This is a genomic window from Actinoplanes sp. NPDC051475 (assembly GCF_040689425.1).
Lineage (GTDB): Bacteria > Actinomycetota > Actinomycetes > Mycobacteriales > Micromonosporaceae > Actinoplanes.
Genome location: NZ_JBFAZZ010000015.1, coordinates 166,737 through 224,407 on the forward strand (window position 1 = coordinate 166,737; position 57,671 = coordinate 224,407).

49 protein-coding genes and 1 pseudogene (2 of these 50 cut by a window edge) are annotated in these 57,671 nt (G+C 69.3%); 21 read left to right on the forward strand and 29 right to left on the reverse strand.

Annotated features, from left to right (window positions below; genetic code table 11):
- The 4 genes in view from AB0368_RS28675 to AB0368_RS28690 are tightly spaced (at most 47 nt apart) and all read left to right on the forward strand, a layout consistent with a single transcriptional unit that may run on beyond the window.
- Window positions 1-1,654, forward strand: the final stretch of a protein-coding gene (locus tag AB0368_RS28675) for a LamG-like jellyroll fold domain-containing protein (protein WP_366157096.1). Its footprint begins 4,250 nt before the window's first position; the window shows 1,654 of its 5,904 coding nt (coding positions 4,251-5,904); the start codon falls outside the window, past its left edge; the stop codon is at window positions 1,652-1,654.
- A complete protein-coding gene (gene efeB, locus AB0368_RS28680; RefSeq protein WP_366157097.1) occupies window positions 1,651-2,874 on the forward strand; it encodes an iron uptake transporter deferrochelatase/peroxidase subunit in 1,224 nt (407 codons plus the stop codon). Before AB0368_RS28675 ends, efeB begins: the two co-directional genes overlap by 4 nt.
- 47 nt (window positions 2,875-2,921) lie before the next feature.
- Complete coding sequence (locus AB0368_RS28685) at window positions 2,922-8,000, forward strand: RHS repeat-associated core domain-containing protein (RefSeq protein WP_366157098.1); 5,079 nt, start codon at window positions 2,922-2,924, stop codon at window positions 7,998-8,000.
- 16 nt (window positions 8,001-8,016) lie between these two features.
- Window positions 8,017-8,298, forward strand: coding sequence for a hypothetical protein (locus AB0368_RS28690; RefSeq protein WP_366157099.1), 282 nt, complete (start codon window positions 8,017-8,019; stop codon window positions 8,296-8,298).
- A gap of 253 nt (window positions 8,299-8,551) precedes the next feature.
- Here the strand turns inward: AB0368_RS28690 and AB0368_RS28695 are convergent, their stop codons facing one another.
- The 10 genes from AB0368_RS28695 to AB0368_RS28740 form a co-directional block, all read right to left on the reverse strand.
- Entirely contained in the window at window positions 8,552-8,752 is a 201-nt protein-coding gene (locus AB0368_RS28695) for a DUF397 domain-containing protein (protein WP_366157100.1), read from the reverse strand.
- Window positions 8,743-9,543 carry a helix-turn-helix transcriptional regulator gene (locus tag AB0368_RS28700; protein ID WP_366157101.1) on the reverse strand — a complete coding sequence of 267 codons (801 nt, stop codon included), beginning with the start codon at window positions 9,541-9,543 and terminating at the stop codon, window positions 8,743-8,745. The genes AB0368_RS28695 and AB0368_RS28700 overlap by 10 nt, the downstream gene beginning before the upstream one ends.
- Before the next feature lie 555 nt (window positions 9,544-10,098).
- On the reverse strand, window positions 10,099-11,502 hold the full coding sequence (locus AB0368_RS28705) for an O-antigen polymerase (protein WP_366157102.1): 1,404 nt from the start codon (window positions 11,500-11,502) through the stop codon (window positions 10,099-10,101).
- Between the two features lie 216 nt (window positions 11,503-11,718).
- Window positions 11,719-12,792, reverse strand: coding sequence for a UDP-N-acetylglucosamine 2-epimerase (non-hydrolyzing) (gene wecB / locus AB0368_RS28710; protein ID WP_366157103.1), 1,074 nt, complete (start codon window positions 12,790-12,792; stop codon window positions 11,719-11,721).
- A 58-nt stretch (window positions 12,793-12,850) separates the two neighbouring features.
- The gene (locus AB0368_RS28715; RefSeq protein ID WP_366157104.1) at window positions 12,851-14,017 is read right to left on the reverse strand and encodes a glycosyltransferase; all 1,167 of its coding nucleotides are present in this window, start codon (window positions 14,015-14,017) and stop codon (window positions 12,851-12,853) included.
- Between the two features lie 49 nt (window positions 14,018-14,066).
- Entirely contained in the window at window positions 14,067-15,260 is a 1,194-nt protein-coding gene (locus AB0368_RS28720; protein WP_366157105.1) for a hypothetical protein, read from the reverse strand.
- A gap of 185 nt (window positions 15,261-15,445) precedes the next feature.
- On the reverse strand, window positions 15,446-16,585 hold the full coding sequence (gene wecB, locus AB0368_RS28725; protein WP_366157106.1) for a UDP-N-acetylglucosamine 2-epimerase (non-hydrolyzing): 1,140 nt from the start codon (window positions 16,583-16,585) through the stop codon (window positions 15,446-15,448).
- Window positions 16,582-17,829: a glycosyltransferase family 4 protein gene (locus AB0368_RS28730; protein WP_366157107.1), complete on the reverse strand. Its 1,248-nt coding sequence runs from the start codon at window positions 17,827-17,829 to the stop codon at window positions 16,582-16,584. The genes wecB (AB0368_RS28725) and AB0368_RS28730 overlap by 4 nt, the downstream gene beginning before the upstream one ends.
- Window positions 17,826-18,911 carry an NAD-dependent epimerase/dehydratase family protein gene (locus tag AB0368_RS28735; RefSeq protein WP_366157108.1) on the reverse strand — a complete coding sequence of 362 codons (1,086 nt, stop codon included), beginning with the start codon at window positions 18,909-18,911 and terminating at the stop codon, window positions 17,826-17,828. Before AB0368_RS28735 ends, AB0368_RS28730 begins: the two co-directional genes overlap by 4 nt.
- Window positions 18,908-19,954: a polysaccharide biosynthesis protein gene (locus tag AB0368_RS28740; protein ID WP_366157109.1), complete on the reverse strand. Its 1,047-nt coding sequence runs from the start codon at window positions 19,952-19,954 to the stop codon at window positions 18,908-18,910. Before AB0368_RS28740 ends, AB0368_RS28735 begins: the two co-directional genes overlap by 4 nt.
- A gap of 290 nt (window positions 19,955-20,244) precedes the next feature.
- Here AB0368_RS28740 and AB0368_RS28745 point away from each other — a divergent pair, with 290 nt between their 5' ends.
- The 3 genes from AB0368_RS28745 (at window position 20,245) to AB0368_RS28755 (ending at window position 25,758) form a co-directional block, all read left to right on the forward strand.
- A complete protein-coding gene (locus AB0368_RS28745; RefSeq protein ID WP_366157110.1) occupies window positions 20,245-22,155 on the forward strand; it encodes a DUF4012 domain-containing protein in 1,911 nt (636 codons plus the stop codon).
- A 450-nt stretch (window positions 22,156-22,605) separates the two neighbouring features.
- On the forward strand, window positions 22,606-24,378 hold the full coding sequence (locus AB0368_RS28750; RefSeq protein WP_366157111.1) for a nucleoside-diphosphate sugar epimerase/dehydratase: 1,773 nt from the start codon (window positions 22,606-22,608) through the stop codon (window positions 24,376-24,378).
- A 90-nt stretch (window positions 24,379-24,468) separates the two neighbouring features.
- A complete protein-coding gene (locus AB0368_RS28755; protein WP_366157112.1) occupies window positions 24,469-25,758 on the forward strand; it encodes a nucleotide sugar dehydrogenase in 1,290 nt (429 codons plus the stop codon).
- A gap of 19 nt (window positions 25,759-25,777) precedes the next feature.
- Here the strand turns inward: AB0368_RS28755 and AB0368_RS28760 are convergent, their stop codons facing one another.
- Complete coding sequence (locus AB0368_RS28760; protein ID WP_366157113.1) at window positions 25,778-26,320, reverse strand: VanZ family protein; 543 nt, start codon at window positions 26,318-26,320, stop codon at window positions 25,778-25,780.
- A 71-nt stretch (window positions 26,321-26,391) separates the two neighbouring features.
- The gene (locus tag AB0368_RS28765; RefSeq protein WP_366157114.1) at window positions 26,392-26,766 is read right to left on the reverse strand and encodes a hypothetical protein; all 375 of its coding nucleotides are present in this window, start codon (window positions 26,764-26,766) and stop codon (window positions 26,392-26,394) included.
- Window positions 26,767-27,088: 322 nt separating this feature from the next.
- Between AB0368_RS28765 and AB0368_RS28770 the strand changes: the two genes are divergently transcribed.
- From AB0368_RS28770 to AB0368_RS28800, 7 genes are all read left to right on the forward strand, one after another.
- The gene (locus tag AB0368_RS28770) at window positions 27,089-27,391 is read left to right on the forward strand and encodes a hypothetical protein (protein WP_366157115.1); all 303 of its coding nucleotides are present in this window, start codon (window positions 27,089-27,091) and stop codon (window positions 27,389-27,391) included.
- Entirely contained in the window at window positions 27,388-27,816 is a 429-nt protein-coding gene (locus AB0368_RS28775; RefSeq protein WP_366157116.1) for a MerR family transcriptional regulator, read from the forward strand. Before AB0368_RS28770 ends, AB0368_RS28775 begins: the two co-directional genes overlap by 4 nt.
- A gap of 109 nt (window positions 27,817-27,925) precedes the next feature.
- Complete coding sequence (locus AB0368_RS28780) at window positions 27,926-28,426, forward strand: hypothetical protein (protein WP_366157117.1); 501 nt, start codon at window positions 27,926-27,928, stop codon at window positions 28,424-28,426.
- 183 nt (window positions 28,427-28,609) lie between these two features.
- Window positions 28,610-29,035, forward strand: coding sequence for a response regulator (locus AB0368_RS28785; RefSeq protein WP_366157118.1), 426 nt, complete (start codon window positions 28,610-28,612; stop codon window positions 29,033-29,035).
- A 16-nt stretch (window positions 29,036-29,051) separates the two neighbouring features.
- Complete coding sequence (locus AB0368_RS28790; protein WP_366157119.1) at window positions 29,052-31,055, forward strand: ATP-binding protein; 2,004 nt, start codon at window positions 29,052-29,054, stop codon at window positions 31,053-31,055.
- A gap of 51 nt (window positions 31,056-31,106) precedes the next feature.
- Complete coding sequence (locus tag AB0368_RS28795) at window positions 31,107-31,616, forward strand: FBP domain-containing protein (protein WP_366157120.1); 510 nt, start codon at window positions 31,107-31,109, stop codon at window positions 31,614-31,616.
- A gap of 141 nt (window positions 31,617-31,757) precedes the next feature.
- On the forward strand, window positions 31,758-34,280 hold the full coding sequence (locus tag AB0368_RS28800) for an ATP-binding protein (RefSeq protein ID WP_366157121.1): 2,523 nt from the start codon (window positions 31,758-31,760) through the stop codon (window positions 34,278-34,280).
- Between the two features lie 13 nt (window positions 34,281-34,293).
- On the opposite strand, the gene AB0368_RS28805 is transcribed toward AB0368_RS28800, so the two are convergent.
- The 7 genes from AB0368_RS28805 to AB0368_RS28835 all read right to left on the reverse strand — a co-directional run bounded on the left by AB0368_RS28805 (window position 34,294) and on the right by AB0368_RS28835 (window position 42,365).
- On the reverse strand, window positions 34,294-35,037 hold the full coding sequence (locus tag AB0368_RS28805) for an EAL domain-containing protein (RefSeq protein ID WP_366157122.1): 744 nt from the start codon (window positions 35,035-35,037) through the stop codon (window positions 34,294-34,296).
- Window positions 35,038-35,093: 56 nt separating this feature from the next.
- Window positions 35,094-36,350, reverse strand: coding sequence for an HDOD domain-containing protein (locus AB0368_RS28810; protein WP_366157123.1), 1,257 nt, complete (start codon window positions 36,348-36,350; stop codon window positions 35,094-35,096).
- A 65-nt stretch (window positions 36,351-36,415) separates the two neighbouring features.
- Window positions 36,416-38,035, reverse strand: a complete 1,620-nt coding sequence (locus AB0368_RS28815; protein ID WP_366157124.1) for a DUF6345 domain-containing protein — start codon at window positions 38,033-38,035, stop codon at window positions 36,416-36,418.
- A gap of 108 nt (window positions 38,036-38,143) precedes the next feature.
- The gene (locus AB0368_RS28820) at window positions 38,144-38,560 is read right to left on the reverse strand and encodes a G5 domain-containing protein (RefSeq protein ID WP_366157125.1); all 417 of its coding nucleotides are present in this window, start codon (window positions 38,558-38,560) and stop codon (window positions 38,144-38,146) included.
- Between the two features lie 52 nt (window positions 38,561-38,612).
- A complete protein-coding gene (locus AB0368_RS28825) occupies window positions 38,613-38,834 on the reverse strand; it encodes a hypothetical protein (protein ID WP_366157126.1) in 222 nt (73 codons plus the stop codon).
- Window positions 38,835-38,949: 115 nt separating this feature from the next.
- Window positions 38,950-41,193, reverse strand: a complete 2,244-nt coding sequence (locus AB0368_RS28830; protein WP_366157127.1) for a diguanylate cyclase — start codon at window positions 41,191-41,193, stop codon at window positions 38,950-38,952.
- Window positions 41,193-42,365, reverse strand: coding sequence for an FIST N-terminal domain-containing protein (locus AB0368_RS28835; protein ID WP_366157128.1), 1,173 nt, complete (start codon window positions 42,363-42,365; stop codon window positions 41,193-41,195). Before AB0368_RS28835 ends, AB0368_RS28830 begins: the two co-directional genes overlap by 1 nt.
- Window positions 42,366-42,504: 139 nt before the next feature.
- Between AB0368_RS28835 and AB0368_RS28840 the strand changes: the two genes are divergently transcribed.
- Together AB0368_RS28840 and AB0368_RS28845 are read left to right on the forward strand one after the other, a co-directional pair.
- Window positions 42,505-42,936, forward strand: coding sequence for a glycosyltransferase (locus AB0368_RS28840; RefSeq protein WP_366157129.1), 432 nt, complete (start codon window positions 42,505-42,507; stop codon window positions 42,934-42,936).
- Between the two features lie 18 nt (window positions 42,937-42,954).
- Entirely contained in the window at window positions 42,955-43,077 is a 123-nt protein-coding gene (locus AB0368_RS28845) for a hypothetical protein (RefSeq protein WP_366157130.1), read from the forward strand.
- On the opposite strand, the gene AB0368_RS28850 is transcribed toward AB0368_RS28845, so the two are convergent.
- Window positions 43,074-43,811 carry a methyltransferase domain-containing protein gene (locus tag AB0368_RS28850; RefSeq protein WP_366157131.1) on the reverse strand — a complete coding sequence of 246 codons (738 nt, stop codon included), beginning with the start codon at window positions 43,809-43,811 and terminating at the stop codon, window positions 43,074-43,076. The two genes, AB0368_RS28845 and AB0368_RS28850, sit on opposite strands and share 4 nt — an antisense overlap.
- A 41-nt stretch (window positions 43,812-43,852) precedes the next feature.
- On the opposite strand from AB0368_RS28850, the gene AB0368_RS28855 reads away from it, so the two are divergent.
- Entirely contained in the window at window positions 43,853-44,407 is a 555-nt protein-coding gene (locus tag AB0368_RS28855; protein WP_366157132.1) for an isochorismatase family protein, read from the forward strand.
- A gap of 173 nt (window positions 44,408-44,580) precedes the next feature.
- Window positions 44,581-44,913, forward strand: coding sequence for a hypothetical protein (locus tag AB0368_RS28860; RefSeq protein WP_366157133.1), 333 nt, complete (start codon window positions 44,581-44,583; stop codon window positions 44,911-44,913).
- A gap of 71 nt (window positions 44,914-44,984) precedes the next feature.
- On the opposite strand, the gene AB0368_RS28865 is transcribed toward AB0368_RS28860, so the two are convergent.
- The 4 genes and pseudogenes from AB0368_RS28865 to AB0368_RS28880 form a co-directional block, all read right to left on the reverse strand.
- Complete coding sequence (locus AB0368_RS28865) at window positions 44,985-45,473, reverse strand: hypothetical protein (RefSeq protein WP_366157134.1); 489 nt, start codon at window positions 45,471-45,473, stop codon at window positions 44,985-44,987.
- Between the two features lie 95 nt (window positions 45,474-45,568).
- Entirely contained in the window at window positions 45,569-45,661 is a 93-nt protein-coding gene (locus AB0368_RS28870; RefSeq protein ID WP_366157156.1) for a hypothetical protein, read from the reverse strand.
- 19 nt (window positions 45,662-45,680) lie between these two features.
- Window positions 45,681-46,847 (reverse strand): annotated as a pseudogene (locus tag AB0368_RS28875) (thaumatin family protein); the annotation flags it as partial.
- 4 nt (window positions 46,848-46,851) lie between these two features.
- Window positions 46,852-47,928, reverse strand: coding sequence for a beta-eliminating lyase-related protein (locus AB0368_RS28880; RefSeq protein WP_366157135.1), 1,077 nt, complete (start codon window positions 47,926-47,928; stop codon window positions 46,852-46,854).
- Window positions 47,929-48,009: 81 nt separating this feature from the next.
- Here AB0368_RS28880 and AB0368_RS28885 point away from each other — a divergent pair, with 81 nt between their 5' ends.
- A complete protein-coding gene (locus AB0368_RS28885) occupies window positions 48,010-48,504 on the forward strand; it encodes a GNAT family N-acetyltransferase (protein ID WP_366157136.1) in 495 nt (164 codons plus the stop codon).
- A 169-nt stretch (window positions 48,505-48,673) separates the two neighbouring features.
- Window positions 48,674-49,498 carry an ATP-binding protein gene (locus tag AB0368_RS28890; RefSeq protein WP_366157137.1) on the forward strand — a complete coding sequence of 275 codons (825 nt, stop codon included), beginning with the start codon at window positions 48,674-48,676 and terminating at the stop codon, window positions 49,496-49,498.
- On the opposite strand, the gene AB0368_RS28895 is transcribed toward AB0368_RS28890, so the two are convergent.
- From AB0368_RS28895 to AB0368_RS28910, 4 genes are all read right to left on the reverse strand, one after another.
- Window positions 49,474-50,268, reverse strand: a complete 795-nt coding sequence (locus AB0368_RS28895) for a DinB family protein (RefSeq protein ID WP_366157138.1) — start codon at window positions 50,266-50,268, stop codon at window positions 49,474-49,476. The genes AB0368_RS28890 and AB0368_RS28895 overlap by 25 nt on opposite strands.
- Before the next feature lie 19 nt (window positions 50,269-50,287).
- Window positions 50,288-51,529, reverse strand: coding sequence for a pyridoxal phosphate-dependent aminotransferase family protein (locus tag AB0368_RS28900; RefSeq protein WP_366157139.1), 1,242 nt, complete (start codon window positions 51,527-51,529; stop codon window positions 50,288-50,290).
- 66 nt (window positions 51,530-51,595) lie between these two features.
- On the reverse strand, window positions 51,596-54,676 hold the full coding sequence (locus AB0368_RS28905) for an EAL domain-containing protein (protein ID WP_366157140.1): 3,081 nt from the start codon (window positions 54,674-54,676) through the stop codon (window positions 51,596-51,598).
- Between the two features lie 346 nt (window positions 54,677-55,022).
- Complete coding sequence (locus tag AB0368_RS28910; protein WP_366157157.1) at window positions 55,023-56,060, reverse strand: MerR family transcriptional regulator; 1,038 nt, start codon at window positions 56,058-56,060, stop codon at window positions 55,023-55,025.
- A gap of 115 nt (window positions 56,061-56,175) precedes the next feature.
- Between AB0368_RS28910 and AB0368_RS28915 the strand changes: the two genes are divergently transcribed.
- On the forward strand, window positions 56,176-56,592 hold the full coding sequence (locus AB0368_RS28915; RefSeq protein ID WP_366157141.1) for a VOC family protein: 417 nt from the start codon (window positions 56,176-56,178) through the stop codon (window positions 56,590-56,592).
- A gap of 13 nt (window positions 56,593-56,605) precedes the next feature.
- On the opposite strand, the gene AB0368_RS28920 is transcribed toward AB0368_RS28915, so the two are convergent.
- Window positions 56,606-57,671: the 3' end of a hypothetical protein gene (locus AB0368_RS28920; protein WP_366157142.1), read on the reverse strand. The gene runs 1,616 nt beyond the window's last position; the window shows 1,066 of its 2,682 coding nt (coding positions 1,617-2,682); its start codon lies beyond the right edge, outside the window; it ends in the stop codon at window positions 56,606-56,608.

The following is a 57,671-nucleotide window of genomic DNA, read 5'->3' on the forward strand; positions in this document are numbered from 1 at the left end:
CTATGGCAAGGGAGCGCCGGCGACGTCCGCGGCCGCCACCCCGAGCGGTGCGGCGAGCACGTACGCGACCACTGTCCTGGCCGACGCGCCCACCGCGTACTACCGCTTGGGTGAGGCAGCCGGGCTGACCACGGGCGCCGACTCGGCCCCCGCGGGTGCGCCGCTGGTCTACGGAGGCTCCGCCACTCTCGGCGTACCGGGCGCGGTCGTCGGCGATACCGACGGTGCGGTGAACAACAACTCCGGCTGCTGCCCCGGATCGGCTCGCAACGGCACCCTGCCGTCGTACAACTCCGCCCGTACCGTCGAAGGCTGGGTGAAGCCGGCGGATGGCTACCTGCGCTGGATGGCCGGGTGGGGGACCAGTCGCACGGACCGGGCGTTCAACATCGGCCTGGACAGCACCCGGGTCCTGGTCAGCGGGTACGCCGACGACGTCTCGGTGCCGCTCGCCAGGCCGCTGACAGATGGTGAGTGGCACCACGTGGCCGTCACCTACAACGGTGCCACCGCAGCGGTCTACGTCGACGGGCTGCTGCTCGGCTCGCGCACCTTCGCGCAGAAGCTGAACACCGTCGTGCCCGTCGGCGAGGGACTGCGAGTGGGCGCCGCCCACGATGGCAGCACCCCGTTCTACGGCGATCTCGACGAGGTGGCGGTCTTCCCGGTGGCGCTCACCGCGGCGCGCATCACCGAGCACTTCGCGGCATCGGGGCACGCGCGGCCCAAGGCTGTCACCGCGTTGACCGCCTCGGCTCAGCCGAACGCGGCACGAGTGTCGTGGACGGCTCCGTCCCCGGCGCCGGACTACTACGTGGTGACCGCGCTCAAAGCAGGAGTCGCAAGGAACTCGATGGTGGTGGCCGGCAGCGTGACGACGGCCCTGGTGACCGGGCTGCCCGGTGGTGTCGCCCACACGGTCCGGGTGACAGGGGTCAACGCGTACGGCGACGGGCCGGCAGTGACGTCTTCGACGGTCACACCGAGCGGAGCGGCCGCAACGTACGCGAGCACGGTGCTCGCCGATGCGCCGACCGCGTACTACCGCCTCGGCGAGGCGACCGGCCTGAAGTACGGCGCCGACTCCGCGGGTGGGCCGCTGGTGACGTACGGCGTGGCGGGCACACTCGGTGGCAGCGGCGCACTCCCGGCCGACCCCGATCTCGCCGTGACCGTGAACGGGAACTGCTGCCTCGGCAACGCCCGCGCGAAACTGCCGGTCAACAACGCTGCGCGGTCGGTGGAGGCGTGGGTCAAGCCCTCCGACACCTGGCAGCGGTGGCTGGCCGGGTGGGGCTCCAGCGCCGTCGACCGGTCGTTCAACGTCGGCGTGCAGGGCGACGGAATTCTGGTCAGCGCGTACGGCGACGACCTGTCGTTCACCGCGCCGAGCAGCATCGCCGACGGCCTGTGGCACCACGTGGTGGTCACCTACAGCGCCGGGGCGGCGACCGCGTACCTGGACGGTGCCAAGGTCGGCACGCAGTCGTTCAGCCACTCGCTGAACACGGGGAGCACCACCACCGGCCTGCGGCTCGGATCTACTCACGACGGTGGCGGGGCCTACTACGGAGCCCTCGATGAAGTCGCCGTCTACCAGACCGCGCTCACGGCGGCCCAGGTCTCGGCGCACTACCAGGCGGGCATCCTGTGATCGCCCGTTCGCCGAGCCTTTCCCGGCGCCGGCTGATAGCCGGAAGCGTTCTGGTGGCCGGGTCGGCGGGGGCACTTGTCGTCGACCCGGGCGGCGCGGTGCCGGCGGCGGGTGCCGCCGGGGATGCGGTCGAGTTCCACGGCCCCCATCAGGCCGGCATCGTGACGCCGGCGCAGGACCACCTGCACTTCGTGGCCTTCGACGTGGTGACCAACGACCGGACGCGGCTGGCCGGGTTGCTCGGGCAGTGGACACGTGCCGCCGCCAGGCTGACCCGCGGACAGGGCGCCGGTTCGTTAGGTGCGGTCGGTGGTCCGCCCGGTGCGGTGGCGGACGACTCGGGGGAAACGCTGGGTCTTCCGCCGGCTGGGCTAACGGTGACGCTGGGGATCGGGCCGGGCCTGTTCGACCGGTTCCGGTTCACTGGGCGTAAGCCTGCCGCACTGGCCGACCTACCGGCGTTCCCCGGCGACAGGCTGGACGCCGCTCGATCCGGCGGTGACCTGTGCCTCCAGGTCTGTGCCAACGATCCACTGGTCGCCGGGCACACGGTCCGGAACCTGGCCAGGATCGGCGGCGGCGTGGTGCGGGCGCGGTGGTCTCAGGTGGGCTTCGGGCGTACCTCTGTCATCGGCCCCTCCCAGGCGACGCCGCGGAATCTGTTCGGTTTCAAGGACGGCACGCGAAACCTGGACGTGACGGACGCCGCCATGGTGCGCAAGCACCTGTGGGTTCAGCCCGGTGACGGGCCAAGCTGGATGGAGGGCGGCACCTACCTCGTCGTCCGCAAGCTCCGCATGGTGCTCGAGGCATGGGACCGGGAGTCGCTCGGTGAGCAGGAAGCGGTCGTCGGGCGGGCCAAGGGCACCGGCGCTCCGATCGGCCGCACCGGCGAATTCGACGCCTTCGACGTCGCCGACGCGCGCATCGCCCGCAACGCTCACGCCCGGCTGGCTCACCCCGACATGAACGGGGGCGCTCGGATGCTGCGCCGTGGATACAACTACGTCGACGGCACGGACAGGTCCGGGCGGATGGACGCCGGCTTGTTCTTCCTCGCCTACCAGCGCGACCCGCGCACCGGCTTCATCCCGGTGCAGACCCGCCTGTCCCGGCACGACGCGATGAACGAGTACGTCCGGCCGGTGTCCAGCGCACTTTTCGCAGTCCCGCCCGGTACCTCCGCCGGCGGCTCGTGGGCAGCGGAGCTGTTCCAGTGAGACGTCTCGTCATGACCCCCACCCGCATCGACCGGAGGAACGCCGCCATGTCCAGGCGCCTCGCCCGTACCGCCGCCGCCACCGTCACCTTGCTGCTCGCCGGGTTGCTATCCGTGGTCGATTCGCCCCCCGGTGCGGCCGCCGCCCCGAAGGTCGCCTACACCTACGACAAGGCCGGGCGGCTGACCTCGGTCACCGACGCCACGGGTGCGTCCGCGACCTACCAGTACGACCCGGTCGGCAACCTCACCGCCATCACCCGCAGCGCCCCGCCCGCCGCGGCGGCCACCGCGGCAGCGCCCGCCCCGAAGATCAGCGCCGTCCGGTGGAGCACCGAGAGCGTGCAGATCGACGGACGGAACTTCAGCGGCGACAAGCGGCTCAACACCGTGCGCGTGGACGGCCGCTACGCCAAGATCACGGCAGCTGGTCCTCGCAAGCTCGTGGTCGCCCGCCCGAAGGGCACCCGCACCAACGGCGCCGTCACCGTCGCGACCCCGGCCGGCGTCGCCCGCAAGGGCACCCAGCCGACCACCGCGCCGCGCCGGCCGCGTCCACTGTCGGCCGGGACCCCCACCGGCGACGGGCGTGCTGCCCTCGCCGGGCGAATCCAGGACACCGCGGGCGCGCCCCTGCAGGGTGTGCGGGTCAGCATCGACGACACCGCCACCACCAGCGCCGCCGACGGCACCTTCCTGCTCACCGGGCTGCCCGGCGGCCACCACGAAATGGTCATCGACGCCCGTGGCATCGCGGCCGGCGACCACGGCAACTTCGAGCAGGGCGTCGACCTGAAGGCCGGGCGCCGGGTGACCCTGCCGTGGACCACCTACCTGCCGGCCATCGACAACGCACACGCGACCGAAATCCCGGCCCTGGTGACCCGCAAGACGCAGGTGACCACTCCCGAGATTCCCGGCCTGAAGGTGATCATCCCGGCCGGCACCCGCATCGTCGACGAGGACGGCGCTCCCGTGCGCCGGTTGTCCATCACGAAGATGCCGCTCGACCGGCAGCCGTTCCCCGGCGCGCCCGGCATGCCCCTGGCCTGGACCGTCCAGCCCGGCGGCGCCGAGGTCAAGGGCGCCGGCCTGCAGGTCGTCTACCCCAACATCACCAACCAGCCGGCCGGTACCCGCATCGACTACGTCGACAACGACGCCGAACGTCCCGGCCAGGGCTGGGCCGTCTACGGCCACGGCCGGGTCACCCGCGACGGTGCCTCGATCACCCCGGACAAGAAGACCCGGCTCCACGAGACGTACCTGCTCGGTGTCACCTACGACCCGCCGTGCACCAGCGCCGACGACTGCCCGGCACCCGGCGAGGACTCCGGCGACGGCGACCCGGTCAACCTGTCCACCGGCTTGTTCACCATGGACCACACCGACCTCGCTCTGCCGGACGTCGCCCCAATCGCGCTGACGCGCTCCTACCGGCAGAACGACCGGGTCATCCGGAGCTTCGGCATCGGGCAGAGCGACGCCTTCAACCTGTTCATGGCCCCCGACTACGCCGGTAACTACCTGCTCGGCCTGCCCGACGGGCAGAGCATCCGCTTCGTGCCCGGCACCGACGGTGTCTACCGGGCCGCCGCCACGCCCACCGGCTACACCGGCGCCTATCTCTCCGGCGACAACCACACCAACTTCTCGGTCACCCTGCGCTCCGGCACCGTGCTGACCTTCGGGTCGCACAACGCCAAGCTGATCGCCATCACCGACCGCTTCGGCAACACCACCACCCTGGACCGCGACTGGAGCACCGGCCGCCTGCAGCAGGTCACCTCCCCGAACGGGCGGTGGCTCACGTTCACCTACGGCGCCTGCGGCCCGGCCACCTGCATCACCCAGGTGACCGACAACATCGGCCGGTCGGTGCGCTACACGTACGACGCCTCAGGCCGGCTCACCACCGCCGTCAACCCTGCCGGCGGCGCCACCACGTACACCTGGGCGCCCTGCTCCGACGACACGACCTGCACCGAGATGACCGCGGTCACCGACCCGGCCGGCATCCAGTACCTGCGCAACACCTACGACGCCAACGGCCGCGTCGCCAGCCAGACCCAGGCCGACGGCGGCATCTACCGGTTCGCCTACACGCTCTCCGCGGGCGGGCTGGTCACCGCCACCACAATCACCGACCCGGTCGGCGTGGTCCGCAAGGTCACCTTCAACACCGCCGGCTACGCCCTCACCGACACCCAGGCCGTCGGCACCGCGCTGGCGCAGACCACCACGCTGACCCGCGACGCCACCAGCAACCTGGTCACCGCCGCCGTCGACCCGGCCGGGCGGCGCACCACCTTCACCTACGACGCCGACGGGAACGTGCTGACCAGCACCCGGTTGGCCGGTACCGCCGATGCGGTCACCGTGACGAACCGCTACGAGCCGGTCTACGGCCGGATCGCCGCCAGCACCAACGGGCTCGGCAAGACCAAGACCTTCGCGTACGCCGACGACGCGACCAGCAGCACGGTGACCGAGACCGACCCGCTCGGCCGGCGTACCACCACCGTCCTGCTGGCCGGACAGCCGGTGATCGTCACCGACGCGCTCGGCAAGACCACCCACCTGAGCTATCTCGACGGCGCGCCCGTTGCGGCCGCCGACCCGCTCGGCCGTGTCCGCACCACCTACTACGACGCCGCCGGCCGACCGCTGCGTAGCACCGACGCGCTGGGCAACGTCACCACCACCACTTACGACGTGCTCAACCAGGCCACCAGCGCTGCTGACCCGCTCGGCAACACCACCCGCGCCACCTACGACGCGACCGGCAACCGCCTCAGCCTCACCGACGCCAACGGGCACATCATCCGCTGGACCTACGACCGCATGGGCCAGGTCGTCACCCGCACCGACGCGCTCGGCCGGGCGGCCACCGCCGCGTATGACCTGGCCGGCCGCATCGTCTCGGGGACGGACCAGAAGGGGTCGGTCACCAAGTTCACCTACGACACGCTGGGCCGGGTCGTCACCACCGGTTTCGGTGCCACCGTCGCGAGCGGCGTCACCAGCTACCGCAGCACCGTCACCACGACGTACAACAACGCCGACCTGCCCACCTCGATCGCGGACAGCGCCGGCGGCACCATCGGCCACACCTATGACACCACCGACCGGCTGGTCCGGCAGACCGGCCCTCAAGGCACGGTCGACTACACCTGGGACAAGGGCGACCGGCGCACGTCGATGACGGTCGCCGGTCAGACTGCGATCAGCTACGCGTACGACGACGCCGACCAGCTCACCAGCATCACCCAGGGCACCGCCGTCACCCGGCTGGGCTATGACGCGGCCGGTCGGCGCACCACCCTGACGCTGCCCAACGCGACCGCCACCACCTACGGCTACGACGACGCGGGCCAGCTCACCTCGCTGCGCTTCACCAACGGCACCACCACGATCGGTGACCTCACGTACGCGTACGACGCCGACGGCCGTCGGACCAGCATGACCGGTAGCCTGGCCCGCACCACCCTGCCCGACGCGGTATCCACCACTAGCTACGACGCCGCGAACCAGCTCACCAAGTTCGGCGCGACGTCGTTCAGCTACGACGCCAACGGCCAGCTCACCGGCGACGGCTCGGCCACGTACACCTGGAACGACCGCGGGCAGCTCGCCGGCATCACCGGCGGCACGACGGCGGCATTCAACTACGACGCATTCGGCCGTCGTACCAAACGTACCGTCGGAACGGCCAGCGTCGGTTACGTCTACGACGGCGCCGACGCGGTGCAGGAGCTCAACGGCACCACCCCGACCGCCAACATGATCACCGGGCTCGGCGTGGACGAGACCTTCCAGCGCACCGATGCCACCGGCGTGCACTACCCGATCGCCGACGCGCTCGGCTCCCAGCTCGCTCAGACCGGCGGCACCGGCACGGTGCAGACCTCCTACACGTACGGGCCGTTCGGCCAGACCACTGCAAGTGGGGCGGCGAGCAGCAACAGTAGCCAGTTCACCGGCCGGGAGAACGATGGCACGGGCCTCTACTACTACAGGGCCCGCTACTACAACCCGAAGGCGCAACGGTTCATCTCCGCTGACCCGGCCGGCGAGGCCGCGTCGGGCACCAACCTCTACGCCTACACCGGCAACAGCCCGACGAACTTCACCGACCCGTCGGGCCAGATCATCCCGTTGCTGGTAGCCCTCGCCGGCGAATGCGCGATCGGCGCCGTCTCGAGCGTGGCGATCGGCTGGGGGACCGCCGCCCTCAGCGGCCGAAAATACTCCTTGGGCGACGGGCTCGGCGACGCCGCCGTGGGTTGCGCGTCCAACCTCATCGGCCTCGGACTGGCGAAGGGACTCAGCAAACTTCCCGGCCTGTTCAAGGGCGCCGGTAAGGCCGCTAGCCAGTGCGGCCACAGTTTCAGCGCCGGCACCGAGGTCGAGATGGGCGACGGCAGCCACCGGCGCATCGCCGACATCCGAGTCGGCCAGCGCGTACGCGCCACCGACCCGCAGAGCGGGCGCACCACCGCCCGTCAGGTCTCCCACGTGTACCGCCATCGGGACAACGCCCTCACCGACGTCACAGTGCGCGGCGCTGACGGCCGCGAGAACGTGATCCACACGACCACGACCCACCGCTTCTGGGACGCCGCCCGCCGGCACTGGACCCGGGCAGGCAGCCTCGCCGCGGGGGACCAGCTGCGCACGCCGGACCGCAAGCCCGCGACGGTGGTCGCCGTCCACTCGTTCCTCGGATCCCGGACGATGTACGACCTGACGGTCGACGGCCTGCACACGTACTACGTCGCGGCGGACACCACGCCGGTCCTGGTCCACAACACCGGCGTCTGCACCCTGTTCCGGGGTGCCCGTCCCGGACAGGAACCGAATTTCATCCCCCGTCCCAACGACTTCAAGGTCGACAAGGCCACGGGCTTCGTCAAGGACACCCACGGGGTCTCCGTGTTCGACAACGCCAACAGCGTCGCGTCGAAGGGCTTCACGCCGCACCAGGTCAACACGAGCACGATCCCGGACTCGCTTACCGTGATCCCGCGGGGCGGACCCGGGCACTACGAGATCGTTCCCAAGCCCGGAGCGAACCTCACGCCCAAGGACTACGCTGACGCCCTCTGCCAGATCCAGTGCCGATGACCGGAGGCCGGCCGACGTGACGGCATACGAACTGATCTTCCCGGACTACCTCGACGGCTACGAGCACGAGACCGAGGCGAAGGGCTACCTCGTCGGAGTCTCGGTCGTCGTGGACGGGCAACCGGCCGACTTCGTGGTCTACGACCCGGTGCGCTTGATGCAAGAGGTCGCGGACGCAATCGAATCGGCTGGACTCTTCTCGGAGCAACGGTTGCTTGTCGTCGCTCGTGTGACAAGGGAAGAAATCACAAGCGCTATCCAGAAGCTGTCGGCTGGGAACTTCCACGATTTCCTCTAGCGCAGCGCGCCGAGCAGTCCGGACGACTCAACACGAGCTTCTTATTGATCCATCGCGGAGACGCGATCCGACTGGTGGCCATGCCGTCCAGCATGGCCACCAGCCATACCTCGCTCCGGGGAAGCCCGATCTGCGTTGGTAAGAGAGGCTGCACCCGCGGGGGCCGCAAAGCTTCTGCAAGGACGAGCGCGAGCCGCAGCCAACCCCGGACGGCGTTACGGCGCAGGTGCCGAACCGGTCGACGGTGCGAGGATCAGGTGTCGAACTCGCCGGCCTTCACCCCGGCCACGAAGGCTCGCCACTCGCTCGGCGTGAAGAGCAGAGCTGAGTCGTTGGGCGCCTTCGAATCTCGCACCGCCACCAGGTTCGGCAAGTTGTCGGCGACCTCGACACAGTCCCCACCGTTGCCGCTACTGCGTGAGCTCTTGTGCCACTTGGCGTTCGTCAGGTCCATTGATTCGCCGCCTCCGAGATCATCGCGAGAGTCTGCTGCTGCGGCAGTGCCTCTGAGCGCACAGCCTCCCACGCCTCATTGAGCAACCCTACTTCCGTGGGTTGGTCGACCACCATGCCTCGGATCTGGTTGTCTAGGTATGCGAGGTCCTTGCCCTCGAACGGCGAGGCGATGACGAACGGACCGCTGAGGCCGGTGTAGCCACCGACGTTCTTCGGCACGACGTGGATGTGGATGTTTGGTCGCTCAGCCAACTCGACCAGGCGCAACAGCTGAGTACGCATCGTCTCTGGACCGCCGATCGGCCGTTCGAGAACGGTGTAGTCGATGACGGCGACGAGCAGCGGAGGTGGCGTTCGTCCCAGCACCTCTTGGCGTTCGATCCGGCTTGCGACGATCTGCTCGACCTGGTCAGCCGGCAGCGGGCTCCCTGTCGCGCAAAGCGCGTGTGCGTAGGCCGGAGTCTGAAACAGGCCAGGGAGGACCAGCGGTTGGAACGAGCGCAGCGCCCTTGCGTCGCGCTCGATACCCGCCCACTCCCGGAACCAGGGGACAAGCGTCTCGCGGACGGTCGCTTCCCGTATGCGGAGGAGCAGCCCTCCGGTGGACAGCGCCTCGTCGCACTTCTGTGCGAAGTCCTGCCGAGGCGCGCGGCGGCCCTGCTCGATCGCCGCGACCAGCGATGCCGAGTATCTGATCTTCTCGGCGAGGGCTTCCTGAGACAGGCCCGCTCCCGAGCGGAGCCTGCGGAGCTCGCCTGCGAACAGTTCCAAGACCTGGAGTTGCGTCACCTACACACTCCTGTACTCGGCGTCTTAGGAAGTCTTACAAGTTCTGCGTGTCGGTCCTAAGCCTTACGAACCTATCGAGCCGCACATAAGACTGTCACCAGACGGCCGGCTGGAACGAGTGGCAGATCGTAGCCAAGGACAGGTCGCGCCGTGCGGGTCGCCTTGACCGTGTCCAAGGCGACCCGCTGATTGCGCCTGGGCAGCCACCTGCGCCGTGCCGTCGCTCCTACGTCGAGTTCCGGGAAGGCGATGTCTATGAACAGGCGGCACATGCTCCACCGGCCATGCCGTCGGCGCTGGATTTGGTGGCGTAGGCGATGTACCTGTGGCCTGCCGTGGCCATGTGTCGACGCTCGCCTTCAGGACGTCCGTCGGCGATACGCGCAGTCGCAAGAGCCCAGCTGGCGGACGGCGCCGACCGCTGCCTACCCTGAGACGACGGCCGGGCGCGTCGGAAATTTGACCCCGGCCCAGCGTTTTCGTAGCAGTCCATAAGTGCACCGTGTAGCAGAGTTTCGCAGGCGTCGGTAACCCCGCCCTCGATTTGTTCCTCGACTAGAACGCGCCATCACACGACGGGGGCTTGGGACCCGGACGTGGGGCGGTGCCCTTCTCCTGCGCTGGTGCGATGCGACTACCCCACCACCACAACAACGCGTAGGCGACCAAACCCACGTTTAGCAACGTGGTCGGACCGTCCGCAATCCAGGTACCGAAAGAAACGGTAGCGCCGGCGAAGCCGGCCAGTTGTAGAGTGTTGTACCGCTCGCCGCGCAAGCTACGGCAGGTCCAGAGCTGCACCACCACACCGAGAACCACGGCCAAGGTCAGCACACCGAATAAGCCGAAGTTGTAGTGCACCGATCCCCACAGGGACGGCGGAGACGTGCCGCGGGTGGATCCGTACAAGGTGGCGAAGACTTCGCCGCTCAACGTGCTTCCGCGGTTGCCGGGAAGGACGCCCATCAGCGCTTGGCCCCACTCGGCGCCCCATTGGGTCGGCTGTGGCTCGGTATACCGGAACGCGGCGAGACCCGAAAGTTGGTTGTCGTTCAGGACCCGAGCAGTAATCCCCTCGGTGGCGCTGTCGCCGCGGGCCAAGACAGTCGTCGCGAGCAGCAGAAGTGGAAACCCGATCAAGGGAATGATCAACATCCAGCGAGACAAGCGCTTGCGGTTGTAGAGCACTGCGTACAGGGTGGCGGTCAGCACGAACGACACGAACGCCCCGCGCTGGCCGGTCCACATCAACCCAACGGCGGACAGCGCCAGCAGAGCCCACGACAAGAGACGGACTAGCAGACCGCGACGGCTCGTGGCCCAGGTGGTGAAGACGAGAGAGAGGCCAGGGAGAATAGCATTTTTGAACTGGTTAACATAGCCCGGAAACAGATATCGCCCACCGGCGTAGGAGTCCAGCCGCAATGACGCTACGTCCGCCTTCTGCCCGTCCAGTTGTCCCTGAAGGCCGACAAAGAAGGCGCTGTATCCAACTGCTTGGAAATATGCCGCCACCACGAGAACCGAAACGGCGAGTCCGATTTTGATGGATCCTGTTGGAGCTAGGACGTGGACGTCATAGCGGGGCTCAGTCCGCTTGCCCCTTGTCTCGGCTAGATATGTGAGTAAGCTAGTGGCGGTATATGCACTGCAGGCCAGCGCGACAATGGTCGAGTACTCGGAATCGACGGGCGAAGTCAAGTCGGCGAGCTGAAAGGTGCCAACGGCCATAACGAGCTGTGCAGCAAAGAAGAGCCCATCGGGACTCAGTAGCCCGTTGCGCCTCACGGCGATGAAGTAGTGGGTCACCGCCAGCGGCGCAAGTACCGCCGTTAGGACGATCCCGTGAACGCTGGCGAGCTGGGTGGCGCCGAAGCCACTAGCGGCCGCGATCGCGAAGGTGAACGAGAGTATGTAGACGTTCCGTCGCGAGTGGGCTAGTTGCCCAAGGGCTGACACGGTTGCCTCGATCCACCGGACCGAATGCCAGGCTGAAGGCGGTCGCGTCAGTCCGGGGGGCACGACCGCTGCACAACAATGCCCGTACCGACCGCAATCACACTGGCAGCCTGTCCAGGCGGTCCTGAGCGAGCTGACCATGCAGCCCGAAGGTGCCTCAACAGAGGCGGGAGAACCGTTTCCGCCCAACGCCGCACGGATGTGTCTGGCCAGCCACTAGACGGATGCTGCGATCACACGAGCAATCCGAGGGCCGGCATTCCCGTCCCATAGCGGTGGCGTGCTCCATCGACCACGTTCCATGGTTAGGACGCGACGAAGGGTGCCATGCAGAAATTCTGGTTCGACCAATTGGTTGGTCCCGCTCGTAATTGTGACTGGGCGTTCAGTATTTGGCCGTAGAGTGAAGCATGGCACGCCGAGCATCGTGCTTTCCTCTTGGACGCCGCCCGAGTCCGTCAATACCGCCTCGGAACCTTGCATCAGGCTAACGAAGTCCAGGTAGCCCAGCGGGTGGATTACCTTCATATTCGGATGATCGAGAAGCCCCATCCGATCAAAGTTCGATCGGCCGCGGGGATGTAGTGGCAACACGACTTGCATTTCCTCGGCTACGGAGTGGAGCGCATTGACGAGCGTTGCAGCACGCTCGTCGCTGTCTACGTTCCCTGGCCGATGGAGTGTGGTGAGCACATACTTGCCAGTTAGTCCCAGTCGATTCACGATGCCGGCAGTATCGATGAGCGGACGGCATTTGAAGAGAGAGTCAATCATGGGGTTTCCAACGAAGTGGATACGCTGGAGATCGACCCCTTCATCCGCCAAATGGCCAACGGCATCAGCGCTGGTCGTAAAGAGGATGTCAGAAAGCTTGTCGGTCAGAATGCGGTTGATTTCCTCCGGCATAGAGCGGTCGCCGCTGCGGAGGCCAGCTTCGACATGAGCGATCTGAATGCCTAGCTTCGACGCCACCAGAGCCGCTGCAAGCGTCGAGTTTACGTCACCATATACGACGAGAAGCGACGGCCTTGTGCTCGCAAAAACCTTCTCCATGCCGAGCATGACCGCAGCCGTTTGACCTGCTTGGCTCCCGGAGCCGACCGCTAGATTGACCACGGGATCCGGCATGTTGAGCTGCCGGATGAAAGAGTTAGATAGGCTGTCGTCGTAATGCTGACCCGTATGGACGACTTGCTGAGAAACGCTCTGACTATTGAGGGCCTCGATTACGGGTGCGGCCTTGGGAAAGTTTGGCCGAGCTGCGATTACATGCATGACAAGTGGCTTCATTACCTATTGTACCGTTCCATTTTGTTTGGACTGGTTCGGTGAACGGCCGCACTCGCATCTACGGCATTATTGATTCAAGTCGACTGACCTCTCGCTCCCAAACGAAGTGCTGTTGGCCAACTTGATAGCAGTGAGACGCCTTCTGCCGGACGCTTTCGATATCGCGAGCTAGCACGGTAAGAAGGTCGCTCAATGAATCCGGCGTGACTGCGGAAGTCCACCCGATGTTGTGGCTGGCGATGACCTTCGAGTTCTCCGGTAGATTTCCGGCGATGACTGGTCTCCCGGATACCACGCTCTCGAAGAGCTTATTCGACAGAGAGTCGTTCGCTTTGTCCGTCGCCTCATATAAGGCGGTGCCGACATGCGCTTCTTGGTAGCGCAGCGCCACGTCTTTCGGACTGCATGGCCCGAGCAGTGCGACGAAGGGCCGCGCCTCTAGCTGTTCGATGAGTGCGCGTAAGGAGTCCAGATAGGACTCGCCGGCGTGGCCGGTTATATTGAGTCGAACGCGAGCCCCTCTTGACTGCGCGATCACCACTGCTCGAATGAGCGCCTCGATTCCCCGGCCGGGATAGAGGCTTCCGACTAGCGCAACAATGAGCTCATCTCCGCCTGGCGGCGTTGAAAAGCGTTGAACAAAGCTTGCCGACGGTACATTGCGGACTACTACGACTTCCTCCACGCCGAGTTCCCGGAACTGTTCGGCATGACTTTCGCAGACTGCGACAACCGCAAACTTGTGACGGCGTGAGAAGTAACGGAGGAGAGCAGGCTCAATTCGGGAGAACCATGTCGCCAGCGACCCCTTTGTGCGGACGGCACCGGGACGTTCACGACCACTGATCACGACGCGACTGGCCCATTTGCGCTGATGAGCCAGCCCGATCCAAAACAGGGAAACGTGGCCGACGAATATGGTTCCTGCCTGTGTACGAGCAACTTCGCGTCGGAGCAGGATCAAAGCGGGAACATATACGAAGAGTATGTTCCTTATCGACGCGACGAATGTTCTGTTGTCATCAAGTCTCCGGGTTGGTAGCTGTTTAACGCGGACGCCGTCGATCAGCGTACTTCCTGGAACGTCCTCCATCCCGACCCTGCCAACCCTGGCTAAGGTAATCGCCTCGACGGTGTCGAGTCTCTCGCTCATGGCGGCAGCCACTTTCCGCGTTCGAGTTGAATACCGGTAAGGAGCCAAGTCGCATAGCAAGAGGTCCGTCATTCTGCGCTCCCTGTCGTGCACTGGGTTTGTAGGAACCATGCGTAAGTGTTTAGCTCAGAAGGACGTGCTCTTCGGCCTGGGACTTCTTGGCGTTCTTTACTGCTGACCCGGCGATGAAGTATGCAACGGAAGTTCGGACGATCGTCGCTGTCAGCAGGCCCGCACCACCGACGACTACGGGATCCGCTGCCTCGACGAACAGGATAACGGCAGCTTCTGCACCGACCGCAAGGATGCCTACGAAGCCGCTTGTGGCTAGTTGCCTGGAGGTGCCAACAGCGCCGAGGACACTGCTTGGAAGGAGGTAGAAGATACGGACCGCTCCTACGGCACATAAGATCCATATCGCGGAGTGGTCGACTGCGCGGCCTAACAAAACTGGCACCATGAATGTCAAAGGTATGGAACACAGGCACCAGAAAGCTGCTGAAGCGGCGGCTGTGCATATCGTTGCTGTTCGCCACACTCTGCGGTTCAAGGAAGATGCCCGCTTGACGACTTCCGGCAACGCCACGAAGCCCAGGATCGATGCCAAGGTGACGAACGGGTATACCGTAACGAGCTTCACGGCGGCGTAGTGGCCTGATTCGGCGAGAGTGCCGAATGAATAGGCAACCGCGGCTTGGTCTACCCAGTCGATGGCAGATGTCGGAAGCATCGATATGCCAAAACCGGCTCCCATGATTCGTAAGCGGCGCATCTTGGTTCTGTTGGGCCTCAGGGATCGACTACTGGTTCGAAGTGCGTGGATGATCGACCATGCGCCAAAGATTGCGGAGCCGAGCCACAGCGCCGTGACTCCGGTAATGCTTGGCATCGAGATGGCGGCGGCTGCTAAGACAGTCACAGCGGCGAAGAGCCGATACCCTTGTTGGGCTAGCGCCGCTCGAGAGTATCGGCCCGAAGCGCGGAGTGCCGCCGCGACAAGCTCCGATGCGATCAGTGCCATAGGAGCTACAGCAAGGGCGATGCATCCCCAGAGCCCGATGCCGAAGTAGTATGCGGAGCAAGCTACGACAGGCGCAGCCAATATCAGCCAAAGCCTGCCTGATCTCCAGACGACCGGAAGAAGTAGATCGTCGGAGCCGCCTTCGGCAATCATCCGAGTTAAGGCTTGGTCGACTCCGAATATGGTCGCTGCGACCAGCATCGGCAGCATCTGGCGAACGAACTGGTATTCCCCGAAGGTGACTGGATCGACTGTTCGGCTTAGAGCCACCTCTGCGATGAGGAGGAGCCCCACCGACGAGCCGTAAATGATCGCCGAGCCTATTCCGCCCTTGATCTGACGGCTGAATTTATTTGCTGGATATTTTTGTGAGGCGGACCCGCGGGCCGGCGAGCCTGACTGCACGGCCCCCGATTTGACCGTGGGTCGACTCTCTCGCGTGGCGTCACGTGTTCCGAAGTGAGGATGTCCCATCGGCTTCAGCGTGAATGCGGATCGGTGGCTCCGCGAAGGCCTGCCCAGTGGTGGTGAACGCGGAATGTGGACGAGATGAAGTTGAAGACACGCTGAGAGGTGTCATTCACCTGGTAGTCCAATGGACAGTGCGGAGTGAAACTAGGATCTGTGACGCACTTAATAGCTTCAATGAGCCCGGCGTCGTTCAACCCGGTCATGATGATAGAGCCGGTCTCCAGGGCTTCCGGCCTCTCGATGGAATCTCGCAGTGTTACTGCAGGAAATCTGAGGATCGCGGATTCTTCGCTGACGGTTCCGCTGTCCGACAGCGTGCACCGAGCCTTCATCTGCAGATGCACGTAGTCAAGCAAGCCGAACGGTTCATGGAACGCGATGCCTTCCAACGAGGCCGCCTCGTCTGCACGCTCTTCGAGGCGCTTGCGCGTCCGCGGGTGGGTCGACACCAGTACCGGCAAATGCCATTCGTCCCGAACGGCCCGAAGGCAGTCAAGCAATTTGCCCAACCGTTCGGCGTTGTCGACGTTTTCCTCACGGTGCGCGCTGACCAGGAAATAGCGGCCAGCCTCCAGGCCCAGACGCGACAGTACTGGGCTTGCGTCGATCTTTGGCCTGTAGTGCTCCAGCACCTCACGCATCGGCGACCCGGTGTGCATGATCCGGCGCGGGTGCAGACCTTCCGCGAGCAGATTGTGGCGAGCGTGCTCCGTGTAGACCAGGTTGAAGTCGCTGACGTGGTCGACCATCCGCCGGTTGGTCTCCTCCGGCACGTTGAGGTCGAAGCAGCGGTTGCCGGCCTCCATGTGATAGACCGGCACCTTCATCCGCCGGGCCATAAGCGCAGCGATGCAGCTGTTGGTGTCGCCCAAGACCAGGAGAGCGTCCGGCCCCTCCTCCTTGATGGCCTCCTCGACTCCGGCCAACACCCCGCCAAGCACCCGTCCGAGCGACGAGGTGTCCACGTTGAGGAAGCGGTCCGGCTTGCGGAGCTCGAGCTCCTCGAAGAAGACGTCGCTGAGCATCGGATCCCAGTTCTGGCCGGTGTGCACCAGGACGTGGTCGACGGTTTCGTCGAGCCGGCTGATCACCCGCGAGAGCCGGATGATTTCCGGCCGGGTGCCGACGACGGTCATCACCTTGGTCATCGCTCTCGCCTTCCGGTCACTGCGGCCTCGATCAACATGTCTTCGAGCTGGTCGATGCCGGCTTGGCGGGACATCCGGGTCTGGTAGACCGAGTGGGCGCGTTGGGCCATCTCGGCCCGCTCGTCCGCCGGCAGCTTCGCGGCCTGGTGGAAGCGATCGGCCAGGAGCCGCCAGTTGTCCGGGGGACAGGCGAGGCCGACCCCGTTGGTCTCCACGAGCTCGGCGCAGTCCCCAGGCACCGATACGACCACTGGCGAGCCGCAGGCGAGGGCCGACTGCAATTTCGACGGGATGGTGCCCTGGAAGATCGGGACGTCACGGAGGCTGACGAGCTGGAAGTCGGCGGCGCCGTAGAGGGCGGCCATGTCCGCGATGGGCCGGCGGCCGAGGAACCGGATGTTGTCCGCGCCCAGTTCGGCGGCGAGGTCGCGGGCGGACTGCTCCGCGGTGCCGGAGCCGGCCAGCACCAGGTCGACTTCGTCGCGGTCGGACAGGCTTGCCGCTGCTCGTACGGCGGATTCGATGTTCTGGAACGGCCCCATGGTGCCCGCGTACATGATCGTGCAGCGGTCGCGGTAGCCGATGTCCCGGCGAGCCTCAGGAGTGGACGAGACGGGGCGGAACAGATTCTCGTCCGCCCAGTTGAGGATGACCCGGGTGCGGCGCGGATCGGCGCCGCGGTCGACCACCATGTCGCGCATGGTGGGGGCGATCACCGCGATGCCGGCGGCAGCGCGATAGATGCGGCGCATGACGGCGTGGAGTGTGCGTTCGGCCGTGCGGCCTACCCGGCCGGACGGGGCCATCGCGGAAGAGGTGACCGACTCCGGCCAGATGTCCTGCACGTGAATGACGGTGGGGATGCCGCGCAGTGCCTTGAGGAGGGCGGGCGCGGCGAAAACCGTCGCCGGGGTGAGGTAGACGTAGACCACGTCGACGTCCCCGAGGAACCGCAGCGCGGCGAGCGTGCTGGTCGCCGCGTACGAGAGGTAGTTGGCGGCCCGGCGCACTGCGGAGGAGTCATGGTTGGCGTAGAGCGGCACCCGCCTGATGCTGACGCCGGCCTCACGAGACCGATCGTTCCAACGTTGCTGGTAACCGGGATAGATCTTGCCTTCGGGATAGTTCGGGAAGCCCGTCAGGACGCGAACTTCGTGTCCGCGCGTCACCAGGTCCTCGGCGAGATTTCCGGGGATGACGACCGGTTCCGGGGCGTACCACTGAGAGACGATGCCGATTTTCAAGACACGGCCTCCGGGTAGGTGTCCGGGTTGGCCGGGTCGAAGAGGTCGTTGGACCAGAAGAGCGTGGTCAGCTCGCCGCTGCCGACGTTGGTGATGTTGTGCGCCCACATGGTCGGCATGTCGACCACGGCCGGCTCGTCGCCGGAGACGCGGAAGCGCAGCACCTCGTCGTGCAGCACCCGCCGCAGACAGATCTCGGCTTCGCCCCGCACCACCACGAACCGTTCCACCTTCGCCAGGTGGAAGTGCTGCCCGCGGGTGACGCCCGGCACCGTCGACGAGCAGAACGTCTGCCCGCCCCCGCCGTGCACCTTGACCGCCTCGACCAGGTTGCCGCGGGCGTCCGCATGCCGGGTCAGGCCGACCGGCGCGGGCGCCAGGTGCGAGCGGTACGTGTTGAACAGGCGCACGTCGAACCGGTCCGCCAGCTCCGGGATCTCGGCGGACCGGTAGATGGACGCGAACCGTTCGAGCTGGTCGGCGAGCTGCCGTACGGTGCGTCGTACGGTCGGCCGCTGCTCCGTGGTGCCCAGCAGAAGGCCTGCGGCGTCCGTCGCGTGCAGCAGCGCAAGCTCACGGTCACCGCTGACCTGGGGCGTGCCTCCGTCGGCCAGCACTCGGCAGAAGGTCGCGATCACCGAGTTGTAGTGCGGCCGCCCGTGTTCGCCGAAGAGGTTCGGCAGGGGCACGTCGACGAAGTCCGAGCCGAGCCAGCGGGTCGTCTCGGCCAGCAAGGCGGCGGCGCCTGCCTTGCCGTTGCCGTACGGCGTGCCGTTGCCGGCCTGGATCGAGTTCGCGAACACCACGGTCTTGGGCGGGGTGCCGCAGGCGCGTAGGCCGGCCGCGAGCTGGCGGGCCAGATTCACGTTGCCGGCTTCGACTTCCTCAGGTCCACCGCGGTTGACGCCGGCGATGTGGATGACTCGGTCGGCGCCGTCGATGCTCTGGGCGAGGCGTGCCGGGGCGGCAAGCGTGGACCTGTCCACGATGATCGGCTCCGGCAGGCCGAGAGTGCGGGCCAGGACGCGGACGTGCCAGCCGAGGAAGCCGTTGGCGCCGGTGAGAACCAGGGCCGCCGTCATGCTGCCACCGAAGCCGGCAGGCGATCCACGGCGGCGAGGTGCGCGCGTACCTCGGGGAGGCTGAGCAGCACGGTCTCGATCTCGGGCACGGTCAGTCGCGGAGCGTTGGACGAGTTGAAGTCGAAGATCTGTTCGCGCTCGGTCTCGCCCTCCTCGAAGTAGAGGGCGTAGTTCAGGTCGCGGGTGTCGAGCGGCACGCGGAAGAAGTCGCCGAAGTCCTGCGCGTGTTCCAGCTCTTCCCGGCTCGCCAGGGTCTCCGCCATCTTCTCGCCGTGCCGGACGCCGAGAATGTTCATCTTGAACGGGACGCCGAACAGGTTGCAGAGTGCTTCGCCCAGGTCGGCGATGGTCGATGCGGCGGCCTTACGGATGAAGATGTCGCCCGGGCGGGCGTGGTTGAAAGCGTGCTCCACCAGTTCCACCGACTCGGCCAGCGACATCAGGAAGCGAGTCATCTTCGGCTCGGTGACGGTGATCGGCTGGCCGGCGCGGATCTGCTCGATGAAGAGCGGGATCACGGATCCGCGCGAGTACATGACATTGCCGTAGCGCACGCAGGAGACGTTGGTGTCCCCGTCCGGGTTGTTGCGTGCGTGAGCCTGCGCCACCTTCTCCATCAGCGCCTTGCTGATCCCCATGGCGTTGATCGGCTGCACAGCCTTGTCGGTGCTGAGGAAGACCGCCGACCGGACGCCGTTCCGCTCGCACGCCTCGATGACGTTGGCGCTGCCGAGAACGTTGGTCTTGACCGCCTCCAGCGGGAAGAACTCGCAGGACGGCACCTGCTTGAGCGCGGCGGCGTGGAAGACGTAGCCGACGCCGCGCGCTGCCTTCGTGACCGACTCGAGGTCGCGGACGTCGCCCACGTAGAACCGCACCCGGTCGTCACGGAGGCGGCGCCGCAGGTCGTCCTGCTTCGCCTCGTCCCTGCTGAAAACCCGCACTTCAGCCGCACCGGCAGCGAGCAGACGGCCCACCATGGTCCGGCCGAATGAGCCGGTGCCGCCGGTGATGAGAAAGCGTTGGTCCTTGAGCGAGGGCAACAAGGGAGTCCTCCGAGCATCGCTGGGGAACGATCGATTCACCTCGGACCAACGACGACCCCGCACCCGGGTGTCGGACAGAACGGGAAGGATTCGGCTGCCTCGCGCGATCCCGCGGAATTCACTACAAGGGGGTAAGCCGAATACCCCGGAGGCCGCCGGTCCGTTAGTCAGGGATGGCCGAAGTTCGGACAGACCGGGCGTTGATCTCTTGCGTCGGGAATTTCCGGACCGTTAATCAGTCTGCGGACGCCTTCTGGCGCGTCACTCTCCTCTAGGGATCTTTCAGCGTGCCCAACGAAGATCAGTCACCGCCGCCGAGCGGTCCGGATCGCTACGCCTTCACCCCGCCGCCCGAGGCGGCGCCGAACATCGAATTCAAGAAGACGCGGCGTGCCTCGGAGGGCGCGACCGCGCCGTCGGAGAAGCGGCGGAAGCGCGGCCGTCGCAAGGCGGTCATGCTGACCGCTGCCGGTCTCGTCGTCGTCCTCGTCGTGAGCATCGGCTGGGTCGGTGTGCAGGCGTTCCGTGCGAAGGGCCACCTCCAGACCGCCGCCGGATTATTCGTACAGCTGCAGCAGCAGATCCGTGCGGGAGAAGTGCCCGCAGCGAAGGGCACATTGGCTGCGTTGCAGCTGGAGACGAAGGCGGCCCGGAACGAGACCGGTGGTTTTGGCTGGGCGATCGCCGGCAAGGCCCCGCTGCTCGGCGACGATCTGAGCGCCGTCCGTACGGTCGCGAAGGTCCTGGACGACCTCGCCGTCGACGGCCTGCCGGCCCTCCTCGACGTTGCTTCCGGCCTTGACCCGAAGGCGCTCGCGCCGCGCGACGGGCGCGTCGACATGGCGACGCTCACCACCGCGGCTCCTCGCATCGCCGCGGGCCTCGCGGTCATCAAGCACGCTCGCGCGGAGGTGGACGGCATCGACTCGGACGGGTTGATGAGTCAGATCGACGCGGCCGTCTCGCAACTGTCCGCGGGCCTGGCCAAGGCCGATCAGCTGGTTTCCACCGCGGACCGTGCAGCGCGTCTGCTTCCGCGAATGTTGGGGGCGCAGGGACCGCGCAACTACCTGGTGCTGTTCCAGAACAACGCGGAGATCCGTGCCACTGGCGGGATGCCGGGCGCGTACATCGTGGTCCACGCCGACGCGGGTGCGGTCACGATCACTGACCAGGGGACGGCCGCCGGTGACATGAAGATTTTCGATCCGCCGGTGCAGGAGCTCGACAACGATCTGGTGGCGCTCTACACCGACCGTCCGGCGGTCTTTCCGGCTGACGTCAATCTGACACCCGACTTCCCGACCGCGGCCGGTCTCATGCGGGCGATGTACAAGAAGCGGTCCGGCGTCACCGTCGACGGGGTGCTGGCCACGGATCCCATCGCCCTGTCGTACCTGCTGCGGGCCACCGGTGCGGTGAAGATGCCGGAAGGTGAGCCGCTTACGGGTGACAACGCCGTGCGGGTGCTGCTGTCCGAGGCGTACGCGAAATATCCCGACCCGGCGGACCAGGACGTCTACTTCGCCAAGGCCGCGCGGGCAACCTTTGAGGCCCTGATCAAGGGCCAGGGTGACGCCAAGGGCATGGTCACGCAGCTTGCCCGGGCCGCCGGTGAACGCCGCCTGCTGATGTGGACGGCCGACGCGACGGAGGAGGCCGCTCTGGCCGGCACCGTGCTGGAGGGCCGCTTGCCCACCGACAGCCCGAGCCGGCCCACGGTCGGCGTGTTCCTCAACGACGGAACCGGCGCGAAGCTGGACTACTACCTCAGCCACGCAGCGGAGATGACGGTCGGGGACTGCGACGAAGAGGGGGGTCGGGACTTCCACCTCAAGCTGACCTTCGGATCGACCGCGCCGACCGCGAACCTGCCGGACTACGTGACCGGACTTGCTCTTACGGGGGACAAGTACACCTCCCGGACGAACGTCATGATCTTCAGCCCGACCGGCGGTGGGGTCGTGGAGATGACCTCGGCCGGCAAGGAGGTGGAGTTCGGCACGGGCCTCGAGCGGGATCGGGCGGTCGCCGTGCTCACCGTCGAGTTGCCCCCGGGCGCGAGCAAGACGTACGACGTGACCATTCAGCCGGGTGCGTTGCCCGAGGGCGGTGACCCCGTGTATCCGCAGCTGTGGACCACGCCGGGCGTGCGGCCGTGGCAGACATCCGTCCAGCCTGGAGCGCGTTGCGCATAGCACGATGAACGGCTGGAGAAACCGCCTCGCCGCGTTCTGCGGCGGGGCAGTTTCGCATTCACGCCATAGGACTAATCCGTACGTCTTTCCGGTCGAATCTTCCGAAGGTGGATTCCTCCGAAGCGCGCTGGGTATCCGCCGTCCGGTCACCGTGTCCCGGCCGATCTGCGCATGTATGCGAGTCGCCGACTAGCGTTGTCCCTATCGGACCGGTCGCCTTGCGCGGTCCGTCGAAACAGCGCCATGCCGCATTCATGTTTATCAGCGGTGCGGAGCTCCGTCGGAAGTCGAACATTTCTCTGAAGAGGCCGTATGTCATTCGCAGCGCGGATTCGGCAGTCTGAAACCCCAGCTCCACGCCCTCGTGTCCTCGGCCCCTGGCTGGTGGACTCGGGCGCTTGGGCGCTAGGCCTGGCAGCAGCGGTCTTCGCTCGATACGACGGCGACATCGTGGCCGCGCCACTGACGGCCACCGCGGTTGCGGTGGGGGTGGCCGTGGTCCTGCACACCGTGATCGGACACCAGCAGTTCCTCTACCGCGGCCGGTACGGCTTCGGCACCTTCGAGGAGGCCAGGGCCGTCTTCACGACCGCGCTCGCGGTGGTCCTGATCCTTTTCGCCATCGACCTGGCGTTGCCTCAGCGCCCGCTGCCGCTGAGCGCCTCCCTCGTAGGCGGCCCCATGGCGCTGGTCGTCATGTCGGCCGTGCGTTACGTACGCCGCCTGCAGCACGAGCGCCGCCTGCGCCCCGACGCCCGGCAGGCCACCCCGGTTCTGCTCTTCGGTGCCGGCACCGCCGGCCAGCGCCTGCTGCGGTCGCTGATGCAGGACCCCAACAGCCAGTACGTCCCGGTCGGGCTGATCGACGACGACCCGGGCAAGCGCCACCTGCGGGTGAACGGCATCGCCGTCAAGGGCAACCGCAACGACATCCCGAAGGCGCTGGCCGCGACTGGTGCGAAGACCGTCATCTTCGCGGTGGCCAACGTGGACGCCGCAGTCATCCGCGAGATGCGGCGCCGCACGCTCGATGCCGGTGCCGCCTTCAAGGTCGTGCCGTCGTTCACCGAGCTGCTCGACGGCAAGGTCAGCGCGGCGGACGTGCGGGACGCGAACATCGCCGACCTGCTCGGCCGGCACCAGGTCGACACCGACCTCGACGCGATCGCCGGGTATCTCAAGGGCAAGCGGGTCCTGGTCACCGGGGCCGGTGGGTCGATCGGGTCGGAGTTGTGCCGGCAGCTGCATCGCTTCGAGCTGGCCGAGCTGATGATGCTCGACCGGGACGAGTCCGCGCTGCACGCCGTACAGCTGTCTATTCACGGCCGTGCGCTGCTCGACAGCCCGGAGCTGATCCTGGCCGATCTTCGCGACGCCGACGGGATCTCGGCGATCTTCGCCGAGCGCCGGCCGCAGGTGGTTTTCCATGCGGCCGCGCTGAAGCATCTCTCGCTGCTGGAGAGCCACCCGGGTGAGGCGGTCAAGAGCAACGTCTGGGGTACGCAGACCGTCCTCGACGCGGCCGCCGCGGCCGGGGTGGAGCGGTTCGTGAACATCTCCACCGACAAGGCCGCGAACCCGAGCAGCGTGCTCGGCTTCTCGAAGCGGATCACCGAGCGGCTCACCGCCCACGCCGCCACCACCGGCGACGGGACGTACCTCAGCGTTCGATTCGGGAACGTGCTGGGCAGTCGCGGGTCGGTGCTGACCGCGTTCGCGGCGCAGATCGCCGCCGGGGGGCCGGTCACCGTCACCGATCCGGAGGTGACGCGGTATTTCATGACCGTCCAGGAGGCCGTGCAGCTGGTCATCCAGGCCGCCGCGATCGGGCGGGACGGCGAGGCGCTGGTGCTCGAGATGGGCCGGCCCGTGCGGATCGCCCAGGTGGCGCGGCAGATGGCCGAGCAGGCCGACACCCCGGTCGAGATCGTCTACACCGGCCTCCGGCCCGGCGAGAAGCTGCACGAGGAGCTCTTCGGCGAGGGCGAGAAGGACGTGCGTCCGCTGCACCCGCTGATCTCGCATGTGGAGGTTCCGGCGCTGGACCCGTACGAGGTCCAGGTGCTCGCTCCCTACGCCGAGCCGCAGCGGATCACCAAGCAGCTCTCGGAGTTGTGCGAGGTCCGGGAGAAGGTGCCGGTGGCCGCCGCCCACATTGCGCGGCAGGGCGGTCCCGTGAATCTGCGCGAAACGGTCGTGCTGCAGATGCCGCACGGCATGTGATGGCCCCCTACTGACATCGGAGAAGGACCTATCTTGTTTTCCTCGCAGACCGTCGAAGACGTGGCGCCGGCGAGATTGTCGCGTCTCGGAATGCCGATCCAGCGGCCGGCCCGGGACAGCCCGTTCCGGTACGACGTCGCGGTCGTCGGGCTCGGATACGTCGGACTCCCCACGGCGCTGGCGTTGCAGGCCGCCGGGCAGCGGGTCGTCGGCATGGAGATCAGCGCCGAGCGGGTCGGCGCGATCCGCGAGGGCTCGGTCGACCTGCTGTCGTCGGACCGCTCGCGGCTCTTCGAGGCACTCGAAGCCGGTGACGCCTTCCGCCTGACGACGGACCCGGCGGAGAGCGCCACGGCGCGCGTGGTGCTCATCTGTGTGCCGACGCCGATCGACCACCACCTGGCGCCGGACCTCCACGCGCTGCGGGCCGCCTGCCGCAGCGTCGTCGAGCAGGCCGTTCCCGGCCAGACGCTGGTGCTGACCTCGACCACGTACGTCGGCTGCACCCGCGACTTCCTCGTGGAACCGCTGCGCGCCCGCGGTCTCGAAGCGGGCAAGGACATCTTCGTGGCGTTCGCCCCCGAGCGCATCGACCCGGGCAACGAGCGGCACGTGCAGAAGCGGGTGCCGCGGGTGGTGGGCGGGGTGACGCCGGAGTGTGTCCGGCGCACGACCGAGCTGCTCGAGGGCTGCGCCAGCTACGTGCATCCCGTCAGCAGCGTCGAGGCCGCCGAGATGACCAAGCTGTACGAGAACACCTTCCGGGCCGTCAACATCTCGATGGCCAACGAGTTCGCCGACATCAGCCGCGGCATGGGTCTCGACATCACCGAGGTCATCGACGCCGCGGCGACCAAGCCGTACGGCTTCATGCCGTTCTACCCGGGCCCCGGCGTCGGCGGGCACTGCATCCCCTGCGACCCGCACTACCTGCTCTGGCAGCTGCGCGGCGACCGCATCAGCTCACCGCTGATCGAGACCGCCATGACCCAGGTCGCGGCGCGCCCCGGGCGGGTCGTCCAGCGCCTCGTCGAGGTGCTGGCCGCCAACGGCAAGGCGCTCGGGAACGCCAAGATCCTCGTGGTGGGCGTGGCGTACAAGCCGGGCGTGGCCGACGTACGGGAGTCTCCGGCTCTGGAGATCATCGACCGGATGCGCGAGGCCGGCGCGTCGGTCTCCTACACCGATGATCTCGTGGATTCCATCCTGGTCCGAGGAGGACGGATGCATTCGGTACGGGCGACCGACGCGTCCGAGTGGGACGCCGTGCTGGTGCATACGCTGCACCCCGGCGTCGACCACACGTGGCTGGACAACACGCCCGTACTCCTGGACGCGACCTACCGCCTCACTGACATCGGGCATCGCTCGGTTCTCTGAGCACACCGGCCTGCGGCGGTCATCGGGTACGGCGTACCGATGGCCGCCGCTCGGCGTTGGTGAGCAGCGCGAGGGATACCGCGACCGCGCCGAGGAACGCCCCGAGCGTGTTGTTGCGGATGTCGGTGATCGACCCGGCGCGGCCGGGGATCACGTACTGCACCGTCTCGATGGTCAGCACCAGGAGGAAGCCGCAGACGGTGGCGCGGGCGGTGCTGCGCCAGAGCAGCCGGCCGAAGATGCCGAGCGGCACGTACAGCGCGATGTTCGCGAGCTGCTCCGTGTCCGAAGGCGCGGCGGTGAGCTTCGCCCAGATCACGCCGGGGTGGTCGAGCTCGGTGAGGAAGTGCGGCGGTATGGCCGAGGCCGCGTTGGCGTAGCTGGGCGTCGCCGTGAGCGCGATGATCATCCCGGCCGACACGAAGAACAGGGCGGCGGCCCACCGGCGCTTGGTGTCCCGGCCGGCCAGGCGGCTGAGGGGCCAGGCCAGCACGAGGAACACGGCGAAGACGATCTGGGGTACGGGATTGCCGATGAAGGTGGCGAAACTCTGGGCCGTCATCGGCGGGAGGGAACCCTCGGTCGCATGGACATCACGCTACGCACGATAGGGCACCGAACACCAAGGGTGATTCAGGCATCACCGGCATGGGGGAGGTCCTGCCCCGGCACCTTGGCGCGTGCCACCCGGTCGGCGCCGAGCCGGTACGTCGCGAGCTTGAGCAGCTCCGGAGGCAGATGGTGGCGGCCCGTGTCGGAGAGATCGTTCCAGGAGTTCTTGCCCGCGAGCCCGTCGAGCCACAAGCGGTGAGCCTGCTCGAGCGCGGCCGAGTCCGGCCGTGCCGTACGCGGTGAGAGACGTACCGGCCTGCGGAAACCACCGCGCCGGGCGAACGGCCCGGAGGTGGCACGGGAGCGTCCCCGCAGGTAGATCGTCGCCGCGATGACACTCATCGTTGCGAAGGCCGACCATGAAGTGATGATGATCGTCGTCAAGGAGAGGTTCACACTTCGACGCTAATGAACCCAAACGCGAGCGACACCGGCGATCTAACCGCTACGGGGTAGTCACGTCGGCTGATTTTCCCGGCCGTTTTCCGCCCCCGGTCGGTCATCGGCGCGATTGCCGCAGCGCCTCCAGCCGCCCGGCGATGCGATCGGCGGGCGTATCGCCGCCGCCGGAGACGCTGTACGACGAGGCTGGCGGCCACACCCTAGCGTGACTTGCATCTGGTACCTAGGTACAGGTTTACGGTCGTAGGGACGGCGCCGCGGGGTGCCTTGGTCGAGGAGGCCGAACATGTCGTACGCAGTTCCCGAAAGTTGTAGCTTGCCGACCGCCGAGCAGCCCTTCAGACTCCGTGAGTTCGAGGCGCTGTTCGCCTCCGTACTGGAGATCGAGCAGCTCAGCCCGACCCACACCCGCCTGCGGCTGACCGGTGGGCCCGGCCTGGCGGCAACGACGCGGGACCTGACCGCCCGCGAGACCGAGTGCTGCAATTTCTTCGTCTTCACGGTGACCGACGACGGCGACCGGGCGATCATCCTCGACGTCGAGGTGCCGCCGGAGCACGGTGACGTGCTCGCCGCCTTGACGCAGCTGGCCCGCGACGCCGAGCGGAGTGCGGTGTGACGAGCGGGCTGCGGACCGGTGAGGTCGCCGAGCAGGCCGGGGTCAATATTCAGACCCTGCGTTATTACGAGCGGCGCGGGCTGCTTGCCGAGCCGGGGCGGTCGATCGGTGGTCATCGGATCTATCCGCCCGACACCGTGGCGCTGCTTCGGGTGATCAAGGCGGCGCAGCGGCTCGGGTTCACGTTGGACGAGGTGGCCGATCTGCTGGATGCCGGGCGGCGGCGGCATCCGGCTCCGGGGTTGCGGGAGCGGGCCGTGGACAAGATCGGCGAGATCGATCGGCGGATCGCGGATCTTGTCGCGATGCGGGCCGCGCTGGTCGAGGTCGTCGATGCTCGCTGCGACAGTCTCACGAACTGCACCTGCGCCGACTGTCCCGTGCCGTTCCTGACGATCGGGGCGGGCCCAATGGGGGGTGAGTGAGCGGGGCTGCGGCGCCGGCGTCGCGGTGGCACCATCGCAGGCCGGGGAACGACGGGGGTCGCGGATGCGGTTGCGGGTGCAGGGCCACGGTCGGTGGGCAGCGGGAGTCATGCTCGCGCTCGTAGCGTTGGGGTGCGCGGCGCCCGGCACGCGGGACGGTGACTCGGCGCCCCTGCCGTCGGCGTCCGTGTCGGCGCCGACGGAGAAGCAGGTGGTGGCGGAGCCGGCCGGTCCGGGGGACGCGCCGCCCAACCACGCCGACAACAACGGCTGGAAGCAGCGGCACGAGCTCACCGCGGACGAGCAGCGGACGGGGGACCGCCTGGCCGGGCGGATCCGGCCGAAGCTGGCGGCGTTGCGGAAGGCCGGGGACTTCGCTCCGGCCTCCACCCGGCAGGCGCTGCTCGATCTCGGGATCCGGGCCGACTCGGTGGAGGTCACCGCGATGCGGCCGGCCATCGGGGAGGAGACCCCTTCTCCGGGTGCCGTGTACGCCGTCCGCTTCCCCGATGCGGGCTGCATCGTCGGCGACGTGCGGCCGGACCGGCTGCTGGTCGAGGTCACGGGGGCGGCGGCCGAGTTCGGCTGTCTGGAGCCGTTCTCCCACTGAAGGTGGATCTTTGCTCTGCCCGAAAGGATGAGTTTTAGGAAGGCCAGGACGGGAAGGCACGGGCGATTCATCGGACTTAATAGCCCGAGCTCGTGAAATCGCGCGGAATGCCGCCCGTTCGTCTGTGGCGAAGACGACGATGGTGGATAACTGACCGCGCCTTTGTACCCGCCGGAGCACCTGATGACAGCCTTGCTCATCGCCGAAGACGTCGAGGACATCGCGATGATCCTTCAGCGGGTGTTCACCCGGGCCGGGATGGAGGTCATGCGGGCCCCCGACGGGGCCGAGGCGTTCGAGATGGCTCTCGCGCATCGTCCCGACGTGATCCTCACCGACCTGGGGATGCCCCGGATGGACGGGTGGGATCTGATCAAGGCCGTTCGCGGCGACGCGGGCCTGGCCGACACCCCGATCGCCATCCTGACCGGTCAGCTTCAGCCGGGCGACGCCCGGGTCGGCGAGGCGGGAGCATGCGCGCTTCTGCTCAAGCCGTGCCCCAACGACGAGCTCGTCTCCGTGATCCGGGGTCTCGCGGACGGCGGGCCGCACGGCCATACGTTCTCGGCCGCGGGATGCGTGGCGACACACCAGCGCGTGACAACGTGACGGTGCTGACCACACCATGACCGCGATCGCGGGCCTGGACAGCGTTTCGCTGATCGAAAGCGTCCCGCAGGCCCTTCTCGTGGTGGACCGGCAGGGAACGATCGTCGGGTTCAACGCCGCCGCCGAGGGGCTGCTGGGCTATTCCCGCGGCGAGGTGAGCGGCCGGCTGCTCGACGACTGCCTCAAGCCGTACTACGACAACGGGCCGGTCGGTGACGCGCTCGGCCGGTTGTTCGCGGCCGCCCCGGGCCGTCCGGTGCGCCGGCAGCTCAGCCTGCGGCACCGGGACGGCCGCCGGCTGCGCACCGAGCTGGCGCTCAGCGTCGTACCCGGGGCGGACGGGCCGCTGGCCTGCGTCTTCATCACGGACCTGACCGGTCACAAGGCCGCCGAGGAACGCGCGGACGACAGCGCGGGCTTTCTCTCCGCGCTGCTGGACAGCCTCTCGGTCGGCGTGCTTGCCTGTGATGGGGAGGGCGAGCTCGTCGTGATGAACCGCGCCATGCGGGGGTTCCACGGGCTGCCCGAGGACGGTGAGGTACCCGCCGTGCTCAACCGCACCGTGTACGACACCGAGCACCGGCTGCTGGCCCAGGAGGAGACTCCGATAGCGCGGGCGTGCGCGGGTGAACTCGTACGGGACACCGACGTCATCATCGAGGTGCCCGGCAACCGTGAGCGGATGTTCACGGTGAACGGGCAGCCGATCGTCGGCGGCGACGGCGCCCAGCGGGGTGCCGTCGTCGTGTCGCATGAGGTCACCGCTCTGCGCCGGGTCGAACGGTTCCGGGCCTGTCACCTCGAGGTCGAGCGCGCGCTCGCGTCCGCGCCCTCGGTTCCCGAGGCGACGCCCCGGGTGCTGCAGGCGGTGGTGAGCACGCTGGGATGGTCGGCGGCGGAGCTCTTCCTCGTGGAGGAGACCACCGGCGAGCTGCGCTCCGTCGGGCACTGGAACGCCTCCCGGGACGAACCGGAGGACTTCTTCGGCCACACCCCGGTGAAGGGGGAGGGCGTCACCGGCCGGGTGTGGGAGACCGGCCGGCCGGGCTGGATCCCCGAGATCGCCGAGGCCGTCAGCCTGCGGACCGACTTCGAGCGGACGCGGGTCGAGATCTGCCTGCGCCACGGCATCCATTCCGTGCTCGCGGTGCCGGTCAGTGACGGGCGTTCGCTGCTGGGCGTCCTGACCTGCTATGCCGGCGCGGCCGAGGACGACAAGGACCTGCTCACCGTCCTGCTCGAAGGGGTCGCCGCGCAGATCGGGATCTTCGTCGCCCTGCTACGGGCGGAGGAGCTCGGCCGGCAGCTGGCCCGCGCCCAGGACGACTTCATCTCCCTGGTCGGTCACGAGCTGCGGACGCCGTTGACGGCGATCACCGCCAACGTGCACCTGCTGGCCGACGACCTCGAGCCGGACGGCGCGGACAGCCGTCCGGTGCTGGAGTCGATCGCGCGCAACGCCGGTGAGTTGCAGAAGATGGTCACCACCCTGCTCGACCTCGCCGGCCTGGACTCGGGCCACCTTCCGCTGACCGTGGAGACCGTCGACCTCACCCGGATCGTGGCCGACGCCGTGGCGGCGACCGGTCACCACGCGGCGGAGCACCGCATCCACCTGAGCACCGAGACGCCGGACGCCGTCCTCATCGAGGGGGACGCCGGCCGCCTGCGGCAGGTCCTGGACGACCTGCTGTCCAATGCCGTCAAGTACAGCCCGGACGGTGGCGACGTCGAGGTCGGCCTGCACACCGACGGGGAGGTCGTCGAGCTGCGCATCACCGACGACGGCATCGGCACCCCGACCGAGGAGCGCAAGCACGTCTTCGAGCGCTTCTACCGGGCGAGCAACGTCCGCCACCACGGCACCCACGGGCACGGCCTGGGGCTGAGCCTCGCCAGCACCATCGTGCAGCTGCACGGCGGGACCCTGCGGCTCACCGATCACCAGCCCAGCGGGACCACGGTCGTCGTGCGGCTGCCGCACGACCACGACGCGGCCCATACGGTACGGCTGGTCTAGGGCGCGAAATGCGGGTGCCCCGGCACGGCGCGCCGGGTTAGCTTCGCGGCCATGGAACCACTTGACGAGCGGACGATCCGGGCCTCCTTCGTGAACTGCAGCAAGGGCGAGGCGAGCCGGATCAGGATGCCGGCGGGGCTTGCCGGCGCCGGCGTTCCCTGGGGCGACCTGGACTTTCTCGGCTGGACCGACCCGGGTGCCCCGCTGCGGGCGCTGCTGGTCGCTCCCGGTGCCGACGGCCCGATCGGCGTGGTGCTGCGCCGGCCCGAGGCCCGCAAGGTCACCGCGATGCGGTCGAGCATGTGCCGGGTCTGCCTGACCGAGCATGCGTCCTCGGGGGTGGCATTGTTCGTGGCGCCGCTCGCCGGCGCCGCCGGGCGGCAGGGCAACACGGTCGGCGAGTATCTCTGCGCCGACCTGGCCTGCTCGCTGTATCTGCGGGGCAAGCGCCAACCAAGGATGCGCCTGGTACGCCATGAGGAAACGCTCTCTCTCGGCCAGCGGATCGACCGCGCGATGGGCAACCTCGACGCATTCATCGGACGTATTGCCGCCGGCTGATGAGCCTTTCCTTAACGTGTTCAGTCTGATTTTTCCCATTTTTCGAACTTTGGGGCTTCTGCGGTTGTACAACTCATCAGGGGGCGGCATTACCCCGGCGCGCGAGCGCTGAGCAGATGACGGGTGGGGTGGGTTGCCGTGGTGAGCGTCGATCAAACTGTGCTGGCCGATCCGGCCCGGCTGGAGGCCGTCGAACTGTACCGGCGGCTGCTGCCGGTCACCCCTCTGCCGATGGATGCGATCGCCCAGCTGGCGGCGCACCTGCTCGACGCACCCATGGCAGCGGTGACGCTCGTGAGCGACGACGAGGAGTTCATCACCGGACGGTACGGGCTGCCCACGCCGCTGTGCTCCCACCGGCGGCTGGCCATCAACTACTCGCTGTGCAAGTACGTGGTGTCCGCCGATCACGTCCTCAACGTCGCCGACATGCGCGACGGCGGCGATCCTGAACTCCGCGAGCACCCGCTGCTCACGGAGCACGGCATGCGCTCCTTCCTGAGCGTGCCCGTACGTGACCCGCAGGACCAGCTCGTCGGGGCGCTGACGGTCCTCGACGCGGAGCCTCGCCACTGGCGGGACGAGCACACCACGCTGCTGCTCGAGGTCGAACAACTGCTGCGGCCGGCGACCGCGACGGCGCCGCCGCGCGCCATGCTCGCGGCCCTCGACAGTGCCGCACTGCTCGACGGCGTGCAGCAAGCGCTCGTCGCGGTGAACGTCCACGGCCACGTCGTCGGCTTCAACAGCGCCGCCGAGAAGCTCCTCGGCTTCTCCAAGGCCGAGGTCTGCGACAAGCACGTCGACGAACGCCTCTCGCCCCTCTACAACGACGAGCCCATCGGCACCGCCCTCAGCCGGCTGTTCAGCGCGGCTCCCAACCTGCCGGTACGCAGACCGATCAGCCTGCTCCACCATGACGGTCACCGGTTGCTCGTCGATGCGGCGTTCGTGGTGGTGCACGGTGCGGCCGGCGCCCTCGCCTGCGTCTTCATCACCGATCTCAGCCGGCAGCGGGCCGCCGAGGAGCGGGCCGACCACAGCGACAGCTTCCTCAGCGCCCTGTTGGACAGCCTCTCCGTCGGCGTCCTCGCCTGCGACGCCGAGCGCGAGGTCGTGGTCATGAACCGGGCCCTGCGCGAGATCCACGGCATGCCGGACGCCGCGGAGATTCCTCCCGACTACGCGGGGGCCGTGGAGAGCTTCCTCTACGACCGCGACCACCGGCCGATGCCCTGGGCGGAAACGCCTCTCATGCGTGCGTGCGCCGGAGAGGTCGTCCGCGACACCGACATCGTCGTCGAGGTGCCGGGCAACCGCAGCCGTACGTTCGCCGTCGCGGCCCAGCCCATCACGGGCCGGGACGGCAGCAGCCGTGGCGCCGTGTCGGTGTCGCACGAGGTCACCGCGCTGCGGCGGGTCGAGCAGTTCCGGGCCTGCCACCTCCGCGTCGAGCAGGCCTTCAAGGCCGCCGCCAGCGTGGCCGAGGCCGCCCCGCGCGTACTGCAGACGGTCGCCACGACGCTCGACTGGCCCGCCGCCGAGCTCTTCCTGATCGACGACGTCAGCGGCGACCTGCGGGCCGTGGGGCACTGGAGTGTCGGCGGACTCGAGTCCGGCGACTTCTTCGGTCACACGCCGGTCAAGGGTGCCGGTGTCACCGGCCGGGTGTGGCAGACCGGGCGGCCGGTCTGGGTTCCCGAGATCGCCGACGAGGGCAGCCTGTCCTCGTCGTTCGAGCGGGAACGCGTCGAGATCTGCCTGAGCCACGGGATCCACACCGTCATCGCGGTGCCCGTCACCGACGGCGACTCACTGCTCGGCGTCCTGACCTGCTACGCGGGCGCCGCCGAACACCACGAGGACCTGCTGACCGTGCTGCTCGACGGCATCGCGGCCCAGATCGGCGTCTTCGTCGCACTGCGCCGGGCTCAGGAGCTGGCCCGGCAGCTGGCGCGCGCGCAGGACGACTTCATCTCCCTGGTCGGTCACGAGCTGCGTACGCCGCTGACCTCGATCGCCGTTCACGCCGGCGTCCTCGCCTCGGACGGCGACCGCCTCGACGAGGACAGCCGGCAGTCGATCGACGCCATCGCCCGCAACGCCGCCGACCTCCAGGTGATCGTCACGACGCTGCTCGAGCTCGCCGGCCTGGACTCGGGTCACCTTCCGCTGACCGTCGCCGCGGTCGACCTCACCCGGATCGTCGAGGAAGCCGTGGCGGACGTGGCATCGCACATCGCCGGCCACGACCTTCGTCTGCACGTCGACGCGCCGGAACCGGTGTCCGTCGACGGCGACGCCGCCCGGCTGCGCCAGGTGCTGCGCGACCTGCTGTCCAATGCGATCAAGTACAGCCCGGAGGGCGGAGACATCCGCGTCAGCCTGGGCATCGACGGCGACATGGCCGAACTGCGCATCACCGACGAGGGCATCGGCACGCCGGTCGAGGAACGTGACCAGGTCTTCGACCGCTTCTACCGCGGCCGCAACGTGCGCCATCAGGGAACGCACGGCCACGGCCTCGGCCTCAGCCTGGCGCGCGCGATCGTCCATCTCCACGGCGGCACCATCAAACTGCTCGACCACTCGCCCACCGGCACAGCGGTGGTCGTCCGGTTGCCCCAGCGTCACGACCCCGCCGGCACGGTGCCGCGCGTCTGACGTATCCGGCCTCCTAGAGCAGCGGCTCGATGTGGCGGCGGGGCAGCGGGCCGGGCTTCGCGATGTAGTAACCCTGGCCGTGCTGCACGCCCAGGGCCAGGAGCCGCTCGTGCTCCGCGTACGTCTCGATGCCCTCGGCGACCAGCAGGGCGCCGATGCTCTCGGAGAAGGTGACCAGCGCGCGGGTGAGCGCGGTGCGGACCGGGTCGGTGTCGATGCCGCGGGTCAGGGAGATGTCGAGCTTGATGACGTCCGGGCGCAGCTGCAGGATCTGGCTCAGGTTGGCGAACCCGGCGCCCGCGTCGTCCACCGCGAGCAGGATGCCGGCCGCCCGCAGCAGGCCGGTGACCTCGTGCAGGGCGGTGTAGTCGGTGACGCGCGTGTGCTCGGTGAGCTCCACCGCGATGCGACGGTTCGCGTGGGACAGCAGCAGGCTGATCGTCCGGGGCGTGAGCAGCGCCTCCACGGACGCGTTCAGGCTCAGCCACGCCCCCTCCGGCAGGTCGTCGATCCGGCGCAGCGCGCCCTCGATCGCGAGGATCTCCAGCTCCACGCCGAGGCCGGCCGCGCCGGCGGCGGCGAACGCCTGGACGGGGTCGGGGAAGTCCTGGTGGTCGAAGCGGGTGAGCGCCTCGTAGCCGCGGACCGTGCCGTCCTCGAGCCGGACGACCGGCTGGAAGACGGTCCGAAGGGCATTGCGGTGGAGCACGTCGCGAACAGCCCGGAAGTCGGGCGAGGAAAGCTGTGCCACGGTCATGCCGCAAGAGTCGGACCCGAAGCTCAACCCCGCCTCCAGCCGCAGTCAGGGTTCTTTCAGCCGGCGATGGCGAGCCTGGTGGAGGCCGCTGCCGCGACGGTCTGGGTGGACCAGCGCAGGGCGTCCATGACCGCGCCGGTCAGGTCGTTTCCGGTACGGGTGGAGCTCATCTGAGCCATGTCCCCGCGCTCGTACGCGTCGACGACCCGCAGCATCCGCCCGAGCGGCCCGGTGCCGCGGGTCAGCGCCGCGCAGAGGTCCGGGGTCAGCGGCAGGTGGTTCACCAGTGACGAGGCCGTGATGCCCAGCAGCTCCGCGACCGCGGTGATGAGCCCGGCGACGAAGGCCGCGTCCGGGTCGCCCTCGAAGCGGGCCGCCAGGTTGTGGCACAGGCGCGCCCGGGTCAGCGCGTTCGTCAGCTGCGCCTCGGTCGTCTCGGCCACGTCGTCGACGACCATGAGCATCGCCCAGCGGCGGATGTGGCCCAGGCCCAGCAGCACCACGGCCTGCCGGATCGACGAGACGCGCTGGATCGTGCCGACGGCGGCGCTGTTGCTGGCGCGCAGGACCCGCATCGTCAGCGCCGGGTCGCTCGAGATGATCTCCACGATCCGGTCGAGGTCGGCGTCCGGGGCGCTCAGTGCGCCGACAAGCTCCAGCCGGCGCAGCTTGAAGGGCGGGATGCAGGCCGCCGTCATCACCTTCGGCCGGCTCAGGACGTACCCCTGGCGCAGTTCGATGCCGTAGCGGTCGCAGAGGGCCAGGTCCTCCAAGGTCTCCAGGCCCTCAGCGACGATCTTGATCTGCGGGAAACCGCGGAAGAACGCGAGCTGCTCCTCCAGGCGGGCCGGGTCGCAGTTCGGCAGATCCAATTTCACGTACGAGGCCAGCGGCAGCAGCTGCTCGTGGCCGGACTGCCAGACGAAGTCGTCCAGAGCGATGCGGTACCCGACGGCGACGAGGTTGGTCACACCCGTCAGGACCGCCTCGTCGACGTCGATGGTCTCGAGGACCTCCAGCACGACGTTCTCCGGGCCGAACGGCAGGATCATCTCGCCGGTGAGGAACTCGCGGGTCATGTTGATGAAGCACACGCGGTCGCCGACGACCTCGTCCATGCCGAACTCGGTGAAGGCGTTGACCATGACCTGACTGGTCGCGTACGCGTCCCGCCGGTCGGCGGCGACCGCCTGGTTGTTGCCGCGGAAGAGCAGTTCGTAGCCCGCGATGTCGCCGGACCCGTCAAAGATGGGTTGCCGCCCGATGTGCACGAGGCGGGCACCCGGCTGAGGCAACTCCGACCGATTTTCCACGGCGGGACGATCGGCCGGGTTGACCTTGTCTTGAGCGTTCCCTGCGGCGAAGTTGACGAACCTGCTCAGGAGGCGCCGGAGATGTACCAGTAGCCGGTCACCGACGCCGCGGGCACGTCGGCGCTGACCGCGCCCTTGCCCCAGAAGTAGTCGTTGAAGCTGACCGCGCCACCGGGACCGATCGGGCCCATGCTCGCCCACACCACGTCGGACGGCTGGTCGTCGATCGACGCCTGCGCCCAGGCACTGCGTACCGGCATCGGGTTGTTCCACCACAGGAACGGGCTGCGCAGCAGGTAGTTGGCGTAGGTGCCGCCGTGCGACGCGCTGTGGTAGGAGACGGTGTGGAAGCTGTTGATCTGGTGCAGCCCGGCGAACGCGGGACCCCAGCGCTGCCACCACCGCTGCCCGCCCGAGTCGGCGGCCAGGATCAGGCAGGTGAACAGGCTCATCCACTCGACGTCGCCGTTGCCCCAGCGGGCGTCGGTGTTCGCCAGGAACGAGTCGTCGTTGCTGCTGCAGCCGGAGAAGCTGAAGCCGGTCGGTGAGCCGTGGCCCTGCCAGTACGTCATGTCGACGTGGTCGGTCCAGTTGCTGTCGTCACCGCCGAACGCGGGATCCTTGAAGTCCTGCTCCCAGGCGTTCTGGTCGCGCCAGCTGAACTCGACCGGGATGCCGCGGCTGGTGAACTGGCCGTTGAAGGAGTTCAGGTTGTTGCTGGTGTACGGCAGCCCCGAGCACACCCCGGTGCCCTCGCTGCCGACGTCGACGCGGCCGTACGCGCGGGAGGAGACGGTGGGGGCGCCGGTCCGTGGTTCCTGCGGCGCCGGCGGCTGCGGCAACGTGGCGTCGACCGCGGCCGGCACGATCACGCGCTGCGCCTGGGCGCCGGACCCGTCGACGCCGGAGCAGCGCAGGCTCGGCTCGATCTGCTTCAGGCCCGTCGACAGCGCCGGCGCCCAGTAGACCGGCGTGGCGGCCGCGACGCGTACGCCCTCGCCCATCGCCTTGGCGCAGCGCTCCATCGCCCCGGCGGCGTCGAGCACCTCGACCGCGCCCTGCGGCGCCAGCGTGCGGGTGCTGAAGGACAGGCCGGTGGCTGCGCCCTTGCCGTCGTACGCCACCCGGATCTTGGCGCCGGGACCCTCGTACGGCAGGCCGCCGAGCGTGAACGCGTACGAGACGGTGGTGTCCAGGGCGGCGGAGGCAGTCGTACGCCCCCTGCGGTCGACCGCGGTGATCATGGTCTTGCGCGCGCTCGCCTTGGCGTCCCGGGGAAGGAGCTTGGCCGTGGCGAGCGCCCGCGTCGCGCGCCGCAGGGCGTCCTTCGCGCTGATCGTGCGCAGGCGCTTGAGCGCGGCGACGTCCAGCACCGTGGTCGTGGTCGGCTGCCCGTCCTCATCGCCGCCCCGTGCGGGGACGGCGGCCCGGGTCGGCACGGCGAGGAAGGACTTCTCGGCGGCGTACCGGACACTGCCATCCTCACCGCGCGCGACCTGCTTGAGGCCCAGGGCCCGGGCGAGGCTCGCCGCCTGTGCGCCGCTGAGGCCCGACGAGCGTACGGCGTAGACCGGCAGGGTTGTCCCTTCGGCCGCGACCGCCGGCGCGGCGACCACGCTCACGCCCAGCGGCGTGGCGAGCGCCGCCGCGGCTAGCGCGGCGACGGTTTCCCTCTTGTACTGCATCACTGACCCCCGTTTGTGGATGCGGCACCGCTCGGTGCCGCGCCTAGTATGGGGGTCGGATTAGCCCGGAATGCCTGTTTATGGAGGCGTGACGGATGGCCGACAGTCTCAGAAGGTGCCCACCGCGATCACCTCGGCGACCGGCTTGCGGGTCACCTCGGACTTCACCAGCTTGCGTTTGGTCTCCCGGCCGTCGACCACCGTCACCTCGTACGTCTTGGTCCGTACGCCGTCGACGCCGCCGGTGCGCTTCTCGCGCTCGCCCTTGGCCAGCCAGTTGTCCTTGATCGTGCGGGTCTTGAACTTGATCGGCTCGGTCTCGGTGATCGTGCGCTCGCCGTCCGCGGGCGCTGCCTCCGGGCTCGGGGCTGCGGGACTGCCGGCGGGCTCGGAGGGCTGCGCCGCCTGGAAGGTGCCGGCCACGGATTTGTCGTCGCCGGTGACCGCGGCGATGCCGGCGGCGGTGCCGCCGCCGGCCAGGACGAGGGCTGCCACGATGAGGCCGATGCGAGTCTGTTTCGTCACCCGGACATTCTGGCCGTCCCGTTCCGGGCACACTTCATCCGTTCGGGCGAGTTCAGCTGGTGCCCACCCCGGTCGGTACGGTGACGTCGGAGGAGGACGCGGGCTGCGGCCGGGGCCGTTCGCGGGACTCCCGCGACACGCCGAAGACGAGCAGACCGAGCAGTCCCGTCAGGAGCAGGGCGGCGATGGCAAACTCGAGCCGGTCGCGGCGGCGGGTACGCCACAGGCCGCGGGCGGGGATCTCGTCGTACCAGCGGGGTTCGTGATCGGGCACCGGCCCAGTCTTCGCCCGCGGGCGTCCGCGCGTGATCGGCGAAAGAAGCAAAAAGATTTAGCCTCTTTCTGGACCACGTTTGGGCCCTTCGGCTCGTTGTCCATGGCCGTGCGCGTCAGCCCGTTGCCACCGGGGCGGGAAAGCGGCGGGACAGCTCCTCCGTGCTCATCGGCGGACCGAGGAAGCCGCCCTGGCCGTACATGCAGCCGCCGGCGACCAGCTCGGCGACCTCCTCCTGCGAGCCGACGTCCTGGGCCACGACGACGTCGCTGAACTGCCGGGCGGCGGCGACGAGCCGGCGGCAGCCGTCGGCGGAGAGCAGTGGGGTGCTGCCGCCCACGTCTATCTTGACCAGGTCGGGTGCCACGCCGCAGAGGTCGGCCAGGGCGAACGGGGCCGAGCCGAATTCGCGTACCCCGATCCGGAAGCCGTCGCGCTGCCAGCGTGCCACATGGGCGGCGACCTTCTCGGCCTCGTCGGCCAGGACTCGGGCGCTGACCTCGAACGTGAGATCACCCGGGGTGAGCCCGCTGAGGCCGAGCACGTTCTGCGCGGCGGCACGGAACCGCTCGTCGGTCAGCTGGTGCGCCTCGAGGCGTAGGTGCAGGCCGACATCGGCCCCGCCGGAGCGGCGCCACGCCGCCAGCTCGCGGCAGCCCTGCGCGAGCAGCCACCGCTCGATCCGGCCGCCCACGTCGGTCTTCGCCGACAGGGCCAGGAACTCCTCCGGCGCCAGCAGCCCGCGCTGCGGATGCTGCCAGTACGGCGCGACGGCGACCGCCGCCACCGACCCCGAGGAGAGGTCGACGACAGCCGAGTAGCGGGTCACCAGCTGCCGGTGCACCAGCGCGGTGCTCAGATCGGTCTCCAGCTGCATCCGGTTCAGCATGTCGGCGTGCATCTCCGGCACGTACACCTGCAGCTCGCCCTCGCCCAGCTTCTTGGCGCGGTACATGGCGATGTCCGCGTCGTGCAGGACCTGGGCCGCGTCCTGTCCCGGGGTGCTCACCGCGACGCCGATGCTCGCGCTGACGTGCACGAGGTTGCCCAGCACCTCGAACGGCGAGCGGATCTGGCTGGAGACCCGCTCGGCGACCGCCACCGACTCCGTCACGGTGGACCCCGGCAGCAGCACCGCGAACTCGTCGCCGCCCAGCCGCGAGCTCGTGTCCCCGTCGCGCAGGCAGCTGCGCAGCCGGCGGGCCACCTCGGCGAGCAGCGCATCGCCCGCGGCGTGCCCCAGCGAGTCGTTCACCGGCTTGAACCGGTCCAGGTCGATGAACAGCACGCCCGCGGTCTCGCCCTGGTCGTGGGCTTCGAGCAGCGCCTGCTCCAGCCGGTTGGTGAACATGACGCGATTCGGGAGCCCGGTCAGCGGGTCCAGCTGGGCCTCGTGCACCGCGCGTACGGCCGCGGCGTCGGTGACGGCCATCCCGGCGTGGTCGGCCAGTGCCAGCAGGGCCTCGCGGTCACCGTCGGTGAACGGCGCCTGCCCCGGCGCCCGCGCGACGGTCAGCGCGCCGACGACCACGTCGTTCTCCATCACCGGGCACGCCATCGTCGCCGCGGCGGCGGGCAGCTCGCCGCTCCCGTCGTCCACCGCGACGAGGCGCCGGTGCGACATGGCGGCGTCGGTGAGCGGCGCCGCGATGCGGGTGACCCGGCGGCCCAGCTCGGTCTCGGTGGCGCCGGCCACAGCCGCGAGGCGCAGGTCGTCGGAGTCCGGCCCCGCGAGCAGGCGCAGGGTGGACGTCTGGCCGTGCAGCAGGGCGTGGCCGGCCTCGGTGATGGTGTCCAGGATCTCGCGCAACGGGTCGCGGCGGGCGATCGCGGCCTCGATCCGCCGCAGCGCCTCCACCAGCGCCTGCCGCGCCTCGAGCTCGCGCAGCAGCCGGGCGTTCTCGGCGGCCTGCCGATCGCTGTGCTCCCGCAGCCGGCGCTCGGCGGCCAGCGTCTCCATCATCGTCAGGCTCAGCGACAGGACCCGCGCGGTGGCCCGGAGCAGGCTGATCTCGTCGGGCCCGAACGGGTCCTGGAGCCGGGCGAGGAGCAGGTGCCCGGAGACCTCGCCGCTCATCGTGGCCACGGCCAGGTGGCAGTCGCCGACGCCCGGCAGGTGGGCCTGGCGCGCCCCCGACTGGGCCAGCTCGCGCATGAGGTCGGTGGGGCACTCGCGCCGCGGGAAGCCGACCGACACCACGTCGCCGTCGCGCAGGACCGCGCACACCTCCGCCTCGGCGGCCGAGGCGGCGTGCTCCGCGGCCACCTGCATGGCCCGGCGCTCGTCGGAGACGCTCGCCATGAGCGCGACGAACTCAGCGAGCAGGTGGGTGGCACCCACGCCCGAGGCGAGACTCATCAGCCCACCGCCAGCACGGCGACGGCGTAGTTGTGGAAACCGTTGATTCCGCGCGTACGCGCGATCTCGCCGGCGGAGTAGCAGCCCGCCACCGGCAGATCGGGGTCGTCCCCGGCCAGCCGGCGGATCTCGTTCTCCGGCCCGAACTCGGTGCCCAGCATCATCATGCGTCCGACGCCGTCAAACGCCAGCATCCCCAGCGGTTCGCCGTCCAGCGGGCGGACCGCGTCGGCCCGCGCGGACGCCGCCGAGTCCAGTAGCGTGCCGGCGCTGGAGCTGCTGAGCCACAGCGTGCCGCCCTCGGGGATGTCCGCCGGCGACATCAATGCCCGTGTCGCGAAGTCAGCCCCGCTGATGAGCCGCGCCTCGCGTCCGCTCCGTCGATCCACACAAACAGGATGTTCTAGGGCAAAGAGTGCAAATGCCTCGGGATCCCGGTACGCGTCGTCGGGGCCGCCGAGCCGGTCCAGGTAGACGTCCAGGGCGGGACGGTCGTCGAGCTCCATGATCCGGCCCTGCCCGCTGCGGGTGACCAGGATCGGGTCGCCGACCGGCTCGTAGCCGTGCGCCACCCCGATGCCGAACGGTGCCTCCGAGTGCATCGCCACGGTGACCAGCGCGTCGGTGAGCACCTTGCCGTCATGCAGCAGGAAGGCGGTGTCGTCGGCAGGGCTCGGCGCGGCGCACCCGCCGATCAGCGGAATCGTCGCCCCGAGCGTGTCGTACGCGCCCCGCAGCACTTCCTCCTGCCGCTCGGCGCGGCCGTCCATCACCATCAGCATCGCGGTGTGCCCGCCGCCGGGCAGCGAGGCGGCGCTCTCGGTCGCCTCGGCGCCCACCTCACGCGGGCGCCGGGAGATCCCCTCGACCGCGCGGGTCTCGAACTGGAAGCCGGAACCGCCGAGCACGGCGACCACCACGCCGTCGAAGATGGGGCCGGCGCCCGTGAACTCGCCCGCGGTGGAACAACCGACCAGGGGAACGTCCCCCGTGACCTTCGTGACGCCCCGTAGCACAGAGATCAGGTCGTGGCGCGGGTTGCCGAACAGGACGATCAGCCGGCTGTCCTCGCGATCCCGCAGCGCCGCCCGCGCCGCCCGCGTGCCGGCGGTCTCTGCGTCCGGGCCGGTCGCCGAGCCCACTCCCATCCAGCGCGTGTCACTCTGAGTCACAGTTTGGTGCCTCCTAGTGGTCCCACTTTCACGATCGACCTCGGCGCAGGATCGCTGAGCGGAAATGTCGGAGCAGCTTTGCGCTGTCGTTGAGCACCCGATGAGGTTGCATTGAGGTTGCGGGCCGAACCTAGAGGGCATGACGCACCAGGACCTCCTCGCCGTGCCGCCCGTCGTCGTTGCCGGGCCGGCCCGAGACCTCGCCCCCATGCCGTGGCCGTACGCCGTCGCCGCCGTCGAGCTCACCGTCGTCGTGCCGTTCCAGAACCCCGGCCGGCGCCTCCGTGAGGCCGTGGAGCGCCTGACCGAGGCCCTGCACTTCCAGCAGATCTCGTTCGAGGTGATCGCGGTGGCGGCCAGCTCCGGCGACGGCTCGGCGCACACGCTTGCCGGCCTCCCGCACACCCGCGTGGTGGCCACCTCGCACATCCAGGACAAGGGCGCCGCCATGCACTTCGGCTTCGCCATGGCCCGCGGCGCGTGGATCTGCTTCGCCGACGTCGACGCCGACACCGAGGTGGACGCGTACGAGCTCGTCGAGTACTTCCACATGGCACGCGAGAAGGCCTGATCCGCAATGGTCCACGGAGTGATCCTGCTGAGTGTGCCGCTCGCCAGCCTGGCGGCGGTGCTCTATCTGAACGCGTACCTGCATCGCGAGCCGGCCGACGCCGGTGATTGCCCCCGACGGCGGAGGACCGACGTTCTCTAGCGAGACGCCTGCACCAGGAAGCGGTGCGCGGTGACGGTGAAATGCCCATGTGTACGGATCACCGCGTCGATGCGGCGCAGGGCGCGCTCGTACCGTTCGGGGCTGAAGTCGCGCACCTGCCACGGGACCGCGCGGAGCCGGTAGACGATCGCCCCGACGTCGTGGAAAGTGAGCGGCGGACGCTCCTCGCGTACGTCGGTGACCTCCAGCCCGGCTGCCTCCAGCGCCGCGACCGCGGTGGCCGCCGTCCACAGCTGCGGAGCCGGCGGCGGAGCGCCCAGCTCGGCGTTCAGATCTGCCAGATCGTCGCTGCCGACCTGCTGGCTCAGCAGCGTGCCGCCCGGCTTCAGCAGCCGCGCGATGTCCGCCGCCGGCAACCGCCCGTGCCGGCTCAGCACGACGTCGAACTCCTCCTCGCCCCCGGGCAGCTCGGTGACCACCGCCACCCCGAACGGGGTCAGCCGGTCCCGGGCCACCGGCACGTTCGGCGCCCAGCTCTCCACGGCGACGGTGTGCGGCGGCAGCGGGGCGAGCTCGGCGAGCAGCTCCCCGCCCCCGGTGTCGAGATCCAGCACGCTGTGCGCCCGCCGCAGCAGAGGCCGCGCGAGCTGCGGATACGACCAGGACGGCTCCGAACCGACGGCGCGGCCGTCGAGCCAGGCGAACTCCCAGCCGGTGACGGGTACGCCCACCGCCTCGCCCACCAGTTCGTCGAAGTGCCGTCCGGAACGCATGCCCGACCGTAACTGTCGTACCCCCGGCATAGCATCGCGACATGACGACACTCACCGACCGCCCGAACACCGCACTCCTGGTCATCGACGTGCAGAACGGCGTGGTGGCAGAGGCCCACGACCGGGACCGGGTCGTCGCCAACATCGCCACCCTCGTCGACAAGGCCCGCGCCGCGGACGTGCCGGTCGTCTGGGTCCAGCACAGCGACGACGGCCTGCCCCTCGACAGCGAACCCTGGCAGTACGTGCCGGAGCTGGTGCGCCGCGACACCGAGACGGTCGTGCACAAGCGCTACGGCGACTCCTTCGAGGACACCACGCTCGAATCGGTGCTGGCCGAGGGGCGCATCGGCAGCCTCGTGGTGGCCGGAGCCCAGACCGACGCCTGCATCCGCTCGACCCTGCACGGCGCGATCACCCGAGGCTACGACGCGACCCTGGTGTCGGACGCCCACACGACGGAGGACCTCTCGACCTATGGGGCGCCGCCGCCCGACAAGGTCATCGCGCACACGAACCTGTACTGGGACGACCACAAGGCCCCGGGCCGCACGGCGGGCACGGTCGAGACGGCCGCGGTCGAGTTCCCCTCGTGACGAGTGGCCGCCGCCGGCCGTGATCCCTCCTCGGGAGAGGGCGGGACTACGACTTTCGTCGGAGAGATCGCCCCGGCAAACCCTGCTCCTTGGCGATGCGACGATCACTTCCCGGCGGGGATAGTCGTCTCATCGCGGCGGACACGCAGCCGCGCCGAGCCGAGGAGGGACCGATGGGCAGCACCACGAGCGTCCTGGACAGCTTCGCCCGGTGGGAGATCGGCGCGCGGGTGGCGCTGGCGGACCGTGGGGTCGCGTACGAGACCGCCAACCCGTTCATCGCCGACGCCGAGCTCCGGCACGCGGGCACGGGCCTGACGCCGCGGGAGGCCCTCGGTGCTCCGGTCGCGTTCGCCGGCGCCGTCGCCGGGCAGCTGCCGGCCGAGGCGCGCAAGCCGGGCCGCCACCAGCTGGTGGAGATCCTGACGGACCCGGCTGTCGTGCGTATCGGCTGGCTGGCCGTCGGCATCTCGACGTTCTTCCTGGCCGTCACCGCCTACCTCTGACCAGCCCCGCGCCCCCGGCGCGCCTCGCCCGGCGCGCCGTGTTCCGGGCCCGGGACGAGCCCGGGCCGGCCTCATTTGAGGATCAGGCGGAAGACTCGGGCGCCGGCGGCCCAGGCCTTGTGCAGATCGCCGGGATCCGGCTCACCGTCCGCGACGAAGCCGATCTTGTTGAAGCTCGCGAAGTTCCGATTGTCCCGCGCGATGAGCGCGTAGTGCTCGACCACCCCGGCCTCGTCCGCGATCACCTGCACGTCCGCCACGCGACGACTGCCCCGGTACCGCACCTCGATCGGTTCTCCCGAGCGCAGGTTCTTCCCCCACGCGAACGGCGACCCGATCAGCAGAGCGCCCTCATGCCGCGTGTACGCGACCGGCACCAGGTAGAGCTTCCCGGACTTGCGCCCCACCACATAGAGGGTGATCAGCCGGCTGCCGACCAGCCGTGAGAGCAGCGGCACCCGCAGGAGACCGCGGACGATGCGGTTGGCCACGCCCTGCAGGGCCATGGTCTCCGCCCGGGGGCTCGCGGGCCCCGGTGCCGGAACTCGATCGTCAGCCACAGGACGGCCCTCCGGACGGTCGACGCCGCTGCACGTACCGCCGTCGACGCTATACCGGTCCGGCTCCACAGGCGACCATCACCGGAACGCGGTCGTCACGCCCGGTGCCACTTCTGGTTCACCATCCCGTTGCACGTCCACAGCTGCAGCGGCGCGCCGTTGTCCGGGTTCCAGGCCGCGATGTCCACGCACTTGTTTGTCGGCCTGGGGGTTGACCAGGTCTCCCGCCTCGGTCAGCACCCATTGCTGCGCCGGGGTGCCGTTGCACGTGAACACCTGGACGGCGGCCATCTCAGCGGTGGATCCGTCCGCCACGTCCAGGCATTTGCCGCCCATCCGGATGGTGCCGTCCGCCCCGAGCCGGAACCGCTGCATCGGCCCGTTCCAGCAGTCCCACACCGCCAGCCGTACGCGGTCCGAGTAGTCGCCGCCCGGCACGTCGATGCACTTGCCGTGCCAGTTGCTCACGATCTGCGCATCCGCGGCGGTCGGCGGCGGCTCGTTCGGGGCGACCGGCGGCGGGGCGGCGACGGGGCCGGTGCCCGGGCCGTTGCCGTGGAAGGTCACCGTGAAGCCGGTGCACTCCTTGCAGTTGTACATGGTCTGGTTGCCCGCCGTGGCGTCGTCCTTGGACCAGCTGTACGCCCGCGGGCACGCCTTCTTGACCGCGTCGCTGTACTCGGTCACGGCATCACGGTTCGGGTTCACGCACAGTAGCGGCTGCCCCTGCCCATCCCGTTGGAGATTGCTCGCCGGACAGGCGTCGAGCAGGGGCTTCGCGCAGCCCGCTTCGGCGCAGTACTGCGTTCCCGGTGGGGGAGCGGGCGCGCCGGTCGGCGTGATCGTGATGGGCAGCGAGACGGCGTTGACGTAGCTGACGTCGTACCAGGGTGCACCCCACGGGTCGGCCGGGTCGAAGTTGAACTCCGCCAGGCTGGCGTCCTGCTCCCCGTTGATCGCGCAATGGTCGACGGCGGCGCCGCAGTCGCCGACCTCGCAGTGGAAGGGTTCGCCGCCGCAGCGCTGCCGGGCGAAGAACTTGCCGCGCCAGTGGCCGGGGCCGGAGTTCTCCGGGATGACGATCGTCGCCGAGGCGCCGGGTTCGAGGATCGGCAGCTGCCCGAAGTTCACCGAGCCGTCGTCGTTGACCGTGCTGCCCACCCAGACCTTCTCGGCGCTCCGGTTGACGAACGTGACGGTGTGCTCGCCGGCGGCGTACGCGGCCGACTCGTCGGTGAAGCCCGCGCCGAACGCACCGGTGAGCCCGGCGGCGATCACCGTGAGCGTGGCGAGCAAGGACAACAGCGTGCGGCGCAGGCGGCGCGGATCAGGCTTCACCCCACCATCGTCGCCACCACAGTGGAGACGATCCACGTCCCTAAACGGGGGCGTCGATGCAGAGGCCGCTGATGATCTCGGCGATCGCCTCCGGCTTGTGGCGCAGGGTGGCCCGGCCGACGGAGAGCTCGGTGCGGATCACGTCCGGGTCCCCGGTGGCCATGCCGCTGGGCCAGACCCACAGCCCGGTCTCCTCGGCGAGCCGCTTCGCGTTCGCCTGGAACGTCTCGGCACGGGCCGAGAACAACAGGTGCAGCATCGGGGTCTGCGGCGGGTCCGGCACGACCCTGACCTCGGGTACGCCGGCCAGCGCCTCGGCGATCGCGTGGGCGTGCCGCAGCCGCGCCGGCATCTCCGCGAGCGCCTCGTCCAGCAGTCGCAGCGCCGAGGCCGCACCCGGCCACAGGGCGAACAGGGTGCCGCCGAGCCGGGAGCGCCACTCGCGGACCTCGCGGACGTCGGCCTGGGAACCCGCCACGCAGCATCCCGGCAGCGCTCCGACGCCCTTGTAGAACGAGACGTAGACGGTGTCGAAGAGCGCAGCGATCTCGACCGGGGCGCATTCGTAACCCGCCGTCGCTTCCCAGAGGCGGGCGCCGTCGAGGTGGACGGCCGCGCCGCGGTCCCGGGCCCATCCGGTCTGGGCCACCAGGTCGTCCCAGGGCGGCAGCGTGCCGCCGAGGTCGCGCTGCGGCAGTTCGATCAGGAGCGCGGCGAGCGGCTCGGCGATCTCCGTCAGGTCGTCCAGGGTGAGCGGTCGTTCCAGCTCACCGGCTCGCCGGCCGACCAGCTGGTGCAGCCGCTGGTGCGCCTGGCCCTCGTGCTGCTCGAGGTGGCAGTACGGATGCCAGGCGACGGTCCGCGACGCCCGCCGGTCGGCGTGCACCCGCAGCGTGGCGGCCTGGGCCATGGTGCCGCTGGGCAGGTACACGGCGGCGGGCTTGCCGAGCAGGGCGGCGACGTGGCCTTCGAGCTCCGTGACGACGCCGCCCTCGCCGTACGTGTCCGGGTCGGTGTCGGGTTCGATCGAGGCGAGGAGCTCGCGGGGCCGGATCAGGCCGTTGCCGAGGAACGTGTCGGTGCAGGCGGCCCGCCGGGCCCGGATCTCCTCGTTCACCGCATCAGTCTTGCGTGTCCGGCGGCCCGTGTCAGCGCAGTTGTCGATCGAGGACCGTGCCGGGCTGGTATGCAGGACGGCATGCGACTGCGCGCGTACGGCGAAAGCGACCTGCGTCTGACCCAGCGGCTGGAATCCGATCCCGCGGTGGTCGGCCACCTCGGTGGCACCGGCGACGAGCAGCACGCGGCCCAGGTCCACCGGCGCCGGATGACCGGGGTGGCCGAGGGCGACCTCTACTACGTGATCGTGCCGGACGGCGCGGAGGAACCGGTCGGGATCATCGCGATCTGGCGGTCCGAGTTCGCCTCGGAGCCGGTGTGGGAGCTCGGCGCCATGCTCGTCCCGGACCATCAGGCGCGGGGCGTGGCCGGCGAGGCGTTCGCGCAGCTGCTGCCGCTGGCGGTGGACAGCGGCGTACGGGACCTGCACGCCTTCCCGGCCGTGACGAACGGACCGTCCAATGCGATCCTGCGCAAGCTGGGCTTCACCCGTACGGAGGACTGCGACCTGGACTACGAGGGCCGGCCCCTGCGTTGCGCCCATTGGGTGAAAGACCTGGAAGCGGCCTTGTGACCGGTCTCCTAATACAGACTGCATCGCAGCGCGACGGACGTACTGTCCGACATCCGGGTCGGCGCTGCGGAAGCATCGAATCGAACTGACCAGTAGTGCGGCTTTCCCGCCGTGCCCGCCCCGCCGGTTGGAGAGGTGACCGGCCGGACACTTCCCCTCTTGTCCCGAGGTGAGTTCGCTGTCCCTTACCCACCGGGCCGACGTCCATGAGCACGAATCGGTCGTCGTCAGCGCGGAAATCGACACCCAGACCGTGATCATGACGATGCGCGGAACATGGAACCCCGCCCTCAGCACCCGCATGCACAAGAGCGTGAGCAAGTGCATGACCGAACATCCCGGGACGCTGATCATCGATCTGGGGGCTTTCCAGGACCCTCAGGGCGCCAGCGTCAACTCCTGGCTCCACGCCGGCCGGGCCGGACAGGCGATGGAGCCGCCGGTGCAGGTCATGGCCTGCATACCGGCGGAGACAGTGCTGGCCAAGCGGGTGTGTCGCCTGGGCACCCACCGGTTTCTGCCGGTGTTCGACACGATCGAGCAGGCCCAAGCCCAGGCGCGCCCGTCGGGCCGCTTGGACCGGCTCATGCTCCAGCTACCGCCGTGGCCCGAGGCCGTCTTCCTCAGTCGCAACCTGGTGACCGACGCCTGCGCCGCCTGGGGAATGGAGGCGCTGGCGGACCGCGGCCGGCTGGTGGTTTCCGAGCTGGCCGCGAATGCCGTCCTGCACGCCCGCCCCCCGATCACCGTGCTGGTGTCCCGCCGCGGGCGGGGCCTGCACGTGATCGTCGGAGACCGCGATCCGCGGATCCCTCAGGTGCTGCAAGCGCGTCATCCCTTGGCGGACGACGCCGGCCCGCAGGTCAGCACGGCCAGGAACGTGGGGCAGGGCCTGCGCGTGGTGGAGGCCGCCGCTACGACCTGGGGAGCCCTGCCGACACGCGAGGGAAAGATGGTGTGGGCGACCCTCTATCCGTGGTTACGGGGGAGGTGACCGCCGGCCTCCAGCGCGGCGAGGTCGCGCTCGGCGTAGAGCCGGTGCTCCCACTCCTCGTTCAGGATGATCCGCAGGCACTCGCGTACGGGATAGCTGTGCGGGCGGGGCCAGCCGGGCGCGTCCACCGGCTCGGTGTGGCCGTCGAGGGTCTCGTCGGTGAGGCCGTCGATCACTTCGCGGACGGTGGCCATCCGGTCGCGGCGCAGCTCGAGGACGGTGTCGAGGGACGGCCGCGCGGCGCGGTCGCGGGGTGTGCCGGGCGTCTCCGGCATCTCGTCCCACGGCAGATCCAGCCGATCCCACGGCGCCGGATCGCCCAGCATCGCCCGCCTGATCCACGCGTCGGTCGCGAAGACCAGGTGCCGCAGCGTCTCGATGAACGACCACTCGCCGCCGACGGACTCGTGCAGCAGGGCGGGATCCAGCCGCCGCGCCTCCTCCACCGTGCCGGCCCAGAGCCGCTCGACGACGTCCCAGGCCTCGCGGAAGCCGGCCGGGTCGGTGGGCCGCATCTTGGCCCGTTCCGGATGGCGCCGGTCGAGCTCGGCCTCCACGAGCGGGCCGACGTCCACCCCGTTGACGACGAGCCTGCCGATCTCGCCGGAGATGTCGACGTCGACGAGCTCCATTCCGCGCATGACGACGCCGTTCATCTCCACGCAGCGCAGGCGGGCGCCGTTGAGCACGGAGGAAAGGATCTCGACGCCGCTGAGGTCGGCGCGTTCGAACCGTGCCCCCCGGAAGTCTCCACCGGTGAAGTCGCTCATGCGCAGACTCTAAGCCGGATCAGCGCCGGCGCAGCACCGCCGTACCCAGCTCCGTGAGCGTCTTGAGCAGCTGGTCGACCTGCTCGTCGGTGTGCGCCGCGGTCATCTGGATGCGGAAGCCCACCTCGTCCTTCGGGACCCCCGGGTACGGCGCGAGCGTGACGTAGATGCCCTGGTCGAGCAGCGTATTGGCCACCGCCGGCAGGTCCTCGCCGTGTACCAGCGGGATCTGGACGAGCGGGTAGCCCGACCCGTTGGGCGTCCGCACGTCCAGCTCCTCGAGGTGGTCGAGGACGCGTCTGGTCTTGCGGTAGAGGTCCGTGCGGAGGTCGTCGCCCCGGCGCTCGTTGACCTCGAGGCCCGCCAGCACGGTGGCCAGCGCGGCGGTCGGCACCGGGCCCGAGTAGAGGTACGGCGGGGCCGTGACCTTGAGGTACTCCTTGACCGGCGTCGGGCAGGCGATGAAGGCCAGCAGCGACGAGTACGCCTTGGAGAAGCCGCCGACCAGCACCACGTTGTCGTAGTCGAGCCCGTAGTGCCGCACGATGGCGTTGCCGCGCAGGCCGTACGGGGAGGGCTCGGCCGGCCCGCGCTCGCCGATGACGCCGAAGCCGTGCGCGTCGTCGACGTACAGGGTGGCGCCGTACTCCCGGCACACGGCCGCGAAGACCCGCAGGTCAGGCGTGTTGCCGGTCATGCTGTTGACGCCGTCCATGCAGACGAGCGCCGGCGTGCCGGGGGGAACCTCGCGCAGCAGCTCGGCGAGGTGATCGGCGTCCTCGGTGCGGAAGCGGCGCAGGGTGGCGCCGAGGCCGCGGGCGTGGACGCAGCCGTCGTAGATCGTGCGGTGCGCGCGGGCGTCCATCAGGACGTGCCCCTGACCGGCCAGGGCGGGGATCACGGACAGGTGGATCTGGCTGATCGTCGGCAGCAGCAGCGTGTCGGGGGCGCCGAGCAGCTCGGCGAGCCGTTCCTCGATCATGGGGTACAGCCGCGGGCTGCCGAGCATGCGGGACCAGCTCGGGTGCGTGCCCCAGCGGCGGACCTGGACGTCGATCGAGTCGATGATCTCGGGATCGAGGTCGAGGCCGAGGTAGTTGCACGAGGCGAAGTCGACGAACCAGCGCTCGCCGATGCGGATCCGGCGCCCGTCGATCTCCTCGATCACCTGATCCCAGAGTCCCGCTCGGGTGAGGGCGGAGATGCTGCGGTAGGCGGCGTCGGCGGCAGGCGAGGCCGCGACGGGCGTGGTGGACACCATGACCCCCAGGCTAGGCAGGAAAGTCGATGCATGTCCCATTTACATCAGCTTATTGTGATCGGACACTCATTCACCCTCGGTCACAAGCTGATAGGCCGCCGCTTCGCTCATCGGCCGGTCGAACAGGTAGCCCTGTCCCAGCCCGCAGCCCGCCTCCAGAAGCAGCCGGTGTTCGTCAGCCGTCTCGATACCCTCCGCCACCACATCGAGGGTCAGCGTCCCGGCGAGCTGGATGATGCCCCGCACGAGATCGAGCTGCTGCTGCGACGTGGTGATGGTGTCGACGAACGACTTGTCCAGCTTCAGCGTGTCGACCGGCACCCGGTGCAGGTAGCTGAGCGAGGAGTAGCCCGTACCGAAGTCGTCGATCGAGATCTTGATCCCGGCCTGGCGCAGGCGGGCGATGTCGGCGTGGATCTGCTCGTGCTCGCCCAGCAGCAGGCTCTCGGTGATCTCCAGGGTCAGCAGGTGGGCCGGCAGCCCGGAGCGGCCCAGCTCGGCGAAGACCTGGTCGACGAACTCGGGCGAGCGGAACTGCCGGACGGAGACGTTCACGCTCACGTACGGCGTGTCGACCGGCTGCACCCGCTGCCACTGTGCCGCGGTCGCGACGGCCGTCCGCAGCACCCAGGCGCCCAGGTCCACGATCAGGCCCGACTCCTCGGCCAGCGGGATGAAGGTCGCCGGCGAGACCATGCCGCGGGTCGGGTGCGGCCAGCGCAGCAGAGCCTCGAAGCCGACCGTATGCGCGTCGGCCAGCTCCACGATCGGCTGGTAGTTCAGCTGGAACGACTTGTCGGCGAACGCCCGGTCGAGGTCGGTACGCAGCTGCATCCGGTCGAGGACCTCGGCGTGCAGCGACGCCTCGTAGCGCCGCCAGCGCGCGCCGCCGGTCGCCGGCACGCTGTCCAGCGCGACATCCGCCTGGCCCAGCAGCTCCTTGGCCGTACCGGCGTCGGCCGTGGTCGCGACGCCGGCCCGCAGGTGCGCGGTAACCAAGCTGCCGCCCACCTGGAAAGCGTCGGCGTAGAGGCCGACGACCTCATCGGCGAGCTGCTCGACGTGGGCCACGTCCGGGGCGTCGGCCATGACCGCGCCGAACTCGTCGGCGCCCAGGCGGGCCACCGTGCCCCGTCCGGCGAGCACCGCGGACAACCGCTTGGCGACGGCGATGAGCAGCTCGTCGCCCACCTCGTGGCCCATCGTGTCGTTGACGACCCGGAAGCCGTCCACGTTGATGATCATGACGCCGCAGACGCCGGACCGCGGCTCGGCGATCGCGGCCGCCACGTCGTCCTGGAACTGCAGCCGGTTGCCCAGGCCGGTGAGCGGATCCACATACGCGCGGGCGAGCAGCTCCTGCTCCAGGCGCCGCCGCTCGGTGACGTCCCGCAGCGTCAGCACCAGGCCGTTCACGCCCGGCTCCCGGCGCATGTCGCCGATCGCGGCCTCCGTGTAGACCAGAGTGCCGTCGGGCCGGCGGACCTGCCACAGGTTCAGCGCCTCGGTCGCCCAGCCGGTGCGCGCCATGTCGAGCAGGCCCCCGACCTCGTCGCGCTGCCCCGCGTCGATCAGGTCCAGGATGTCGCTGCCCACCAGGTCGGCGGTCCCGACGACCGATTCCGCGGCGGGGCTCACGTACGTGATCCGGTTGTCCTCGTCGACGATCGCGATGACCTCGGTGGCGTTGAGCACCAGCGTCCGGAAGTAGGCCTGGCTGTCGCGGTGACTGATCTCGCGGCCCAGGCGGATCCGGTCGATCATGGTCGCGGCCTGGCCCGCCAGCACCGGTACCGCTTCCTGAAGGCCGATCAGCGCCGGCTCGTCCGCGCCGACGAACAGGTCGCCGATCCAGGAGGTGCCGACGGCGAGGCGGCAGTGCAGGGCCAGCTCGAAGGGGGCCAGCGGCTCGGCGACGTCGGCGGGCAGTGTCACGACGTACCGCAGCTCCAGCCCGGCGGTGAGGTTGCTCAGGGCCGAGGCCAGCTCTGCCGGCTCGGTCGCGTGGTCCTCGCGCAGCTTGACCACAACCAGGTGCTCGGCGTCCGGCGGCAGCATCCGTCCGATCGCGCGGCGCAGCACGGCCTCGGCCTGGTCGGTGTCGGTGGTGACCAGCAGCGCCTCGCACGCCTCCCGCAGCTCTCGCTCGCGGGCCAGCGCCTGGCGCAGGTTGTTGGCGACGGCCGACATCCGGGCCAGGGCCAGGAGGATCAGCGCCGCCGAGACGATCGCGATGACGGCGCCGTCCAGCACCGGTCCGCGCAGCGCCTGGACCAGCAGGGCGGCGGGGGCCAGCAGCGATGCCACGGTCAGCACGCCGCGGCGCAACGAGACCTGCGTGCTGGTCAGCACCTGCGGCTCGGTGGCCCGGATCATGGACGGGTGCAGCGCCGCCGCGCCGCCGGCGATGTAGAAGACGAGCCAGCCGAGGTCCATCGGGCCGCCCAGCTGCCAGATGTGCTCGAGGCGGCTGAGGCCGTACAGGACGTCGGCGGTGAGCAGCGCGGCGCCGGAGGTCAGCAGGGCCACCAGGCTGGTGTTGCGCGCCGCTGCCAGGCCCAGCCGGGCCAGGATGGCCAGGGTCAGGATGTCGGTCAGCGGGTAGGCGATCGAGACGGCCTTCTCCAGCGGGCCCAGCGTCGGGTCCTGGAGGAACGGGTTGATCAGGAAGGTCCAAGCCAGGAACCCGCCCGCGATGGTCAGAATGACCGCGTCGAGCACCCCGGCCCGGTCCAGGAACCGCGCTCCCGACCGGGTCAGGCCGTGCAGGCCGGCGAGCAGCAGCGGCAGGGACGCCCCCAGGAACACCAGATCGGCGTAGGACGGGAACTGCCCCGGCGGCACGGCCACCAGCGCGACGACGGTGCCGGCCGCGAAGGTCACGTAGCCGGCGGCGAGCAGGGCCCACGGCCGCCGCCGCCGCGGCTTGTTGCGAACGATCCCGACGGTGAACGCGGTGAGCGACGACAGGACGATGAGCGTCCACGTGATCACGTTGGAGCCGGGGACGAAGACGTAGACGCCAGTGAGGGCGATGGTGACGGCGAGGTAGATCCACATCGCGCGGCCGAGCGGCGACCGCACCCCACCGGCCGAGGCGGTGACGGTGCGGACCGCGACGCCCGTCCGCTCGATGTGCTGCTCCACTGCGGGGTCCGGCTCGAGGATGATCCTGCCGGTTCCGTGCCCTTCGTCGCCTGCAGCGCCGGAAGGGGCCGAATGTCCGTTCTCTTGATGCCGAGTGGCGACGCGCGTTGCGGATGCGTCACCCGCACCGCTTCCGGCGGGGAAGCGATCGTCTGTACTCAAGGCAACCTGCCCGGGCCGCGTCGGTGCCTGCCGTGAGGGGCTGGCGTCACTACCTTTTGATCGGCATGAGGGCTTCAGGACTGAGTTTCGGCTGGAAACAAGGGATGATCAGGATCAGAGCAGGCATCGTACTCGTAACCCGATGACGAGGCTACACGCTCACCATCGCGGCCGGGACCGCCCTTCAGTGACGAACCGGCATGAGGAGCGAGTAGCCGCCGGCGCCCCGCACGGCCAGCGGCTTGATCGGCCCGTCGAGCTCCAGCACGAGCTGCCCGGCGCCGCCCGCATCCAGGGCCTGCAACAGGAACTCCCGGTTGACCGCCACGTGCGCCTGCTCGTCGGCGGCCCAGGCGTCCTCCGCGGCCAGACGTACGGCACCGGACGGGTCGACGGTCAGGATCGCCACGTCGTACGCGATGCCCTCGTGCTCGCGGGTCACCGGAGCCGCGCCGCCCAGCCGGGCCCGCAAGGCCGGCACGTCGACGGTGATCCGGCGGGCCCGAGGCCGGGCCGGCTCCGCGAGGCGGCGGTGATCGGGGAAGTCGACGTCGAGCGCCTCGGCCGCCAGCCGGTGCCCGGGCGCCTCGGCCGTGATGGCCGACGGGCTCAGTTCCAGGCCGACCGTGCCGGTGAGCAGCGGGCGCAGCGCGTCCGCGAACGGCAGCGGCGCCACCACCCGGACCGGCGGCCCGGCCACGGTGGCGGCCGCCTCCGCGACCGCCATCCGGTAGCGGTCGGTCGCGACCAGGGTGACGGCGTCCGGTCCCGCCTCGAACAGAACACCGTTGATCATGGGTACGGCCGGGTCCGCCGAGGCGGCGAACCGGACCGCGTCCAGGGCGGCGGCGAGCGCGGCGGCGGGCAGGGTGATGCGGGTCATGGTGATCTCCTCGAGGTCCAGCAACCGATGGATGCGGGAGAGCTCCCGGCGGGCGTCGGCGAGACCGCCCTCCAGCCGGCGCAGATGCTCCTCGAGCAGCTTGCGCACCACCGGAGGACGATGCAGTTCCGCGACCGCGCGGGCGATGTCCGGGACCGGCATGCCCACCCGGCGCAGGCCGGCGACCAGGCGCGCGGCGCGGATCTGCGCCGCTCGGTAACGCCGGTAGCCGGTCGCCGGGTCGACCTCGGCCGGGACCAGCACCCCGGCCCGGTCGTAGAACCGCAGGGCGCTGACGCCCAGGCCGCTGGCCCGGGCCATCTCGCCGATCCCGTACATCGTGCTCTCCACACCTCGGCACCCTGGTGCCTCGACCAGGTCGAGGGTCAAGCCCGGCGCAACCGGTCAGATTTCGAGAAGCCCGGTGGCGGTGGCCCGTCCTAGCGTGAGCCCCATGACGATTTCGCTGTCCCACTGCTTCCTCATCGTGCACGACTACGACGCCGCGCTCGCGTTCTACCGCGACGTGGTGGGCCTCGAGGTCCGCACCGACGTCCAGTTCGAGGACAACCGCTGGCTGACGCTGAGCGCGCCGGGCCAGGCCGGGGTGGAGCTCGGCCTGGAGATCCCCGGCTACTTCCCGCACACCTCGGACGAGGATCGCCGGGCCACCGCCGACCTGCTCGCCAAGGGCCTGCTGCCGGGCGTCATCTTCCGCACCGACGACTGCGACAAGACCTTCGAGAAGGTCCGCACCTCCGGGGCCGACGTGCTCCAGGAACCCATCGACCAGCCGTACGGTGTCCGCGACTGCGCCTTCCGCGACCCCTCCGGGAACATGGTGCGGTTCTCCCAGCTCCCGGAGGGGTGAGGCGCGGTACGGATCAGCCGGTCACGGTTCCGGTGATCGCCGGCAGCCCGCTCTCCTCCTCGAAGTGCAGCTCCACGACCTCCGCGCCCTCGGCCAGGCCGTCCGTGATGGTCGGCACGGCCACCTCACCGCCGGTCTGCCCGGCCGGGATGTCGGCGAACGGGGTCAGCCACGTCTCGGACAGCGGGCGCGACGGCTCGGGCTCCTGGGACGTGCTGGTGCGGAACCACGCCGGGTCCACGTCGGTGCTCGACAGCTCCGTACCGGTGGCGGGTGCCTGCGGGGACGCCCAGAAGGAGAAGTCCGTCTCGGCCGGCGCCGACAACGTGATCCGCCAGCGCAATGTGCCGCCCTCGGCCACCGCCGCGGCGACCGGGACGACGGTGACGGTCGGCTTCGGGTCGTCGTCGCGCACGTCGATGCCGCCCTGGTAGTCGCCGATGACCAGGCCCCGCTCGGCCTTGGCGGCCAGCAGCTTGCCCTCGCCCTCGCCGTACCTGGTGTCGCCCTTGACCTTGACCGGCACCCGGATGGTGCGGTCGCCCGGGTGGACGGTCGCCACCCACGACGTGCTCTTGAACGTGGCCGAGTCGACCAGGAACAGCCGCACCCGGCCCGAGCCGCGCCCGGTGATCTTCACCGGGATCGCGTACGTCTTGGTGCCGGAATTGCCCTCGTCGACGGCCAGGTTGCCGATGTCGATGCGCGGCAGCGAGGCCTCCTGCGGATCGGGCGTGCCGGCCTTCCAGCCCCACGCGTCGATCAGCCACGCGCGGCCGGTGGCACTGCGCGGCGTGAGCTGCAGCTTGGCCATCTTGCCGGAGAAGTGGCCGAGCGGCACCCGCACCTCCCGCGCCCAGTGCGACGTGGTGTTGGCGCTGCCGGGCAGGCCGTCCACCCGGACGTCACCCAGCGCCGTACGCCGGCCATGGCTGTCGATCACCGCGACGCCGAACCGGGTGTCCGTGGTGTTCGGCGGGACCATGAGCCGCAGGGCCAGGTCACGGGACCCGGCGAGGGAGACCGGACGCGACGGCTTCAGAGTGATCGGCCGGCCCGCGGCGGACCACTTGAGCTCG

Coding starts and splice junctions, on each gene's coding strand:
- AB0368_RS28685 (WP_366157098.1), top strand. CDS start 2,922: ATGTCCAGGCGCCTCGCCCGTACCGCCGCCGCCACCGTCACCTTGCTG.
- AB0368_RS28695 (WP_366157100.1), bottom strand. CDS start 8,752: ATGGACCTGACGAACGCCAAGTGGCACAAGAGCTCACGCAGTAGCGGC.
- wecB (WP_366157103.1), bottom strand. CDS start 12,792: ATGAAGCCACTTGTCATGCATGTAATCGCAGCTCGGCCAAACTTTCCC.
- AB0368_RS28715 (WP_366157104.1), bottom strand. CDS start 14,017: ATGACGGACCTCTTGCTATGCGACTTGGCTCCTTACCGGTATTCAACT.
- wecB (WP_366157106.1), bottom strand. CDS start 16,585: ATGACCAAGGTGATGACCGTCGTCGGCACCCGGCCGGAAATCATCCGG.
- AB0368_RS28735 (WP_366157108.1), bottom strand. CDS start 18,911: ATGACGGCGGCCCTGGTTCTCACCGGCGCCAACGGCTTCCTCGGCTGG.
- AB0368_RS28755 (WP_366157112.1), top strand. CDS start 24,469: ATGCCGATCCAGCGGCCGGCCCGGGACAGCCCGTTCCGGTACGACGTC.
- AB0368_RS28760 (WP_366157113.1), bottom strand. CDS start 26,320: ATGACGGCCCAGAGTTTCGCCACCTTCATCGGCAATCCCGTACCCCAG.
- AB0368_RS28780 (WP_366157117.1), top strand. CDS start 27,926: ATGCTCGCGCTCGTAGCGTTGGGGTGCGCGGCGCCCGGCACGCGGGAC.
- AB0368_RS28785 (WP_366157118.1), top strand. CDS start 28,610: ATGACAGCCTTGCTCATCGCCGAAGACGTCGAGGACATCGCGATGATC.
- AB0368_RS28790 (WP_366157119.1), top strand. CDS start 29,052: ATGACCGCGATCGCGGGCCTGGACAGCGTTTCGCTGATCGAAAGCGTC.
- AB0368_RS28795 (WP_366157120.1), top strand. CDS start 31,107: ATGGAACCACTTGACGAGCGGACGATCCGGGCCTCCTTCGTGAACTGC.
- AB0368_RS28805 (WP_366157122.1), bottom strand. CDS start 35,037: ATGACCGTGGCACAGCTTTCCTCGCCCGACTTCCGGGCTGTTCGCGAC.
- AB0368_RS28815 (WP_366157124.1), bottom strand. CDS start 38,035: ATGCAGTACAAGAGGGAAACCGTCGCCGCGCTAGCCGCGGCGGCGCTC.
- AB0368_RS28830 (WP_366157127.1), bottom strand. CDS start 41,193: ATGAGTCTCGCCTCGGGCGTGGGTGCCACCCACCTGCTCGCTGAGTTC.
- AB0368_RS28840 (WP_366157129.1), top strand. CDS start 42,505: ATGACGCACCAGGACCTCCTCGCCGTGCCGCCCGTCGTCGTTGCCGGG.
- AB0368_RS28850 (WP_366157131.1), bottom strand. CDS start 43,811: ATGCGTTCCGGACGGCACTTCGACGAACTGGTGGGCGAGGCGGTGGGC.
- AB0368_RS28855 (WP_366157132.1), top strand. CDS start 43,853: ATGACGACACTCACCGACCGCCCGAACACCGCACTCCTGGTCATCGAC.
- AB0368_RS28860 (WP_366157133.1), top strand. CDS start 44,581: ATGGGCAGCACCACGAGCGTCCTGGACAGCTTCGCCCGGTGGGAGATC.
- AB0368_RS28885 (WP_366157136.1), top strand. CDS start 48,010: ATGCGACTGCGCGCGTACGGCGAAAGCGACCTGCGTCTGACCCAGCGG.
- AB0368_RS28895 (WP_366157138.1), bottom strand. CDS start 50,268: ATGAGCGACTTCACCGGTGGAGACTTCCGGGGGGCACGGTTCGAACGC.
- AB0368_RS28900 (WP_366157139.1), bottom strand. CDS start 51,529: ATGGTGTCCACCACGCCCGTCGCGGCCTCGCCTGCCGCCGACGCCGCC.
- AB0368_RS28910 (WP_366157157.1), bottom strand. CDS start 56,060: ATGTACGGGATCGGCGAGATGGCCCGGGCCAGCGGCCTGGGCGTCAGC.
- AB0368_RS28915 (WP_366157141.1), top strand. CDS start 56,176: ATGACGATTTCGCTGTCCCACTGCTTCCTCATCGTGCACGACTACGAC.